Origin of the sequence: Gordonia sp. DT218 (assembly GCF_049847105.1) — a bacterium.
Lineage (GTDB): Bacteria > Actinomycetota > Actinomycetes > Mycobacteriales > Mycobacteriaceae > Gordonia.
Genome location: NZ_JBNCNS010000005.1, coordinates 105,070 through 161,737, shown reverse-complemented (window position 1 = coordinate 161,737; position 56,668 = coordinate 105,070). Strand labels below are relative to the sequence as shown.

Annotated in this window: 57 protein-coding genes, 2 tRNA genes and 1 pseudogene (1 of these 60 cut by a window edge); 23 read left to right on the top strand and 37 right to left on the bottom strand. The window is 66.3% G+C overall.

Features of this window, described 5'->3' with window-relative positions; all coding sequences use genetic code 11:
- From smc to rsmD, 10 genes are all read right to left on the bottom strand, one after another.
- Positions 1-408, bottom strand: the 5' end (the start) of a protein-coding gene (gene smc / locus ACPXCG_RS19005) for a chromosome segregation protein SMC (protein ID WP_425793652.1). Its footprint begins 3,195 nt before the window's first position; 408 of the gene's 3,603 nt are visible here — the first part of the coding sequence; the start codon lies at positions 406-408; its stop codon lies off the left edge, out of view.
- Positions 409-505: 97 nt separating this feature from the next.
- Positions 506-790, bottom strand: a complete 285-nt coding sequence (locus tag ACPXCG_RS19000; protein ID WP_425793650.1) for an acylphosphatase — start codon at positions 788-790, stop codon at positions 506-508.
- Between the two features lie 3 nt (positions 791-793).
- Positions 794-1,261 (bottom strand): OsmC family protein, encoded by a 468-nt coding sequence (locus ACPXCG_RS18995; RefSeq protein ID WP_425793648.1) that lies wholly within the window; start codon positions 1,259-1,261, stop codon positions 794-796.
- Positions 1,258-2,244 carry a bifunctional DNA-formamidopyrimidine glycosylase/DNA-(apurinic or apyrimidinic site) lyase gene (gene mutM, locus ACPXCG_RS18990; RefSeq protein ID WP_425793646.1) on the bottom strand — a complete coding sequence of 329 codons (987 nt, stop codon included), beginning with the start codon at positions 2,242-2,244 and terminating at the stop codon, positions 1,258-1,260. Before mutM ends, ACPXCG_RS18995 begins: the two co-directional genes overlap by 4 nt.
- Positions 2,245-2,256: 12 nt before the next feature.
- Entirely contained in the window at positions 2,257-2,943 is a 687-nt protein-coding gene (gene rnc, locus ACPXCG_RS18985; RefSeq protein WP_425793995.1) for a ribonuclease III, read from the bottom strand.
- Between the two features lie 75 nt (positions 2,944-3,018).
- The gene (locus ACPXCG_RS18980) at positions 3,019-3,690 is read right to left on the bottom strand and encodes a YceD family protein (protein ID WP_425793993.1); all 672 of its coding nucleotides are present in this window, start codon (positions 3,688-3,690) and stop codon (positions 3,019-3,021) included.
- Between the two features lie 89 nt (positions 3,691-3,779).
- On the bottom strand, positions 3,780-4,607 hold the full coding sequence (locus tag ACPXCG_RS18975) for a DivIVA domain-containing protein (RefSeq protein WP_425793645.1): 828 nt from the start codon (positions 4,605-4,607) through the stop codon (positions 3,780-3,782).
- Between the two features lie 116 nt (positions 4,608-4,723).
- Positions 4,724-5,212 (bottom strand): pantetheine-phosphate adenylyltransferase, encoded by a 489-nt coding sequence (coaD, locus tag ACPXCG_RS18970; RefSeq protein WP_425793643.1) that lies wholly within the window; start codon positions 5,210-5,212, stop codon positions 4,724-4,726.
- Between the two features lie 37 nt (positions 5,213-5,249).
- Entirely contained in the window at positions 5,250-6,332 is a 1,083-nt protein-coding gene (locus ACPXCG_RS18965; RefSeq protein ID WP_425793641.1) for a nitronate monooxygenase, read from the bottom strand.
- Entirely contained in the window at positions 6,325-6,879 is a 555-nt protein-coding gene (rsmD, locus tag ACPXCG_RS18960; protein WP_425793639.1) for a 16S rRNA (guanine(966)-N(2))-methyltransferase RsmD, read from the bottom strand. The genes ACPXCG_RS18965 and rsmD overlap by 8 nt, the downstream gene beginning before the upstream one ends.
- 187 nt (positions 6,880-7,066) lie before the next feature.
- Between rsmD and ectA the strand changes: the two genes are divergently transcribed.
- The 4 genes from ectA to ACPXCG_RS18940 all read left to right on the top strand — a co-directional run bounded on the left by ectA (position 7,067) and on the right by ACPXCG_RS18940 (position 10,376).
- Positions 7,067-7,594 (top strand): diaminobutyrate acetyltransferase, encoded by a 528-nt coding sequence (gene ectA, locus ACPXCG_RS18955; protein WP_425793637.1) that lies wholly within the window; start codon positions 7,067-7,069, stop codon positions 7,592-7,594.
- Between the two features lie 107 nt (positions 7,595-7,701).
- Positions 7,702-8,973, top strand: coding sequence for a diaminobutyrate--2-oxoglutarate transaminase (gene ectB, locus ACPXCG_RS18950; protein ID WP_425793635.1), 1,272 nt, complete (start codon positions 7,702-7,704; stop codon positions 8,971-8,973).
- Entirely contained in the window at positions 8,970-9,392 is a 423-nt protein-coding gene (locus ACPXCG_RS18945) for an ectoine synthase (protein WP_425793633.1), read from the top strand. Before ectB ends, ACPXCG_RS18945 begins: the two co-directional genes overlap by 4 nt.
- A gap of 87 nt (positions 9,393-9,479) precedes the next feature.
- Positions 9,480-10,376 (top strand): Sir2 family NAD-dependent protein deacetylase, encoded by an 897-nt coding sequence (locus ACPXCG_RS18940; RefSeq protein WP_425793632.1) that lies wholly within the window; start codon positions 9,480-9,482, stop codon positions 10,374-10,376.
- Between the two features lie 53 nt (positions 10,377-10,429).
- On the opposite strand, the gene proB is transcribed toward ACPXCG_RS18940, so the two are convergent.
- The 11 genes from proB to mobA all read right to left on the bottom strand — a co-directional run bounded on the left by proB (position 10,430) and on the right by mobA (position 24,385).
- A complete protein-coding gene (gene proB, locus ACPXCG_RS18935) occupies positions 10,430-11,545 on the bottom strand; it encodes a glutamate 5-kinase (protein WP_425793630.1) in 1,116 nt (371 codons plus the stop codon).
- Positions 11,542-13,014 carry a GTPase ObgE gene (obgE, locus tag ACPXCG_RS18930; protein ID WP_425793629.1) on the bottom strand — a complete coding sequence of 491 codons (1,473 nt, stop codon included), beginning with the start codon at positions 13,012-13,014 and terminating at the stop codon, positions 11,542-11,544. The genes proB and obgE overlap by 4 nt, the downstream gene beginning before the upstream one ends.
- A 95-nt stretch (positions 13,015-13,109) precedes the next feature.
- Positions 13,110-13,373: a 50S ribosomal protein L27 gene (gene rpmA, locus ACPXCG_RS18925; RefSeq protein WP_164306645.1), complete on the bottom strand. Its 264-nt coding sequence runs from the start codon at positions 13,371-13,373 to the stop codon at positions 13,110-13,112.
- Between the two features lie 36 nt (positions 13,374-13,409).
- Complete coding sequence (gene rplU / locus ACPXCG_RS18920) at positions 13,410-13,721, bottom strand: 50S ribosomal protein L21 (protein ID WP_425793627.1); 312 nt, start codon at positions 13,719-13,721, stop codon at positions 13,410-13,412.
- Between the two features lie 302 nt (positions 13,722-14,023).
- Positions 14,024-17,515, bottom strand: a complete 3,492-nt coding sequence (locus ACPXCG_RS18915) for a translation initiation factor IF-2 N-terminal domain-containing protein (RefSeq protein ID WP_425793625.1) — start codon at positions 17,513-17,515, stop codon at positions 14,024-14,026.
- A gap of 417 nt (positions 17,516-17,932) precedes the next feature.
- A complete protein-coding gene (gene ndk / locus ACPXCG_RS18910) occupies positions 17,933-18,349 on the bottom strand; it encodes a nucleoside-diphosphate kinase (protein WP_425793624.1) in 417 nt (138 codons plus the stop codon).
- 54 nt (positions 18,350-18,403) lie between these two features.
- Positions 18,404-18,820 carry a hypothetical protein gene (locus tag ACPXCG_RS18905; RefSeq protein ID WP_425793623.1) on the bottom strand — a complete coding sequence of 139 codons (417 nt, stop codon included), beginning with the start codon at positions 18,818-18,820 and terminating at the stop codon, positions 18,404-18,406.
- Between the two features lie 171 nt (positions 18,821-18,991).
- Positions 18,992-19,393 (bottom strand): DUF4233 domain-containing protein, encoded by a 402-nt coding sequence (locus ACPXCG_RS18900; protein ID WP_425793622.1) that lies wholly within the window; start codon positions 19,391-19,393, stop codon positions 18,992-18,994.
- Positions 19,390-21,057 carry a bifunctional tetrahydrofolate synthase/dihydrofolate synthase gene (gene folC / locus ACPXCG_RS18895; protein ID WP_425793620.1) on the bottom strand — a complete coding sequence of 556 codons (1,668 nt, stop codon included), beginning with the start codon at positions 21,055-21,057 and terminating at the stop codon, positions 19,390-19,392. The genes ACPXCG_RS18900 and folC overlap by 4 nt, the downstream gene beginning before the upstream one ends.
- The gene (locus ACPXCG_RS18890) at positions 21,054-23,702 is read right to left on the bottom strand and encodes a valine--tRNA ligase (RefSeq protein ID WP_425793618.1); all 2,649 of its coding nucleotides are present in this window, start codon (positions 23,700-23,702) and stop codon (positions 21,054-21,056) included. The genes folC and ACPXCG_RS18890 overlap by 4 nt, the downstream gene beginning before the upstream one ends.
- 74 nt (positions 23,703-23,776) lie before the next feature.
- Complete coding sequence (mobA, locus tag ACPXCG_RS18885) at positions 23,777-24,385, bottom strand: molybdenum cofactor guanylyltransferase (protein WP_425793616.1); 609 nt, start codon at positions 24,383-24,385, stop codon at positions 23,777-23,779.
- 48 nt (positions 24,386-24,433) lie between these two features.
- Here mobA and ACPXCG_RS18880 point away from each other — a divergent pair, with 48 nt between their 5' ends.
- Positions 24,434-26,752 (top strand): FdhF/YdeP family oxidoreductase, encoded by a 2,319-nt coding sequence (locus ACPXCG_RS18880; RefSeq protein ID WP_425793614.1) that lies wholly within the window; start codon positions 24,434-24,436, stop codon positions 26,750-26,752.
- Positions 26,753-26,872: 120 nt separating this feature from the next.
- Here the strand turns inward: ACPXCG_RS18880 and clpX are convergent, their stop codons facing one another.
- The 5 genes from clpX to ACPXCG_RS18855 form a co-directional block, all read right to left on the bottom strand.
- Complete coding sequence (clpX, locus tag ACPXCG_RS18875; RefSeq protein ID WP_425793613.1) at positions 26,873-28,153, bottom strand: ATP-dependent Clp protease ATP-binding subunit ClpX; 1,281 nt, start codon at positions 28,151-28,153, stop codon at positions 26,873-26,875.
- 309 nt (positions 28,154-28,462) lie between these two features.
- Positions 28,463-29,182, bottom strand: a complete 720-nt coding sequence (locus ACPXCG_RS18870) for an ATP-dependent Clp protease proteolytic subunit (RefSeq protein ID WP_425793612.1) — start codon at positions 29,180-29,182, stop codon at positions 28,463-28,465.
- 53 nt (positions 29,183-29,235) lie between these two features.
- On the bottom strand, positions 29,236-29,844 hold the full coding sequence (locus tag ACPXCG_RS18865) for an ATP-dependent Clp protease proteolytic subunit (protein ID WP_161059423.1): 609 nt from the start codon (positions 29,842-29,844) through the stop codon (positions 29,236-29,238).
- Positions 29,845-30,083: 239 nt separating this feature from the next.
- Entirely contained in the window at positions 30,084-31,454 is a 1,371-nt protein-coding gene (tig, locus tag ACPXCG_RS18860) for a trigger factor (RefSeq protein ID WP_425793611.1), read from the bottom strand.
- Positions 31,455-31,518: 64 nt separating this feature from the next.
- A tRNA-Pro gene (locus ACPXCG_RS18855) sits at positions 31,519-31,592 on the bottom strand.
- Between the two features lie 215 nt (positions 31,593-31,807).
- Here ACPXCG_RS18855 and ACPXCG_RS18850 point away from each other — a divergent pair.
- Positions 31,808-31,881, top strand: a tRNA-Gly gene (locus ACPXCG_RS18850).
- A 125-nt stretch (positions 31,882-32,006) separates the two neighbouring features.
- Here ACPXCG_RS18850 and ACPXCG_RS18845 read toward each other — a convergent pair.
- The 3 genes from ACPXCG_RS18845 to ACPXCG_RS18835 form a co-directional block, all read right to left on the bottom strand.
- A complete protein-coding gene (locus ACPXCG_RS18845; RefSeq protein WP_425793610.1) occupies positions 32,007-32,942 on the bottom strand; it encodes a tyrosine-type recombinase/integrase in 936 nt (311 codons plus the stop codon).
- A 170-nt stretch (positions 32,943-33,112) separates the two neighbouring features.
- Positions 33,113-35,092: a hypothetical protein gene (locus ACPXCG_RS18840; RefSeq protein ID WP_425793609.1), complete on the bottom strand. Its 1,980-nt coding sequence runs from the start codon at positions 35,090-35,092 to the stop codon at positions 33,113-33,115.
- A gap of 30 nt (positions 35,093-35,122) precedes the next feature.
- Positions 35,123-35,365: a hypothetical protein gene (locus tag ACPXCG_RS18835; RefSeq protein WP_425793608.1), complete on the bottom strand. Its 243-nt coding sequence runs from the start codon at positions 35,363-35,365 to the stop codon at positions 35,123-35,125.
- Here ACPXCG_RS18835 and ACPXCG_RS18830 point away from each other — a divergent pair.
- From ACPXCG_RS18830 to ACPXCG_RS18780, 11 genes are all read left to right on the top strand, one after another.
- Positions 35,340-35,669: a hypothetical protein gene (locus tag ACPXCG_RS18830; protein ID WP_425793607.1), complete on the top strand. Its 330-nt coding sequence runs from the start codon at positions 35,340-35,342 to the stop codon at positions 35,667-35,669. The genes ACPXCG_RS18835 and ACPXCG_RS18830 overlap by 26 nt on opposite strands.
- A gap of 161 nt (positions 35,670-35,830) precedes the next feature.
- The gene (locus ACPXCG_RS18825; RefSeq protein WP_425793992.1) at positions 35,831-36,112 is read left to right on the top strand and encodes a WhiB family transcriptional regulator; all 282 of its coding nucleotides are present in this window, start codon (positions 35,831-35,833) and stop codon (positions 36,110-36,112) included.
- A 68-nt stretch (positions 36,113-36,180) separates the two neighbouring features.
- Positions 36,181-36,699, top strand: a complete 519-nt coding sequence (locus ACPXCG_RS18820) for a hypothetical protein (RefSeq protein WP_425793606.1) — start codon at positions 36,181-36,183, stop codon at positions 36,697-36,699.
- A complete protein-coding gene (locus ACPXCG_RS18815; RefSeq protein ID WP_425793605.1) occupies positions 36,696-37,055 on the top strand; it encodes a hypothetical protein in 360 nt (119 codons plus the stop codon). The genes ACPXCG_RS18820 and ACPXCG_RS18815 overlap by 4 nt, the downstream gene beginning before the upstream one ends.
- A gap of 150 nt (positions 37,056-37,205) precedes the next feature.
- Positions 37,206-37,526 (top strand): YegP family protein, encoded by a 321-nt coding sequence (locus tag ACPXCG_RS18810; RefSeq protein ID WP_425793604.1) that lies wholly within the window; start codon positions 37,206-37,208, stop codon positions 37,524-37,526.
- A complete protein-coding gene (locus tag ACPXCG_RS18805) occupies positions 37,526-38,287 on the top strand; it encodes a hypothetical protein (protein ID WP_425793603.1) in 762 nt (253 codons plus the stop codon). The genes ACPXCG_RS18810 and ACPXCG_RS18805 overlap by 1 nt, the downstream gene beginning before the upstream one ends.
- Positions 38,284-38,631 carry a hypothetical protein gene (locus ACPXCG_RS18800; RefSeq protein WP_425793602.1) on the top strand — a complete coding sequence of 116 codons (348 nt, stop codon included), beginning with the start codon at positions 38,284-38,286 and terminating at the stop codon, positions 38,629-38,631. The genes ACPXCG_RS18805 and ACPXCG_RS18800 overlap by 4 nt, the downstream gene beginning before the upstream one ends.
- Complete coding sequence (locus ACPXCG_RS18795) at positions 38,621-38,926, top strand: hypothetical protein (RefSeq protein ID WP_425793601.1); 306 nt, start codon at positions 38,621-38,623, stop codon at positions 38,924-38,926. Before ACPXCG_RS18800 ends, ACPXCG_RS18795 begins: the two co-directional genes overlap by 11 nt.
- Positions 38,923-39,129 carry a hypothetical protein gene (locus tag ACPXCG_RS18790; protein WP_425793599.1) on the top strand — a complete coding sequence of 69 codons (207 nt, stop codon included), beginning with the start codon at positions 38,923-38,925 and terminating at the stop codon, positions 39,127-39,129. The genes ACPXCG_RS18795 and ACPXCG_RS18790 overlap by 4 nt, the downstream gene beginning before the upstream one ends.
- A 145-nt stretch (positions 39,130-39,274) precedes the next feature.
- Complete coding sequence (locus ACPXCG_RS18785; protein WP_425793598.1) at positions 39,275-39,646, top strand: hypothetical protein; 372 nt, start codon at positions 39,275-39,277, stop codon at positions 39,644-39,646.
- Between the two features lie 111 nt (positions 39,647-39,757).
- On the top strand, positions 39,758-40,354 hold the full coding sequence (locus ACPXCG_RS18780) for a DNA cytosine methyltransferase (protein WP_425793597.1): 597 nt from the start codon (positions 39,758-39,760) through the stop codon (positions 40,352-40,354).
- 259 nt (positions 40,355-40,613) lie between these two features.
- Here ACPXCG_RS18780 and ACPXCG_RS18775 read toward each other — a convergent pair whose 3' ends face one another.
- Entirely contained in the window at positions 40,614-41,825 is a 1,212-nt protein-coding gene (locus ACPXCG_RS18775; protein ID WP_425793596.1) for a tyrosine-type recombinase/integrase, read from the bottom strand.
- A gap of 757 nt (positions 41,826-42,582) precedes the next feature.
- Between ACPXCG_RS18775 and ACPXCG_RS18770 the strand changes: the two genes are divergently transcribed.
- Both ACPXCG_RS18770 and ACPXCG_RS18765 read left to right on the top strand, forming a co-directional pair.
- On the top strand, positions 42,583-43,761 hold the full coding sequence (locus tag ACPXCG_RS18770; RefSeq protein WP_425793991.1) for a lipase family protein: 1,179 nt from the start codon (positions 42,583-42,585) through the stop codon (positions 43,759-43,761).
- Positions 43,762-44,059: 298 nt separating this feature from the next.
- On the top strand, positions 44,060-44,767 hold the full coding sequence (locus tag ACPXCG_RS18765; protein ID WP_425793595.1) for a L,D-transpeptidase: 708 nt from the start codon (positions 44,060-44,062) through the stop codon (positions 44,765-44,767).
- A 213-nt stretch (positions 44,768-44,980) separates the two neighbouring features.
- On the opposite strand, the pseudogene ACPXCG_RS18760 reads toward ACPXCG_RS18765, so the two are convergent.
- Together ACPXCG_RS18760 and ACPXCG_RS18755 are read right to left on the bottom strand one after the other, a co-directional pair.
- Positions 44,981-45,570 (bottom strand): annotated as a pseudogene (locus ACPXCG_RS18760) (Si-specific NAD(P)(+) transhydrogenase); the annotation flags it as partial.
- A gap of 104 nt (positions 45,571-45,674) precedes the next feature.
- Positions 45,675-46,610 carry a PE-PPE domain-containing protein gene (locus tag ACPXCG_RS18755; RefSeq protein ID WP_425793594.1) on the bottom strand — a complete coding sequence of 312 codons (936 nt, stop codon included), beginning with the start codon at positions 46,608-46,610 and terminating at the stop codon, positions 45,675-45,677.
- A gap of 165 nt (positions 46,611-46,775) precedes the next feature.
- On the opposite strand from ACPXCG_RS18755, the gene ACPXCG_RS18750 reads away from it, so the two are divergent.
- On the top strand, positions 46,776-46,910 hold the full coding sequence (locus tag ACPXCG_RS18750) for a hypothetical protein (protein WP_425793593.1): 135 nt from the start codon (positions 46,776-46,778) through the stop codon (positions 46,908-46,910).
- 7 nt (positions 46,911-46,917) lie between these two features.
- Here ACPXCG_RS18750 and ACPXCG_RS18745 read toward each other — a convergent pair whose 3' ends face one another.
- A complete protein-coding gene (locus ACPXCG_RS18745) occupies positions 46,918-47,736 on the bottom strand; it encodes an Fpg/Nei family DNA glycosylase (protein WP_425793591.1) in 819 nt (272 codons plus the stop codon).
- Positions 47,737-47,765: 29 nt separating this feature from the next.
- On the bottom strand, positions 47,766-48,242 hold the full coding sequence (locus ACPXCG_RS18740; RefSeq protein WP_425793589.1) for a ribose-5-phosphate isomerase: 477 nt from the start codon (positions 48,240-48,242) through the stop codon (positions 47,766-47,768).
- A gap of 22 nt (positions 48,243-48,264) precedes the next feature.
- Between ACPXCG_RS18740 and ACPXCG_RS18735 the strand changes: the two genes are divergently transcribed.
- On the top strand, positions 48,265-49,293 hold the full coding sequence (locus ACPXCG_RS18735; protein ID WP_425793588.1) for a M48 family metallopeptidase: 1,029 nt from the start codon (positions 48,265-48,267) through the stop codon (positions 49,291-49,293).
- Between the two features lie 36 nt (positions 49,294-49,329).
- Here ACPXCG_RS18735 and ACPXCG_RS18730 read toward each other — a convergent pair whose 3' ends face one another.
- Positions 49,330-49,962 carry a DsbA family protein gene (locus tag ACPXCG_RS18730; RefSeq protein WP_425793587.1) on the bottom strand — a complete coding sequence of 211 codons (633 nt, stop codon included), beginning with the start codon at positions 49,960-49,962 and terminating at the stop codon, positions 49,330-49,332.
- Positions 49,963-50,084: 122 nt separating this feature from the next.
- Between ACPXCG_RS18730 and pepN the strand changes: the two genes are divergently transcribed.
- On the top strand, positions 50,085-52,670 hold the full coding sequence (gene pepN / locus ACPXCG_RS18725; RefSeq protein WP_425793586.1) for an aminopeptidase N: 2,586 nt from the start codon (positions 50,085-50,087) through the stop codon (positions 52,668-52,670).
- A 42-nt stretch (positions 52,671-52,712) separates the two neighbouring features.
- On the opposite strand, the gene ACPXCG_RS18720 is transcribed toward pepN, so the two are convergent.
- Both ACPXCG_RS18720 and ACPXCG_RS18715 read right to left on the bottom strand, forming a co-directional pair.
- Positions 52,713-53,408, bottom strand: a complete 696-nt coding sequence (locus ACPXCG_RS18720) for a response regulator (RefSeq protein WP_425793585.1) — start codon at positions 53,406-53,408, stop codon at positions 52,713-52,715.
- Positions 53,405-55,012, bottom strand: coding sequence for a sensor histidine kinase (locus tag ACPXCG_RS18715; RefSeq protein ID WP_425793584.1), 1,608 nt, complete (start codon positions 55,010-55,012; stop codon positions 53,405-53,407). The genes ACPXCG_RS18720 and ACPXCG_RS18715 overlap by 4 nt, the downstream gene beginning before the upstream one ends.
- Before the next feature lie 143 nt (positions 55,013-55,155).
- Between ACPXCG_RS18715 and ACPXCG_RS18710 the strand changes: the two genes are divergently transcribed.
- Positions 55,156-56,592 carry a cation:dicarboxylate symporter family transporter gene (locus ACPXCG_RS18710; RefSeq protein WP_425793583.1) on the top strand — a complete coding sequence of 479 codons (1,437 nt, stop codon included), beginning with the start codon at positions 55,156-55,158 and terminating at the stop codon, positions 56,590-56,592.
- The last annotated feature ends 76 nt before the right edge of the window (positions 56,593-56,668 follow it).

Below are 56,668 nucleotides of genomic sequence, written 5' to 3'. Positions count from 1 at the left end.
CTCCCGGCCGATACCCGAGTCGCTCAAGAGCTCCTGCACGTCCATCAGCCGGCAGGAGTTCCCGTTGATCTCGTACTCGCCCGCCCCGTCGCGGAACATCCGCCGCGTGATGGAGACCTCGGAGTACTCGATGGGCAGTGCGCCGTCGGAGTTGTCGATGGTCAGGGTCACCTCGGCGCGACCGAGGGGCGGCCGTCCAGAGGTGCCCGCAAAGATGACATCTTCCATCTTGCCGCCGCGCAGCGCCTTGGCGCCCTGCTCACCCATCACCCAGGTCAGCGCATCGACGACGTTGGACTTGCCCGACCCGTTCGGCCCCACCACACAGGTGATACCCGGCTCGAATCGCAGCGTCGTGGACGACGCAAACGACTTGAAGCCCTTCAGGGTGAGGCTTTTGAGGTGCACGACGGTACAGAATACTCACCATCGTGGCCTGATCACCGTCACCACGCGGCAGTGAGCACGTCCCTCCCGCGCCTCGTGCGACCGCGGTCGGCGCGGGTCACCGCTCGACGAAGCCGCTCAGATCGCCGCGAGCATCGTCGAACCGCTCGACGACGAGGTCGACCGAACCCGCGGTGTCGCCCGACCGCAGCAACGCCAGCAGCGCGTCGGCCGCGTCCCGGGGCCCTTCTGCGATCACCAGCACGCGGCCGTCGGCCAGGTTGGCGGCATAGCCGACGAGTCCCAGCTCGAGCGCCCGGGAGCGCGTCCACCAGCGGAATCCGACACCCTGGACCTGTCCGTGCACATACGCGGTGAGACGGACGTCCCCGTTGTCGGGCATGGCTCAGTCGGTCTCGATCGCGAGGTTCACCGTGGCACCGGCCTTGATCGTCCGGCCGACCGTGCAGACCGCGTCGATCGCACGCTCGACGACCACGAGCAGCCGCTCGGCGGCCGCGTCGTCGAGTTCGGACAGGTCGACCTCGAGGATTTCGTCGAGGACCGGGTACCGCTCGTTCTCGCGGTCGGCCGCACCGCTCACCCGGACGGTCGCGTCGTAGTCGTCACCGAGCCGCCGCGACAGCGGACGATCCGACGACATGCCGGTGCAGGCGGCCAGCGCAATCTTGAGCAGTTCCCCGGGGGTGAACACACCCTCGACATCCTCGGAGCCGATCAGGACCTCGGCGCCCCGCGAACTCCGCCCGGTATAGCGGCGGGTGCCGGTCCGTTCGACCCACAGATCGGTGTGGGGATGGGGTGCCGCCCGGCCGTCGGTCGCTGCCTGCGTGGTCTGCTGATCGGTCGTCATGGTCGCTGATTCGATCCTTTTTCTCGGGTACCGCCGCTGGTCCGCTTCGTTGCGATCTCTGGTGCTGCGATCTCTGCTGAACGCACAACACGAATGGACCCGGTTTGCTTCCGGCTCGATTCGCGTCGCTGGCATCGCGGGCAATAGTACGAGCTGCGGTTCATGAACTGCTCGCGGCGCATGATCGCACCGCAGCGCCGGCACGGCAGTCCTTCGCGCCCGTACGCATTGAGCGATCGTTCGAAGTAGCCCGACTGCCCGTTGACGTTCACGTACAACGAGTCGAACGATGTCCCGCCGACCACGAGGGCCTCGCCCATCACCTCGGTGACCGATGCGACCAGGTCGGCGATCTTGGCCCGGCTCAATCGATCCGCCATCCGCGTGCCGTGAATTCGACTGCGCCACAACGCCTCGTCGGCGTAGATGTTGCCGACTCCCGAGATCACCGTCTGGTCGAGGAGCACACGCTTGATCTCCGAGTGCCGGGCCCTGATCGCGACGACGACCGCGGCCGGATCGAACGTCGGGTCGAAGGGGTCGGGTGCGATGTGCGCGATCGACTCGGGCAGCCCGCCCCCGTCGGCGACCGGCGGCCCCAGGTACTCGTCGACATGCCAACCGCCGAAGGTCCGTTGGTCAACGAATCGCAGCTCGTTGCCGTCGTCGAGAGTGGCGCGGATCCGAAGATGCACATGGTCGGGTGCCCCTGCGTCGGTGATCAGCATCTGACCGCTCATGCCCAGATGGACGACGACCGGGAATCCGTCGGTGTCGTCACCGAGGTCGAGCCAGAGATATTTGCCGCGCCGGTGAGCACCGGTCACGGTCTTACCGATCAGGCGTCCGGCAAGGTCCGCGCCACCCCCGAGGTGACGCCGCACCGATCGTGGGTGCAACACCTCGACGGCGACGATCTGCCTGCCGGCCACATGGTCGGTGAGGCCACGTCGAACTGTCTCGACCTCGGGTAGCTCGGGCACCGGGTCCGCCGATCAGTTCGCGGCCGCGGCGCGGTCGGTCAGCACCTGCCAGGCCAGGGCCGCCGCTTTCTGCTCGGCCTCCTTCTTGGTCCGGCCACTGCCCTCGCCGAGCCCTTCCCCGGCGATCATCGCGGTCGCGGTGAATTCCTTGTTGTGATCGGGCCCGGTCGACGAGATCTGATAGTGCGGTGGACCGAATCCGTGTTCGGCGGAAAGCTCCTGCAGCGAGGTCTTCCAATCCAGCCCGGCCCCGAGATGACCTGCATGCCCGATGATGTCGTCGAACAGACCCAGGATGATGGTCTGACATTCGGCCAGCCCATGCTCCAGGTACAGCGCTCCGAGCAACGACTCCAGGCCGTCCGCGAGGATGCTGTCCTTGTCGCGCCCACCGGTCATCTCCTCACCCCGGCCGAGGTGGAGATGACGACCGAGACCGCCCGGACCGAGACCGCGGGCCACGTCCGCGAGTGCATGCATGTTCACCACACTCGCCCGGATCTTGGCCAGCTCACCCTCGGATTTGTCTGGATATCGCAGGTAGAGACGCTCGGTGATCACCACACCGAGTACCGAATCGCCCAGGAACTCCAGGCGCTCGTTGGTGGGCAATCCCCCGTTCTCGTACGCGTAGGAACGATGGGTCAGTGCGAGGGTGAGCATCGGCGGAGACAACTCGCCGCGTACGGCGGTGAGCAGATCCCCGAACCCGCCGTCGGTGGTCTCGGTCCGCGTCGACTCGTCGGTCGCGCCCTTTCCTTCGGCCACGACGGTTCAGTCACCGCCCTGGTTGTCCGGGCGTCCCGAGGTGTGTGGGGATGCCTCCTCGGTGGACCCGAATTTGTCCCGCAGGGCCGCCCAGCGCGGGTCGATGACGTCGTGGGCGTGCCCGGGCTCGGCGACCGCGAGCCGGACGCCGCACTCCGGACAGAGACCTTCGCAGTCGTCGGAGCACAGCGGCGACATCGGGAGTTCGAGCGCGACGGCGTCGATGATCGATTGCTCCAGGTCGACGCGATCGTCCTTGATTCGGTGAATGTCCTCGGCGTCGGTGGTCTGTTCGGTCTCGCTGTCGGGATAGGCGAACAGTTCGGTGAGGAAGACCGTGACGGTGCCGTCGACCGGTTCCAGGCACCGCGAACACTGCCCTTGGGTCTCACCGCTCACGGTCCCGGTCACCAGCACGCCTTCGCTGACCGATTCCAGTCGCAGATCGAGGTCCACCTCCGAGTCCTCGGGAATCGCGATCATGTCGACCCCGAGGCGCTCATGGGCGACTGCGGTGCGGTGTACCTCCGACATCGTCCCCGGCCGGCGGCCGAGGGACCGGATGTCGAGCACGAAGGGATCACGGACGGCTGCTGCCGAGTCGGGCGTCCGCCGTTCGGGGCCACCGCGCGGGCCGCCGGGAGACACCGACTCGCCCGCGGCGGTTCCGCGGCTCATTGCATGTTCAGACACAGTTGCACGATACGCCCGGCCTGCGGGGTGTTCGAACGACATCCGCACGAATCGCTCGTGGCAGGCCGATCGCCTCACACTGCCAGGCGGGAACCCTGCTCGTCGGCGACATCCCGGCTAGACGACGGGCCGCCCCGCGGTGCCGGCGGCTCGTCCACGCTGCGCGGGTACTCGACGTAGTCATGCATGCCGGCACCCGTGCGGAGCTGATGGCGGCCTCGGTTCACCGACCGCAGCGTGCCCGTGAGGATCTCCTCGAACTGCGCCAGCTTCTCGTCGACGTAGATGTCACAGTCGCCACGCAGTCGGTCGGCCTCTGCGTGGGCGGCATCGATGATGCGTTCGGCCTCGGACTTGGAGGCGGCGACCACCTCGGCCTCCGAGACCAGGCGCTGCTGTTCGGCGATGCCGTCGGCAACCGACTTGTCGTAGGAGTTGTTGGCCGAGTCGATGGTCCGCTGCGCTTCGGCCCGCGCACGTCCGGTGACGGCGTCGAACTCGCGCGCCGCGCTCGTCGACAGGCGATGAGCCTCCGCAGTCGCCTCGTCCACCAGCTGGTTACCGTGGGCGCCCGCCTCGTCCACCATGCGATCGGCCTGCGCCTTTGCCTCGGAGAGGATGCGGTCGGCCTCGGCGCGAGCGTGGCCCATCACCGCCTCGGATTCCGAGTCGGCCTTGCCGATCACGTTCTCCGCGTGCTCTCGGGCATTGCCGACGAGCGAATCCCGCTGGTCGAGCACGTCCTGGGCGTCGTCGAGCTCACCCGGGATGGAATCCTTGAGGTCGTCGAGAAGTTCGAGGACATCGCCTCGCGGAACGACGCAGCCCGCGGTCATCGGGACGCTTCGCGCTTCCTCGACAATCGCGACGAGTTCGTCGAGCGCTTCAAAAACCCGGTACACAGCTACCCCAATCCGGCGTATGCCTTCGGTCTGCGAATGAAACAACTGTGACTATTGTGCCGAATGGTGTGTGTGTGATCAGTGAGGCGGACGGGGTGTGTCGCGCAGCGGTGAGGCTAGATCTGGCGCTCCCCCGCCAGTCGCGCCTGTAGACGCTCGTGAATCCTGGGCGACAGGAACGGCACGACGTCGCCGCCGAGCTTGGCCACCTCTTTGACCAAGGAACTCGACACGTGCGCGAAACGCGGATCGGTGAGCAGAAACATCGTCTCGACATCGGTGAGGTCGCGGTTCATCTGGGCCATCGGCACCTCGTAATCGAAGTCGGTGCCCGAGCGCAACCCCTTCACGATGGTGTCGATCCCCTCGTTGCGGGCGTAGTCCACGAGCAGTCCGGTCCACCGGTCCACCCGCACATTCGGCAGATCGGCACAATCCTCGCGGATGAGGGCGATACGTTCGTCGACGCCGAACATGCCCTGCTTGTTCGGATTCACCACCACGGTGACAACCAGGGAGTCGAATCGGGCGGCCGCTCGCTCCACGATGTAGCGGTGGCCGACCGTGAACGGGTCGAAGGATCCGGGAAAGACAGCTGACGTCATATCCGGAAATCTACGCGAGCGGTCACCATCGCCCGGGTCATGACCCGGCAGTCAGCTCGGCCGCCAGCCGAGCCACCAGACCGGCCGCCGGACCGGCGGTCACCGACCTCCAACTCGTCCCGGCCCACAGATTGATGTCGTCGGCCTCACCGGCGGCGGTCGCCGCGGACCGGATCGGTTTCGTCACGTGATGCACGTGTGGATACCTCGCCGGCGCTTCCGGATGCCGCTCGGTGAACCCGTTCCGCAATGAGCGTGCCGAGCGCCCCGAGAAGGCCCGCGTGACGACGGTGTCGGCATAGAGCCCTTCCAGCAGCGCCCGACGATGCGGCACAGACGTCCCGGCCTCGTCACAGCACAGGAACGCCGTCCCCAGTTGCGCACCGACTGCACCGAGCGCCACCAGCGATCCGATCGTGGCGCCGTCGGCGATGCCGCCCGCTGCGATCACCGGGACATCGACCGCCCCGACGACCGTGCGCACGAGGTCGGCGGTCGTCGTGCGTGGTCCCCCGTCGGGTTCGGACGGATCGTCGAGCCACAATCCGCGGTGCCCGCCGGCCTCGATGCCTTGTACCACCACCGCATCGGCACCCGATGCCACCGCGGCCCCGGCCTCCGTCGCCGACGTCACGGTCACTGCCACGGGTACGCCGAGCTCGTTGTGTACGCGCGAGATGATCGTGGCGCCCGGGTCGCCGAAGGTGAAGCTGATGATCGATGGCCGATGCCGGGCCAGTACGTCGAGTTTCTCGGCCACACGCTCGTCGGTGAACCGCGGCGCCCCCGGTGCGACGCCATAGCGCGCCGCCTCTCCTCCGAGTTCCTCGATGTAGGCCTGCACTGCGCGATCGGCGCCCTCGTCGGGCTCGGGCCCGGACAGGAAGAGATTCACGCCATAGGGCCGGTCCGACCGCTGTTCGAGGTCGGCGACGAGGTCCTCCAGCGCGTCGGGAGTCAGGTAACCCGCGGGGAGCCAGCCGAGTCCACCCGCCGCGCCCACCGCGGCGACCAGCGCAGGCGTCGACGGACCGCCGGCCATCGGTGCGCACAGGATCGGCAGCGGGACCTGCAGCGATCCGATTTCCATCGGTTCGACGCCGTCGACACGATCAGTCATTGTCGGCCACCTCCACACGGGTATCTCCGTAGTTCTTCTGGACGAGCACGCTCATCGAGTCCGGCCACTCGGTCGACGGCGCGCGCGCACTCCGTTCCACCACCACGATCCCGCCATCGGCCAGCCATCCGCGCGCGAGGGCCGCGAGATCGGCCGCCATCTCGCCGTTCTCCTGGTCATACGGCGGATCGAGGAAGATCAGGTCGAATCTGCCGGTTGGCATCGTCGACAAATACGACGCCACGGCGCGGGTGACCACCACACCCGATCCGGCCTTTCCGCAGGCAGCGAGGTTGGCACTGATCACCGACGTGGCGCGTCGCCGGGAATCCACCAGGGTGGCGTGCCCGGCGCCGCGGGAGAGCGCCTCGAGCGCCAGCGCACCCGACCCCGCGTACAGGTCGAGGACACTGGCACCCGCGAGATCGAATCGGGCAGAAATCATGTTGAAGATGGCTTCGCGGACCCGATCGGACGTAGGACGCGTACCGTCGTCAGGAACGGACAATCTGCGCCCGCGGGAGTCACCGGCGATGATTCTGGTCATTGCCTTCATTCTGCGCCCCGGGCCGCTGTCGATGACGTCCGCCCCACCACCACGCACAGGCACCGGGTGACATCAATGTGACCCACTTCACAAACCGGTGCTGAACAGGCGGAAGGTAGGGCATTCACCGACCGATTTCCGCTGCTAGATGACTTCGCGGACACACATTGTTAACGTCGAAAAGGTCATGAGCCCGTCCCAAACTAGAACGGCCCCAACAACTGCCCTTACTGTCGATTATCGACAGCCCACCGCCGACGACGGCATGCGACTGTGGGAAATCGCCTCGGACTCAAAGGTTCTCGACGTCAACTCGAGTTACGCCTATGTCCTGTGGTGCCATGATTTCGCCACGACATCCATCGTCGCCGAAGTCGATGGACATCCGGTCGGATTCGTCACCGGATATCGCCGTCAGACCGACCCGTCGACCATCATGGTCTGGCAGGTCGCGGTGGACGACACATACCGTGGTCACGGCATCGCCGGCACCATGCTGCACCGGTTGCTCGACCGCACCCAGCGGTCCGGTGTGGTGGCGATGCACACCACGATCAGCCCCGACAACGGCGCGTCGCAACGTTTGTTCGAGTCCGTCGCCGATGCGCGTGGACTGCGATTCGAACGTCAGGATCTGTTCGCAGCAGAACAGTTCCCCGACGCCCACGAGCCCGAGGATCTCTACATCCTCGAACCGACAGTTTCCGAATTCTGATTTCGCACAACATTTGTGAAATTTGGCGGTGCCACGATTCCGGGTCACCGGTGATCTCGGCCGCCGCCATGCATTGATCGTCACAACCAAAAAAGGGGGAAGTCACGATGCAGCTTCTCGATCAGACCGTTGATGATTCGGTCTTCACCCAACACGAGTCCGAAGTGCGCAGCTACTGCCGTAGCTGGCCGGCCGTGTTCACCCGCGCGAGTGGTTCGTGGATGACCGACACCACGGGCCGCGAATACCTGGACTTCTTTGCCGGAGCCGGCTCACTGAACTACGGGCACAACAACCCGATCATGAAAGCGGCCCTGCTGGACTACATCTCCGACGACGGCATCACCCACGGCCTCGACATGGCCACTGTCGCCAAGGGAAAGTTCATCGAGACCTTCACACAGAAGATCCTCGCGCCTCGTGGGCTGGACTACAAGATCCAGTTCCCCGGCCCCACCGGCACCAATGCGGTGGAGGCCGCACTCAAGCTGGCCCGCAAGGTGACCGGCCGTGAGTCGATCATCAGCTTCACCAACGCTTTTCACGGTATGACGCTGGGATCGCTCTCGGTGACCGGTAACTCGATGAAGCGCGCCGGCGCCGGCATCCCGCTGGTCCACGCGACCCCGATGCCGTTCGACAACTACTTCGGTGGCGTCACCGAGGACTTCGGCTGGTTCGAGCGTGTGCTCGACGATTCGGGCAGCGGCCTGAACCGCCCGGCCGCGGTGATCGTCGAGACCGTGCAGGGCGAGGGCGGCGTCAATGTCGCCCGGATGGAGTGGCTGCGCGCGCTCTCCGATCTCTGCGAGCGTCGCGACATCCTGCTGATCGTCGACGACGTCCAGATGGGCTGTGGCCGCACCGGTGAGTTCTTCTCGTTCGAGGAGGCCGGCATCAAGCCAGACATCGTCACCTTGTCGAAGTCGATCAGCGGTTACGGCCTCCCGTTGGCCCTGACGCTGTTCAAGCCGGAGCTCGATGTCTGGACTCCGGGTGAGCACAACGGCACGTTCCGCGGCAACAACCCCGCGTTCGTGACCGGCATGAAGACCATCGAGCACTTCTGGAGCGACGACTCGCTCACCAAGGACGTGTACGCCAAGGGCGAGCAGATCAACACCGCCTTCACCGAACTGGCCGAGCGCTACGAGGGCATCAGCACTCGTGGCCGCGGGATGGTCCGCGGACTCGTCTTCGAGGAGTCGGCCACCGCCAGCAAGGTGTGCGCTTCGGCATTCGGTGCCGGCCTGCTCGCCGAGACCTCCGGACCGTCCGATGAGGTCGTGAAACTTCTTCCCGCGCTGACGATTTCGACCGAGGACCTGGGTCGCGGACTGCAGATCATCAGCAATTCCGTCAAGGAGGTGATCGGATGATCGTCCGAACCACAGCAGAAATCACCGGTACCGACCGCGACGTCGCCGACCCGAAGGGCAATTGGGTCTCCAAGCGCATCGTCCTCGGTGGCGACCACGTCGGGTTCTCGTTCCACGAGACCACGATCAACGCCGGATCGGTCAACGAGTTCCACTACGCAAACCACGTGGAGGCGGTTTGGCTCGTCGAAGGTGAGGGCACGCTCTTCGACCGCGAGTCCGGCGAGACCTATCCCCTCGCCCCGGGCACCATGTACCTGCTGAACGGTCACGAACGGCACACGGTCACCGCGGACACGCAGTTGCGCATGCTGTGCGTCTTCAACCCGCCCGTCGTCGGCACCGAGGTGCACGACGAGGACGGCGTGTACCCGCTCGTCGCCGTGCCGGCTCCGACAGGCAAGCACAGCACCGTCTAGTCAGTCGGCGACCGCGCCACAGACACCGGACCCGTCACGACGACCAGTCGTGGCGGGTCTTCTGTTCGTGCGGTTATTCTGGGCAGAGTGCGCACCCGACTCCAGATCGGCTGGAATCCGGCCGAGCCGACAGCCGTCGACACCGACGTCGAGGCGCGGATCGACGAGTTGCGCACCTTGCTCGACGGGCGCCGGATCGTTGCTCTCACCGGCGCCGGGATCTCCACCGAGTCCGGAATCCCCGACTATCGCAGCCCGGGCGCGCCACCCCGCACCCCGATGACGCTGGAGATGTTCCTGTCGTCGCCGGAGTTCCGCCGCCACTACTGGGCCCGCAACCACCTCGGCTGGCGGTACATGGACGCCGCGCGGCCCAATGCCGCGCACCGCGCACTCACCGAACTCCAGCGCCTGGGGCTCCTCACCGGCGTGATCACCCAAAACGTCGACCTGTTGCACACCAAGGCCGGCACGCGAAGGGTCCTCGAACTGCACGGCTGCTACGGACGCGTCCGCTGCCTCGACTGCGACTGGCTGATCTCTCGGCATCGGCTCGCGCACGAACTCGACACGCTCAACGCCGGATTCACCGAGCGGGTCCGTGGTCGCGGCGCCATCGAGGTGGCCCCCGACGCCGACGCCGCGATCGACGACACCAGCGATTTCCAGATGATCGACTGCCCACGATGCGGTGGCATCGTCAAACCCGACATCGTCTACTTCGGTGAGAGCGTTCCCAAACCGTTGGTGCGCCAAGCATTCTCGATGGTCGACGACGCGGATGCACTGCTCGTGATCGGATCGTCCCTGACCGTCATGAGCGGACTCCGGTTTGCGCGCCATGCGCACCGCACCGGGAAGGAGCTCGCCGTCGTCAACCGGGGCGCAACCCGTGCCGACGACATCGCAGACCTCAAGATCGACCATCTGGCGTCGGTGGTGCTACCGGGGTTGTCGGAATCACGGGCGCGCGCGACGGCGTGAATGCTCGCCAGGACATCGCAATGAATGTGCCTGGGGCCAAAGGCTCTGCCAGGTCAGGTCGCGACCAGATCGTCCGCGTGGATCACCGGGCGACGGAGCTCCGATGGCAGGTCGGTGGTCGAACGCCCCACTGCGAGGGCGATATCGTCGGAGTCGTAGGCCACCACTCCGCGTGCCCGCACGGCACCGGTGAGGTCGACGAGCTCCACCACGTCGCCACCGTAGAACCGCCCGTTCACACCGACGATGCCGGCGGCGAGCAGCGACCGGCGTCGTCGCGCGACTGCGGCGACCGCGCCGTCGTCGAGGACGAGTTGTCCACGCGCATCGGCGGCATGTCGGACCCAGAAACGTCGCGCCGAGAGGCGCTCGCCCCGCGCGGCGAAGACCGTCCCGACCGAGGCATCCGCCAGGGCTTGCGGAGCCTGATCGGCCGCGGCGAGCAGCACCGGCACACCGGCGTCGGCCGACAGCCGGGCAGCGGCGAGTTTGGAGGCCATGCCGCCGGTGCCGAGGGCGCCTCCGGAGCCGGCGATCACGCCGTCGAGATCCTCCGGCCCGTGGACCTCGGGGATCAGACGCGCCCTTCGCCCGTCGGCGCCGACCCTGCGCGGGTCACCGTCGTAGAGGCCGTCGACGTCCGACAGCAGGATCAGGGCGTCGGCACCGGCGAGATGGGCGACGAGGGCGGCGAGACGATCGTTGTCGCCGAAACGGATCTCGGTGGTCGCAACGGTGTCGTTCTCGTTCACCACCGCAACGGCACCGAGCGATCGCAGACGGTCAAGTGTCCGTTGGGCATTCGCATGATGGGCGCGGTTGGAGATGTCGTCGGCGGTGAGCAGGACCTGTCCGACGGTCCGGCCGTAACGATGGAACGAGGTTCCCCACGCGTGCGCGAGCGCCAGTTGGCCGACACTCGCCGCAGCCTGCTTGGTGGCGAGATCTGTCGGTCGTCGTTTCAATCCCAGCGGTGCGATGCCGGCACCGATCGCACCCGACGACACCACGATCACGTCCGAACCCGCACGCATCCGCGCTTCCAGTGCGTCGGCGAGACGGTCGAGGCGACTCCGATCGAGTCCCTCGTGCAGATCGGTCAGCGCCGACGATCCGATCTTGACCACCACGCTGCGTGAGCGGGCGATCCGTTCACGGACGTCGCTCACCGTACGTCCTGTTCGCCGTCCTCGTCGGACTGCGGTACGCCACGGCGCAACCGTCGGGCCTGCTTGCGCTCGGCCGCGCCGATACGATCGTTGCGGTCGAGTCGGATGTCGGTGCCGCGGCCGGTGACCGGAACGTCATCGCCCATGGGCGTCATCGGCTCCCAGTCGAACGACACGTCGCCGATCGTCACGGGTGCGCCGGGCTTGGCACCCAGCCGGACGAGTTCGTCCTCCACCCCCAGCCGGTTGAGGCGGTCGGCCAGATAACCGACGGCCTCGTCGTTGTCGAACTGGGTCTGCGCGATCCACCGCTCCGGGCGGGTGCCGCGAACGATGAATCCGCCGTCCACGTCGGGGTCGGCCGACACACTGAATCCCGCCTCGTCGACCGCCTGGGGGCGGATCACCTGGCGGCGCGGCTGGGGCTTCGGGTGGCTCTCGCGATAGTCCGCGACCATCTTCGCCAGGGCGAAGGTCAGTTCCCGCAGGCCTTCGTGGCTCACGGCGGAGATACGAAAGACCGGCCAACCACGTTGTACGAGTTCGGGTTCGACGATATCGGCAAGGTCTGCCGCGTCGGGCACATCGATCTTGTTGAGGATGACCACGCGCGGTCGCTCGGCCAGCTCACCGAGGCTGTGGTCGGTGTCGAGAGCGGGTTGGTATGCAGACAGTTCCGCCTCGAGGGCGTCGATGTCGGAGACCGGATCACGACCGGGTTCCAGGGTGGCGCAGTCGACGACGTGAGCGAGCACTGCGCAGCGCTCCAGGTGCCGGAGGAACTCGAGCCCCAGCCCGCGGCCGGTCGAGGCCCCGGGGATCAGGCCCGGCACATCGGCGATGGTGAACACGTCTCCGGCGGTCTGCACCACACCCAGATTCGGCGCGAGGGTGGTGAACGGGTAGTCGGCGATCTTCGGCTTGGCCGCCGACAGCACCGACACGAGCGACGACTTGCCGGCCGACGGGAATCCGACCAGCCCGACATCGGCCACCGACTTCAGTTCGAGGACGAGATCGCGATGCTGTCCGTCCTCGCCGAGCAGGGCGAAACCGGGCGCCTTGCGCGCCTTGGACGCCAGCGACGCGTTGCCGAGTCCGCCGCGTCCGCCTTGCGCGGCCTCGAACGTGGTGCCCTCGCCTACCAGGTCGACAAGGATCTTGCCGTCCTCGTCGAGCACGACGGTACCGTCGGGAACCTCCAACACCAGGTCGTCACCGGTGGCGCCGTCTCGGTTGTCCCCCGCGCCGGGCTTACCGTTGGACGCCTTGGCGTGCGGCCGGAAGTGGAAGTCCAGCAGCGTGTGCACCTGCGGGTCGACGACGAGACGAACCGACCCGCCGTTGCCCCCGTTGCCACCGTCGGGACCGCCGAGCGGCTTGAACTTCTCGCGGTGCACCGACGAGCAGCCGTGGCCGCCGTTGCCCGCCGCGACGTGAATCGTCACACGGTCGACGAACCGAGACATCGGTGACTTCCTTCCTGAGAAAACAAGCAGGGCGGGCCGGGTACGTCATGACCCTTGCCCGCCCTGTGTAGAGCTGAACGTGCTCCCGGCGTCCGTCAGACCGCGACGGTCTCCGGGACGATGTTGACCGTCTTGCGGCCGCGCTTGGTGCCGAACTCCACCGAGCCGGTCTCCAGTGCGAACAGGGTGTCGTCGCCACCGCGACCCACGTTGACGCCCGGGTGGAACTTGGTGCCGCGCTGACGGACCAGGATCTCGCCCGCGCTGACCTTCTGTCCACCGAAACGCTTCACGCCGAGCCGCTGGGCGTTGGAATCACGACCGTTGCGCGAGCTGGACGCGCCCTTCTTGTGTGCCATCTCTGCAGTCCTCCTGAGGTACGTGCGGGAATCGAGTTACTTGATACCGGTGACCTTGAGGACCGTCAGCTTCTGACGGTGACCCTGGCGCTTGTGGTAGCCGGTCTTGTTCTTGAACTTGTGGATGCGGATCTTCGGGCCCTTGACGTGCTCGACGACCTCACCGGTCACCGAGATCTTCGCCAACTTGTCCACATCGGTGGTGAGGTTCGAGCCATCGACGACCAGCGCCACCGGCAGGCTCACGCTGCTGCCCGGCTCGCTGTCGATCTTCTCGACCTTCACAATGTCGCCCTCAGCGACCTTGTACTGCTTACCGCCGGTCTTGACGATCGCGTACGTTGCCATCGAAGCTGTCCTCTTTAACTCGTCTGTCGGACCCACGGCGCTGTTGCGCACCGGGGTGTGTGGGTGGTGCGTGCCTGGTACGGGCCGCACGCCAACCCCGCATCTGCGCCGGGGAGTCACTACGGATCACACCAGATGCCTGCCGTCGGGTCTCGCGCATCTGCCGGTCCCAGGGTCGTCCTGGGTGTTCCGGGCACAGCTCAAGCCCTCCGCGGAAGGCGACCAATCAAGATTACGGGACCGTCGTCGCTCGGGTCAAACTCACGTGTACGCTCCCGACCTGCTCACAGCGGTCGCCATCCTCATTCCTCCGCCGGCGGCGGGCCGGCGGGCCTGCCTGCCGTCCGGCGGCGAGGGCGACGCCGGACCGCGACGGCGGCCTCGGACGACGCGCTTCCGCCAGTCGGCCCGAACGTGGTCTTCGGTCCCGACGACGATCCGTCGGCGTCGGCGGTGAGGACCACCGGCTCCGAGGCCGTCGGCGGGGAGGCCGCCTGGCGGACCACCCGACGTCGGCGTTTAGGCGCGGGGGACGCCGGCTCGGACTCGGTCGCCGCGACCTCGGGCGTGCTCGGCGCGGTGGCGGGCTGCTCGGCCGGCGCGGCCACGGACTCGCCCGCCGCCGCGCTGGGCTCGGATCTCACGCTCTCACGAGAATCCGCGTCACGGGAGCCCGCGGCGGCCGACTTCTCCCCCGACGTCTTCGGGGTCTTCTCGACCATGTGGGCGTCATCGCCCTGAGCAACGGCATCTGCCCGTCCGGCCGAGGTATCCGCCTTCTCCTCCGATTCGCCGTGCACGTCCTGCGGCTCGTGCTCACCGTCGGGATCGTGAGAGTGCGCCGCCATGGCGCGGAACATCGGATGCTCGGCCGGATTGTGTGTCGGCTTCTGGGTGTCGGGTGCCGGCTCAGCCTTGCGACGGTTGCGCCGCGATCGCTTCGATCCACCGCCGCCGTCGGACCGCGCGGTGTCGTCGGATCGGACCTCCACCGGATTCGCGTGCACGATGATGCCGCGTCCGCTGCACTGGGTGCACGTCGTGGAGAAGGCCTCGAGCAGACCGGTACCGAGACGCTTGCGCGTCATCTGCACCAGCCCCAGCGATGTCACCTCGGACACCTGGTGCCTGGTCCGGTCGCGTGCGAGCGCCTCGGTCAGACGGCGCAGGACGAGGTCCCGGTTCGATTCGAGGACCATGTCGATGAAGTCGACGATGATCATGCCGCCGATGTCGCGCAGGCGCATCTGCCGCACGATCTCCTCGGCCGCCTCGAGGTTGTTGCGGGTGACGGTCTCCTCGAGGTTTCCGCCGGACCCGGTGAACTTTCCGGTGTTCACGTCGACCACGGTCATGGCCTCGGTGTGTTCGATGATCAACGTGCCACCCGAGGGCAACCAGACCTTGCGATCGAGTGCCTTCGCGAGCTGCTCGTCGATGCGGTGCACGACGAACGAATCCGGCGCGTCGGCGTGTGCCCGCTCGAACCGCTCGACCCGATCCATCAGATCCGGTGCCACCGCGCTGATGTAGCGCTGGACGAGATCCCACGCCTTCTGGCCCTCGACGACGAGCTTCTTGAAGTCCTCGTTGAACAGGTCGCGCACGACCCGCACCAGCAGGTCCGGCTCTTCGTACAGGGCTTGGGGCGAGTTCGAACCGGATCCGCCTTTGGTCTTCCCGACCGCGGCGTCGATCTCTTTCCACTGACCTTCGAGGCGCTCGATGTCCGCACCGAGGTCCTCGGCGCTGACGCCCTCGGACGCGGTGCGGATGATGACACCCGCGTCGTCGGGGACGAGTTTGCCCAGGATGCTCTTGAGCCGTTTGCGCTCGACATCGGGGAGCTTGCGGCTGATCCCCGTCGACGAACCGCCCGGCACGTAGACCAGGTAGCGACCGGCCAGCGAGATCTGTGTCGTCAGACGAGCACCCTTGTGACCGACCGGATCCTTGCTGACCTGGACGAGGACGTTGTCGCCCGGCTTGAGGGCCTGCTCGATCTTCCTCGATCCGCCGTCGAGTCCGGCGGCGTCCCAGTTGACCTCACCGGCATAGAGCACGCCGTTGCGTCCGCGACCGATGTCGACGAATGCCGCCTCCATCCCGGGCAACACGTTCTGCACGCGTCCGAGGTAGATGTTGCCGACCATCGACGACGAGGTCTCGGTGGTCACGAAATGCTCGACGAGCACCCCGTCCTCCAGCACCGCGACCTGTGTGTAGTCCTCGACCGGCACAGCCTGGTCATGCCCGTGGTCGCCGGCGTTCGCCGCCACGCTGATCGAGCTGTTCGCGCTCCGCTCGCGCACGACCATCACCCGGTCGACGGCCTCCCGCCGCGCCAGGAATTCCGACTCGCTCAGGATCGGTGGTCGTCGACGTCCCGCGTCGCGACCGTCACGCCGACGCTGACGCTTGGCCTCGAGTCGCGTGGAACCGGAGATGCCCTGCACCTCGTCGCGTGCCCGCTTGCTGCGCGGCTCGCGCTCGTGCACCACGGTGTTCGGCGGATCGTCCGGCGAGGCGTCCTCCCCGTCCGCACCGCCCTTGCGGCGGCGACGGCGCCTGCGCCGCTTGGACGGATTCTGGTCGGAGTCGTCCGAGCCCGAACCGTCGTCGGCGTCGTCGGTGTCCTCGCCGTCGGCGTCCCCGCTCTCGTCGTCGTCCGGCTCGCGGTCCTTGTCCTTCGCCTTGGCCTTCTTGCTCTTCTTGCCGGAGGGTCGCGCATTCCGGTCGTCGCCGGCGGAGTCGGCCGACTCGTCGTCGGAGTCCTCGTCCGGCGAGTCAGATGTGTCGTCGGTGCCCGTGTCCGCCTGATCTCCTCGACCACGGCCTCGTCCACGGCGGCCCCGACGGCGCCGACGCGACCCGCCGCCATCGCCCGTCGAGTCGTCGTCGTGGGTGCTGTCGTCGCCGCGCGTCTCGTCGACGTCGGCGTCCTTCCCGGCCGCGGCCTTGTCGTCGGTCGCACTGTCGGACTTGACACTGTCGGACTTGACACTGTCGGACTTGGCACTGTCGGACTTGGCACTGTCGGACTTGGCACTGTCGGACTTGGCACTGTCGGACCTCGTGCCCTCGGACCTCGTGCCCTCGGACTTCGTGTCCTCTGGCTTCTTTTCCTCGGTCTTCGGCCGGCGCGGCGAGCGCTTCACAGGCTCGACCGCCTGAGGCGACAGGAACAGCGGCTGCGACACGGCCACCTCGGCGGCCGAGATCGGCTGGTGTTGGGTCTGCTCGACCGACGAGAACAAGGTCGGCATGCCGGTCGTCTCGGGAGTTGTCGGGGACGAGGGCACGTCCGATTCGTCGGCGGCGGCCTCGGTGGCCGGCGCTTCAGCTGCCGGTGGGGCCTCGCTCGTGGTCTGATCGCCCACGGGTGCCGCACTGACCGGAGTGGACCCCGACGTCCCGATATCGGCAGATGCGGTCTCGGCGGACGGGGTCTCGTCTGCGCCCGGGCCGGCCTGCGCCGGGTCCGAGGGCTCGACCTCGGCTCGCCCGGACTCGTCGGTCCCGGCGGTGTCGGCCGCGTCCTCGACCGCCTCGACGGCGGCCTCATCGACCTCGACGTGTGCACGGACGCGGTCGGCGACCCGCTGCGCGACCTCGCGGTCGATGCTCGATTGGGGGCTACGTGTTTCCACCCCCAGCTCGGTCAGGTGTGCGAGCACTTGTCTGCTGGTCAGGCCCAAGGTCCTGGCCAGAGCATGCACGCGAAGCCTGCTGGGAAATTCTTCCGCCGATCCTGACGATGCGTTCGCGTCAGCCGGCGACCCGTTGTCGGTCACTCAGTCTCCTCGAGCCCCCGGGCGCGTCGGGCTGACGCGGCCACGCGAGGGCTTCACTCTGTGTCCCGGTCTCTGGTGGACCGGTGTTGTGTGGTCTTCGCGCCTTCTCCGCGACCTGTAATGACTGGTCGCGAGGCGGCGCCTTGCGTTGTTGATGACCTCAACCGGTCAGGTCTTCCACGCCATCGGGCCGCGGGCGTTCGAGCCAGCCGTCCGGCTGCCAGGGCAGCCCGAGCCTGATGGGGAAGACCGGTGATCGGGGTGACCGATACCGGAGGCGTCATCCGGCTGCCGACGACAAAGTGTGTCACCGACAACTGTGCAAGTATCCCACACCACGAGTCGATCCCCGCACACTATGCGTGTTTGCCTACTGCCGAGGTGTCCACGGCACGAGGGACGCGGGTGAGACCGCGGTCAGACGCCCAGGTCAGGGAACCACAGCGCAATCTCGCGCTCGGCGGACTCCGGTGAGTCCGAGCCGTGCACCAGATTGGTCTGGGTGCTCAATGCGAAGTCGCCACGGATGGTTCCCGGGACGGCTTTTTCGACCGGGTCGGTGCCACCGGCGATCTGCCGAAACGCGGCCACGGCCCGCGGTCCTTCGAGCACCGCCGCGACCAGTGGGCCGGAGGTGATGAACTCCAGCAACGACGGGTAGAAGGGCTTGCCCTCGTGTTCGGCGTAGTGTCCGCGCGCCACGTCGTCGCTCACGGTCTTGAGTTCCAGCGCCACGAGGGTCAGCCCCTTGCGCTCGATCCGGCTGATGATGTCGCCGACCAGCGACCGCTCGACGCCGTCGGGCTTGATGAGTACCAGAGTCCGTTCAGTCACGACGTCACCCTATCGTTGCGGTCTGCTCGCCTGCTTCGCTCCCACCAGCACGAGTCACTGGCAGTAGGTCCCGGCGACCGGGAAGAATCCGTAGTTGAACAGGTTGCCCGACTTCGCGCGCGGATCCACGACGATCTGCAGGCAGCCTCCCGGGGACTTGAGAGCGCCGGCCAGCGCCATGTCGAATTGGGCCGCGAGCGCCAGGTTCGCCGGACGGTACTGAGCCGGCACCGGCAGGGACGCGACCGCATCAGGGACCTTCATCGAGGCCGCGCGCATCGTCATGTCGTGGGTGGCGACGTAGCTGTACTCCCCCTCCGACACCGGCATCGGCGCGTCGGCGACCGGCAGATCCGCCGGATCGACCGGTGGCGCGGCGTTGGCGGTACCGGCGGCCAGCGACGATCCGATCACGGCCAGCGCCATCGCGGCGGTGGCCAAGGGGCGGTGAAGGCGGGTGTTGACAGACAAGCGTTTCCTCACATCACTGGAAGTCGGACACAGGGAACGCACGAAAAAGCGCCCCCCGGCAGCGACATTGTCACAGCCCCGCCGGGTCAAAAGCGAGGGCCTCGAGGTCACAGTCGGGCAACACGTGTTGCACTCGCCGAACCCGGACTGGTGGCTGTCGAAACGGAGAGGTCAGCCGTCGAGTGGCTGCTGGCCCGGCAGCATGCCCCGGGCGATCCGCACCTCCACATCGTGCTTGATGTACGCGATGTACACCCACACGCAGAGGAAGATCACCCCGATCACGGCGATCGACCAGTGGAAGACGCCGCCGACGATCACCAGTACCTGGAGCGCCAGGTCGAGTCGCAGCGCATACGGGCGGCCCTGCAATCCGGCCGCCAGGATGTGGGCGAGCACGACGACGCCCAGGTAGACACCCGACAGCCACGTCAGGCCCGAGCCGATGTTTGCCACGATCGGGAATGCCAGGCCGAGGACGATGACCTCGAGGATCAGCGTGCCGGCCATCACGCCACGCAGGCCCTTCCACGGGTCGTTGGCGGGTGGGGTGAACCGAACCGGTTCAGTCATGAGGGCTCCTTGCCGAACAGTGTGCGCGCGGCGCCGGCAGTGACCACCGACCCGGTGATCACCACGCCCGCACCGGAAACGGGCTCACCTTCGGATTCCTCTGCCAGGCCGATCGCCGTCTCCACCGCGTCCGGCAGGAAGGGCTTCACCACGATTCGGTCATCCCCGAAGATCGGTCGCGCGATCTCGGCGAGCGACTCCGTGTCCACCGCACGCGGGGATCCGTTGTTGGTCAGCACGATCTGGTCGAAGACCGGCTCGACAGCCTCCAGGAAGCCCTCGGCATCCTTGTCGCCCAGCATGCCGATGACGCCCACGAGGCGTCGGAAGTCGAATTCCTCGGCCAGCGCCTGCGCCAGCGCGGTGGCGCCGTGCGGATTGTGCGCGGCGTCGACGAAGACGGTGGGCGCACTCCGCACCCGCTCGAGACGACCGGGGCTCGTCACCGATGCGAAACCCGCACGGATCGCGTCGATGTCGAGTTGCCGATCCGCACCGGCGCCGAAGAACGCCTCGACGGCGGCCAACGCCAGCGCCGCATTCGCCGCCTGGTGGGCTCCGTGCAGGGGGAGGAAGACCTCGTCGTAGACACCGCCGAGTCCCTGCAGACGCAACAGCTGACCTCCGACGGCGGTCATCGAGTCGAGCACCGCGAATTCGGAGTTCTGCCTCGCGACGATCGTCTCCGATTCGACCGCCTGCCGGAGTAGCACGTCCGACACCTCGGGTTCCTGCGCCGCGATGATCGTGACCGGGTCGGTGGGCAGGAGTTCGTCGTCGTCGGCCTTCTTGATGATCCCGGCTTTCTCGGATGCGATCGCACCCAGGGAGTCGCCCAGATAGTCGGCGTGGTCCATGGCGATGGGCGTGATCACCGCGACGGCGGCGTCGATGACGTTCGTGGCGTCCCAGCGTCCGCCCATCCCGGTCTCCACCACCGCGACGTCGACCGGAGCCTCGGCGAAGACCGCATACGACATCGCGATGAGGACCTCGAATTTGCTCATCCGCGGTCCGCCGGTCGCGGTCGAGGAGTCGTCGACCATGGTGATGTAGGGCTCGAGCTCGCGGTAGGTGTCGATGTAGTGCCGCGCACTGATCGGCCTACCGTCCACCGAGATCCGCTCGGTGACCCGCTGCAGGTGCGGGCTGGTGATCCGGCCGGTCCGTCGGTGCAGTGCGATGAGCAGCGCATCGACCATCCGCGTCACCGACGTCTTGCCGTTGGTACCCGCGATGTGGATCGCGGGATAGCTGTGCTGCGGCGAGCCGAGCAGATCCATCAGCGCCGAGATCCGGGTCAGCGACGGCTCGATCCTGGTCTCCGGCCAGCGCGTGTCGAGCTCGGCCTCCAGCTCCGCGAGCTCGGCGAGAGTGGCCGGGTCATCACGTGGGCCTGCGTCGACCGACGATGCAGCGCGATCCCCGTCGTCGTCCGTGGACTCCTCGTACCCGGAACCGTCGTCGTCGTCGGCATAGAGGTCGTCGGGGGCCCCGCCGCGGCCGGCGAGCAAGGACCCCAGGTCGGTCGGCAGCGGAGCGGCACCGAGCGGATCGACATCGATCTCATCGCGGTCGCGCGGATCCTCGCCAAGGTGGTCACGGTCGATATCGTCGACGTCCTCGTCGTCGGCGCTGCCGTGTCCGCGCTCGCGCGGACTCACGAGCCGCTCAGCGCATCGAGGGCGGCACCGAGCCGTTCGACTTCCTCGGTGGCGACCTGCTGCCGGTCGCGGATCTTCGCGACGACGTGGTCGGGGGCCTTGGACAGGAACTGCTCGTTGCCGAGTTTCGCTGTGGTCCCGGCCAATTCCTTCTCGGCAGCGGCGAGGTCCTTGGTCAGGCGTTTACGCTCGGCCGCCACGTCGACCGTCCCCGACGTGTCGATACGCACGGTCACCGTGGTCGCCGACAACCGGACGTCGATGGTTGCGGTGGCCGAGAAGTCGTCACCCGCGGGTTCGAGGCGGGCGAGGGAATCGAGGTAGGCCCGGGACGGGGCCAGTCCGGCGACGTCGAGGCCGTCGATCTCGGCCGCCACCCGCTGCCCCGGCTTGAGTCCCTGGTCGCTGCGGAATCGGCGGACCTCGGTGATGAGGCGTTGCAGATCGTCGATGTGCCGGGCCGCCGCGGCGTCGCCGGCGGCGCCGTCGGCGCCGTGGGGCCACTCGGCCACCACGACCGACGTCTTGCCGGTCAGTGCCGTCCACAACGCCTCGGTGACAAAGGGCATCACCGGATGCAACAGGCGCAGCAGGCTGTCGAGCACCGTGCCGAGCACCAATGAGGTCGACCGCGAACGCTCCGCGTCGTTCTCGGCGTACTGGACCTTCGCCAACTCCAGGTACCAGTCACACACCTCGTCCCACGCGAAGTGGTACAGGGCCTCGCAGGCCTTGGAGAACTCGTACGATTCGAACCCGGCGTCGGCATCGGCACGAACGGTCGCGAGGCGATCCAGAATCCAGCGATCCGCCTCGGTGAGGGTGGATCGTTCCGGCAGATCTCCGAGGGTCGCCCCGTTCATCATCGCGAACTTGGTCGCGTTGAAGAGCTTGGTGGCGAAGTTGCGCGACGACTGGGCGTGATCCTCCCCGACCGAGATGTCGCTGCCCGGGTTGGCGCCTCGTGCGAGCGTGAAACGCAGGGCGTCGGCGCCGAATCGCTCCACCCAGTCCAACGGGTCGATACCGTTGCCCTTCGACTTCGACATCTTGCGACCGTGCTCGTCGCGGACCAGGCCGTGCAGGAACAGATTGTGGAACGGGACCTCGGCGCCCTCGCCCAACTGCGGCCCGACGTAGGTGCCGAACATCATCATCCGGGCCACCCAGAAGAACAGGATGTCGTAGCCCGTGACGAGAACCGAAGTGGGATAGAACTTCTCGAGGTCGGCCGTCTTGTCGGGCCAGCCCATCGTGGAGAAGGGCCATAGTCCGGACGAGAACCACGTGTCCAGGACGTCGGTCTCCTGCACGTACCCCTCCGGCGCCTGGTCGTCGGGACCGACGCACACCACCTCACCGTCCGGGCCGTACCAGATCGGGATGCGATGACCCCACCACAACTGACGTGAGATGCACCAGTCGTACATGCTGTCGACCCAGCCGAACCAGCGCGGTTCCATCGACGGCGGATGGATCACCGTGTCGCTGTTGCGGACCGCGTCACCCGCCGCCTTGGCCAGGGAATCGACCTTCACCCACCACTGCATCGACAGTCGCGGTTCGATCGGCTCCCCGGTGCGCTCGGAGTGACCGACGCTGTGTAGATAGGGCCGCACCTCCTTGACGATGCGCCCCTGCTCGGCCAGTGCCTCACGCACCTTGACCCGGGCCTCGAACCGATCCATGCCGTCGAACGGCGTCCCGGTGTCCGCTATCCGGGCCTCGTCGTCCATGATCGTGGGCATGGGCAGGTCGTGCCGCTGCCCGATCGCGAAGTCGTTGGGGTCATGGGCGGGTGTGATCTTCACTGCACCACTACCGAATTCGGGGTCGACATAATCGTCGGCGATCACCGGGATCATCCGGTCGGAGAACGGATGCTCGAGTTCGGTGCCGATCAGATGCGCGTACCGCTCGTCGTCGGGATGGACGGCGATCGCCGTGTCGCCGAGCATCGTCTCCAGCCGGGTGGTGGCGACGACGATATGAGGCTGGCCGTCGTCGAGACTGCCGTACCGGAAACTGACGAGTTCGCCCTCCACGTCGGCATAGCTGACCTCGATGTCACTGATCGCGGTCTTGAGCACCGGCGACCAGTTGACCAGTCGCTCCGCGCGATAGATCAGCTCGTCGTCGAACATCTGCTTGAACACCGTCTGCACCGCGCGGGACAGTCCGTCGTCCATGGTGAACCGCTCGCGGCTCCAGTCGACGCTGTCGCCCAGCCGTCGCATCTGGGTACCGATGTTGTCGCCGATCTCGGCCTTCTCGGTCCACACACGTTCGATGAAGGCCTCACGGCCGAGGTCGTCGCGCGTGAGACCCTCGCCGGCGAGCTTGCGCTCGACCATCGTCTGCATCGCGATCGCGGCGTGGTCCATGCCCGGCAGCCACAACACCTCGTAACCCTGCATCCGGCGCCGGCGGGCCAGTGCATCCATCAGCACGTGCTCGTAGGCGTGCCCCATGTGCAGCGAGCCGTTGACGTTCGGAGGGGGGATGACGATGGAGAAGGCCGGCCGGTCACTGGTCGTATCGGCCGTGAAGTAGCCGGCATCCACCCATCCCTGATAGAGCCTGTCCTCATGCTCGGCGGGGTCCCAGGACTTCGGCAATTCACGGGTGGGATCGGATGTGGTCACCCCACAATCTTAGGGAACGGGTCCCCACTGGACTGCAGGCCCGTACGTGTTCGGCCGCGAGGCCTCCATGTGTCTCACACGTGGAGCCGATGCAGGTCCTCCGGCGCGTTGACGTTCGTGAGCCACTCGGGGTTGCTCACCGCCACACGATGGGTGGTCAGCAGCTCGAGCGCGGCCAGCATCCGGCGTTCCCCGGCGTCGGTCAGTCGGCCGAGCGTCCCGGCCACATCGGTTCGGTAGACACCTGCCATCGGATGGTCGCGCTGGGCGTCGGTCGCGATCACCACCTGGTTCGACGACGTCACACCGCGCATCAGTTCGTCGACGAGGTCGACGGAGATCAGCGGCATGTCGGTGGCGCACACGAAGGCCCACTCCGCGCCCGCCTCCGCGGCTCGCGCCAGTCCGACCGCGAGCCCACCGAGCGGACCTGTGCCCGGTGCCTCGTCGGTGACCCACTGCGCCTCCGGACCGCCGGTGCCGTACAGCGACCGGTATGCGGCGGACTCCTCGTTCGCTACCACCAGCACCGGTTGGCAGCGCTCCCCGACCACCCGCACCACGCGAGCCAGCATCGGCTCGCCCTCCCACTCCAGCGCCGCCTTGTCTCGGCCCATCCGCCGTGAGCGTCCGCCCGCCAGCACGATCCCCGCCACCCGCTGTCCTGCATCCTGTTGCGCCATGGAACCAGTCTCTGTGAAGCGTCCGGTCTCTGGGGGCAAGATGGTGATATGAGTCCCGCACAGCCCCGCGACGAAACCCCTATCGCCGAACCGGACGCCGTCCACGTCGGACACGTCAAGGATTACGCGGCGGGCGTGCCCGCGGTGGCGGTCGCGCTGGCGCGCGGGCTGGAGCAGATGGGGCCACTGCGGACGGCGCGGACGCTCACCAAGCTGAATCAGCGCGACGGCTTCGACTGCCCCGGCTGCGCGTGGCCGGAGACCCCCGGACACCGCAAGCACGCCGAGTTCTGCGAGAACGGGGCCAAGGCCGTGGCCGAGGAGGCCACCAAGCGGCGGGTGACCCCGGAGTTCTTCGCGACCCACTCCGTCGCCGATCTGCGCGAGAAGTCGGGCTATTGGCTGTCACAGCAGGGACGACTGACCCATCCCGTGCACCTGGCCGCCGGTGACACCCACTACCGGCCGGTGAGCTGGGACGAGGCGAACCGCATCATCGCGGACGAGTTCGCCGCGATGTCGTCGCCGGACGAGGCGGTCTTCTACACCTCGGGACGGACCAGCAACGAGGCCGCGTTCGTCTACCAGCTGTTCGCTCGCAGCGTCGGCACCAACAACCTCCCCGACTGTTCCAACATGTGTCACGAGTCGTCCGGTGCGGCGCTCGGCGCCTCGATCGGGATCGGCAAGGGATCGGTCACCGTGCCCGACATCGAGGCCGCCGACCTGATCCTGATCGCCGGGCAGAACCCGGGCACCAACCATCCGCGCATGCTGTCCACGCTGGAGAAGGCCAAGCACAACGGCGCCCGGATCATCGCCATCAATCCACTGCCCGAGGCCGGGCTGATGCGGTTCAAGGACCCGCAGAAGGCGAGCGGCGTGGTGGGGCACGGGGTGAAGCTTGCCGACGACTTCCTGCAGATTCGCCTCGGTGGTGACATGGCCCTGTTCCGCGGGGTCGCGCGTCTGCTCCTCGACGCCGAGCGTGCCGCCCCCGGAACGGTTTTCGATCAGGAATTCCTGGATCGGCACTGCGCGGGGGTCGACGACTATCTTCGGCTGCTCGACGACGTCGACTTCGCCGACGTCCTCGAGGCGACCGGACTGAGCCATGCGGCGATCATCGACCTCGCCGACGCCGTCGCGTCGTCGGAACGCATCGTGCTCTGCTGGGCGATGGGTCTCACCCAGCATCACCACGCCGTCGCGACCATCGGCGAGGGCACCAATGTGCTGTTGTTGCGCGGCATGATCGGCAAACCCGGCGCGGGGCTGTGTCCGGTGCGCGGCCACTCCAACGTGCAGGGCGACCGCACGATGGGGATCTTCGAGAAGATGCCCGAGTCGTTCCTCGCCGCCCAGGACGCCGAGTTCGGCATCGTGAGTCCACGTGCCCACGGCTACGACACCGTCGCGGCGATCGGGGCGATGGCTCGTGGCGACGTCCGGCTGTTCGTCGCGATGGGCGGGAACTTCGTCTCGGCCGCCCCCGATACCGAGTACACCCGAGCGGCGCTCGAGCGGTGCTCGCTGACCGTTCAGGTCAGTACCAAACTCAACGAGTCCCACCTGGCCACCGGCACGGCCGCACTCATCCTGCCCACCCTCGGACGTACAGACAAGGATGTGGTGAACGGTGTCCCCCAGCAGGTCTCGGTGGAGGACTCCATGTCGGTGGTACACCTCTCCCGCGGTTCCCTACCACCCACATCATCCGAACTGCACAGCGAGGTGGCCATCGTCTGTGACCTCGCGACCGCAGTTCTCGGACCCGACCACACCGTGCCCTGGCAGGCGTTCCGCGGCGACTACGACGCGATCCGGGATCACATCTCGCGGGTGATCCCCGGCTTCGAGGACTTCAACACCCGCGTGCGGCTGTCCGACGGTTTCGTCCTGCCGCACCCACCGCGTGACCGTCGCGAGTTCGACACCGCGACCTCCCGCGCCAACTTCGCCGTGCATCCCCTCGAGTGGGTTCGCGTCCCAGAGGGACGACTGATCCTGCAGACGCTGCGCAGCCACGACCAGTACAACACCACGATCTATGGCCACGACGACCGCTACCGCGGCATCAAGGGCAACCGCCGGGTCATCATGGTGAACCCCGACGACATCGAGAGCCGGGGTCTACGGGCCGGCGATCGGGTGGACATCGTGTCGGAATTCGCCGCGAGCGACGGGGTGCAGGAACGACGGGTCAGTGGGTTCGAGGTGATCGCCTACGCGACGCCGCGCGGCAATGCCGCTGCCTACTACCCCGAGACCAATCCGCTGGTACCGCTCGGCGCGGTGGCGAAGGAGTCGAACACCCCGGTGTCGAAGGCCGTCGTCGTGCGCCTCGAGCCCAGTCCCACCGTCTGATCTCGCAGGGGCGAACTCGCGGGCGTCCCGCAGGGCGCAAAAAGCAACGAGCCCCGAAGGGCGGGTGGCCCTTCGGGGCTCGTCGTACGGGCCCTCGCTCCTCGCGGAGCAGAAACTCTCTCAGGCGCTCTTGTCGCGCCGCTCGTCGCGACCTTCCTTGCGCGGGACGATCGTCGGGAGCACGTTGTCGCGCACCGTCTCTCCGGTGACGACGACCTTCTCGACGTCGTCGCGGCTCGGGATGTCGTACATCACCGGCAGCAGGACTTCTTCCATGATGGCGCGGAGACCACGGGCGCCGGTGCCGCGATGGATGGCCTGATCGGCGATCGCCTCCAGTGCGTCCTGGGCGAACTCGAGTTCGACGTTGTCCATCTCGAAGAGCTTGGTGTACTGCTTCACCAGTGCGTTCTTCGGTTCGGACAGGATGCTCACCAGCGAGTCCTTGTCCAGGTTGGTCACCGATGCGAGGATCGGCAGACGCCCGATGAACTCGGGGATCAGACCGAACTTGATCAGGTCCTCCGGCATCACCTCGGCGAAGTGATCAGAGGTGTCAACGTCATCCTTGCTGGTCACCTCGTTGCCGAAACCGATGCCGCGCTTACCGATTCGCTCGGAGACGATCTTCTCCAACCCTGCGAACGCACCCGCGACGATGAACAACACGTTGGTGGTGTCGATCTGGATGAACTCCTGATGGGGATGCTTGCGTCCCCCCTGCGGCGGCACCGATGCCTGGGTTCCCTCGAGGATCTTCAGCAGAGCCTGCTGCACACCCTCCCCCGACACGTCGCGGGTGATCGAGGGGTTCTCGCTCTTGCGCGCGACCTTGTCCACCTCGTCGATGTAGATGATCCCGGTCTCTGCGCGCTTGACGTCGTAGTCCGCCGCCTGGATCAGCTTGAGGAGGATGTTCTCCACATCTTCACCGACGTAGCCGGCCTCGGTGAGGGCGGTGGCATCGGCGATCGCGAAGGGCACGTTGAGCATCTTGGCGAGGGTCTGTGCGAGGTAAGTCTTGCCGCAGCCGGTGGGCCCGAGCATCAGGATGTTGGATTTCGCGATCTCGACGGTCTCACCGCTGCGCGAATCCTTCTTCTCGCCGGCCTGGATTCGCTTGTAATGGTTGTAGACGGCCACGGCGAGAGTGCGCTTGGCGGTGTCCTGGCCGATGACGTAGTTCTCGAGGAAGTCGCGGATCTCGACCGGCTTCGGCAGCTCGTCGAGTTTCACGTCGCCGTTCTCGGCGAGTTCCTCCTCGATGATCTCGTTGCACAGGTCGATGCACTCGTCGCAGATGTACACGCCGGGCCCGGCGATCAGCTTCTTGACCTGCTTCTGACTCTTTCCGCAGAAAGAGCACTTCAGCAGATCGCCACCGTCTCCGATTCGTGCCATCTGTGCCGTACCTTCCTTGTCGCTCCGGTCGAACCGGCGGACGGTCTCCGCGTGCAGCCGGGCATGGACCACCGACCGACGATCGGAATGCCCATTAACCTGACGGTACCCGCGTGCCGCTCGAACTTCGACCGATAAGGACAAATGTCGTGTCCCGATTCGGTCGTCTTCTGTCTATCTGATCGTCATCTTCGCCTGCGCGTCGGTATCCGGTGAGGCACTGCGGCGCAGACGTCAAGGATGACCGTGGCGGCGACCTCGGGCACGCACATCGGCCCGGCGTGTCGAGCCGATGCACGTACCTCTAGGTCAGGACGACGACTTCCTGAACGACTTCTTGCGGTACTCGAAGACCTCGTCGATGATCCCGTATTCCTTGGCCGCATCTGCGGTGAGGATGTTGTCGCGGTCGGTGTCCTTACGGATCTTCGCGGGGTCCTGTCCGGTGTGGCCGGCGAGGATCTCGTCGAGGCGGTAGCGGATCCGTTCGATCTCGGCAGCCTGGATCTCGAGGTCGGAGACCTGCCCCTGATACGCGCCGCCGGTCCGTGGCTGATGGATCAGGATCGTCGCGTTGGGCAGTGCCGCCCGCTTGCCCGGTGTACCGCCGGCCAGCAGGATCGCGGCCGCCGACGCCGCCTCACCGAGGCAGACCGTCACGATGTCGCAGTGCACGTACTGCATCGTGTCGTAGATCGCGAGCATGTCGGGCACGCTGCCGCCCGGGGAGTTGATGTACATCGTGATGTCGCGGTCGGGATCCTGCGACTCGAGGACGAGCAGCTGCGCCATCACGTCGTTGGCAACGGTCTGGTCGATCGGCGTACCGACGAACACGATGCGCTCTTCGAACAGCTTGGCGTAGGGATCGTACTGACGCTGACCGTTCGGGGTGTGCTCGATGAACTGCGGGAGGATGTACCGCGCCTCGATGGCACGCAGCGCGAGTGCCGACGCCGGGATTCCGGCCGCGACGTCGGCCGGGAGGGACCCCGGGAGTCGGGAGTCGAGCGAGCTGGAGTTGGTCATCTTGTGCTCCGTTGCTGTGAGTGGCCTCGTGGGACTGGGATGGTCGGCGGAGATCAGGACGGCATCACCGATGCGCGGGTGACCACGTGATCGACCAGCCCGTAGTCCTTGGCCTCCTGAGCGGTGAACCACTTGTCACGGTCGGCGTCGGCCTCGATCTTCTCCAGCGGCTGCCCACTGAACTCCGCGTTGAGACGGTTCATCTCCTTCTTGGTGGCCGCGAACTGCTCGGCCTGGATCGCGATGTCGGCCGCGGTGCCGCCGATACCCGCCGACGGCTGGTGCATCATGATCCGCGCGTGCGGCAGTGCGTGGCGCTTGCCCGGCGTACCGGCCGCCAACAGGAACTGCCCCATCGACGCCGCCATGCCCATGGCATAGGTCGCGACATCGCACTCCGCCAGTTGCATGGTGTCGAAGATGGCCATGCCCGAGGTGACCGAACCACCCGGTGAATTGATGTAGAGATTGATGTCGCGTGTCGGATCCTCGGCGGCGAGCAACAGGATCTGCGCGCACAACCGGTTCGCGATGTCGTCGTCGACCTGGGTGCCGAGGAAGATGATGCGCTCTCGGAGCAGTCGCTCGAACACGGAGTCGGTCAGGTTCAGCCCGGCCACTCCCGAACTCAGCGTTGGTGTGTGGATGGTCGGCTCACTCACAGTTCCTACCTTTGCCTGTCGTGGTGACATGCGGTCCTCGACCGCGTCAACCGATTAGGGGTCTACCTTCGTCTGTGCGATGCCCGGGGTCGGCCCGGTGGCCATCTCGACGTCCTCATCGACACTAACCAATGCGGCCGGACGGACAGTCCCGATGACACCGCTCTTCGCTGAGAGCAGAACAGCCGGCGACGGGTGATGACCCGGCTCCGGCTGTTCGTGCATCTACGTGTGGATACTCAGTTCTCCGCGCTGTCGTCGTCGGCTGCGTCGTCGTCGGCTGCTTCCTCGGGCTTGCCGAAGAACTCGTCGGTGTCCACGGCCGCGCCCTTGCTGTCGGTCACCGTCACGTCCGAGACGATCCCGGCGAGCGCCTTGCCCCGCCGGACATCGGCGTAGACCGCGCCGACCTGGCCGGCGTTCTGCAGCTGCTGGATGAACTCCTGCGGCTGCATCCCGTAACGCTGGGCCTGGAACAGGATCTGCTGGGTCAGCTCGTCCTGCGAGACGTCGGTGTCCTGCTGCTCGGCGATGGCATCGAGCAGCAACTGCGTCTTGACCGACTTCTCGGCCTCTTCGCGGGCTTCGTTGTCCCACTCCTCGCGCGTCTTGCCCTGCGCCTCAAGGAACTTGGCGACCTGCTCGTCATCGTGACCGAGTGCGTGGATCACCTGATGCTGCTGGCCCTCGATCTCGTCGGCGACGACCTTCTCCGGCAGCGGGATCTCGACCTTCTCGAGCAGGTCCTCGAGAACCTTGTCGCGGATCGCGTTGGCCTGCTCGAGCTTCTTCGACTGCTCGACGCGCTCGACGAGGCTGTCGCGCAGTTCGGCGACGGTGTCGAACTCGCTGGCCATCTGGGCGAACTCGTCGTCGAGCTCGGGGAGCTCGCGCTCCTTGACCGAGTTCACGGTCACGGTCACCTGGGCGTCCTCACCGGAATGGTCGCCGGCGACGAGCTTGGTGGTGAACTCCTTGTTCTCGCCGGTCTTCATCCCGACCAGAGCGTCGTCGAGGCCCTCGATCAGCTGACCGGAGCCGACCTCGTGCGACAGACCCTCGGTCGAGGCCTCCTCGACGGCCTCGCCGTCGACAGTGGCGGCCAGGTCGATCGAGACGAAGTCACCGTTCTCGGCGCCACGGTCGACGCCCTTCAGCGTGCCGAATCGGGCTCGCAGTCCCTCGACCTGCTCCTCGACCTCGGCGTCGTCGACCTCGATGGCGTCGACCTCGACGGCCAGTGTCGAGTAGTCCGGCAGCTCGACGTCCGGACGGACGTCGACCTCGGCGGTGAAGGTGACCGGATCGCCGTAGACGAGCTCGGCAAGGTCGATCTCGGGCTGTCCGATGGCCTTCGTGTCGGTCTCCTCGACGGCCTGCGAGTACTTCGTCGGGAGCGCGTCGTTGACCACCTGGGCGAGGATCGAATCGCGACCGACCCGGGCCTCGATCAGCTTGGCGGGCGCTTTACCCGGACGGAAGCCCGGGATGCGGATCTGCTGGGCCAGAGACTTGTAGGCCCGGTCGAACTCCCCGGACAACTCCTCGAATGGGACTTCGACATTGAGCTTCACTCGGGTCGGGCTCAGCTGCTCGACGGTGCTCTTCACGCCTGCTCCTAACATCTGCATTTCTGCGTCGGGTAATGACAAGTCTCGAGGTCGTTCACCTGAGTCGGGATGACAGGATTTGAACCTGCGACCCTCCGCTCCCAAAGCGGATGCGCTACCAAGCTGCGCCACATCCCGGTCGACCCCTCGTCGCGGCACGTACCGGAGACCGGTGAGAACGCAGAGCAGGGCCAACAGAAGATAGTACGTGGCGGCCTGCCGACGACCTAAACGGGTGCACTCAGACCCGGGCGGATGAGGAACCCGCGAGGCGATTTCGAGATCGCCGACCGCACCGGGTACAGTCTGGTGCGCACGCGACGCCGGTGGTGATCCCACAGGTGGCGCGGCACGCGGGTGTAGCTCAATGGTAGAGCCCTAGTCTTCCAAACTAGCTACGCGGGTTCGATTCCCGTCACCCGCTCCAGATCAGAGGCACATTCGATAACCAGCTACAGCCTCAGATACAGCCAAAGCCAGCGGACTACAGCCACCAACGCAAAAACGCGCCCGCCCTCGATGTGAGGACGGGCGCGTAGTGCTATCAGGGTTCTATCCGACGGCACCGAGGTAGGCGGCCAGGCCGTGGGATGCGTGGGTGTCGAGGTTGAAGCGGCCTCTGTCGTAGATGCGGATCGTCACCGAGATGTCGCGGTGCCGGGCCATGAGCTGGACGTCGCGGATCGGGATGCCGGCGTCGATGGCGTTGGCGATTGCTCCATGCCGGAGGGTGTGAGGCGACACCACCATGTCGCTGATCGCCGCCTTCTTCGCGGCGCGTTTCACAACGCGATCCGCCGACCGCCGCGTCATTCGTGAGCCGTCACGCCGCACGAACAGTGGCCCCTTCCTGTCGTCGAGGTTTTCGATGACAGCGTCGAGTGCCCGCATGATGACCGGAGGTTGCGGGACGGTGGCCGGGTCGCCGTTCTTCCCGACAAACGTGATGACCCGATGCCCCTTGGAGTAGTGCATGACGTCCGGGACGTCGAGCTCGCACACTTCGCTGACTCGCAGGCCGAGGTAGGCCATGAGCGCGCACATGGCGTACTCGGATGCGCTGGTGTCGTACGCGGCGCGCAGGAACCGTTGGGTTTCCTCACGGTTGAGGTGGACCTTCTTCGACAGGTCGAGTTTCGGTTTCGCCATCCGCACGTTCCGGCACGGGTTCTTGATGATGTAGTCGTCGTCGAGGGCGAACTCGTAGAACTGGCGCAGGCAGATTACGCGGCGGTTGACGCTGCGGGGTTGGTTGCCGCGTACATCGGTCATGTGGCGGACGTACGCCTCTATGGTGCGCCGGCGGGTCTGGAAGGGGTGGATTCCGCCGCCTTCGGTCATGCACCAGTCGCGGAACATGTGGATGTCGCGTTCGTATTCGCGGCGGGTGTTGTTGCTGTAGCGCGACAGGAACGCGTCGATGAAGAGGTCGAACTCGCGTTCGGTGGGGAGTTCGGGGGTGAACTGGGTAGCGTGAGGCGCAGTCATGTCCAGGTCCATTCTGGATTATGGCGAGGCCCCGGCTTGCGGTGTTGGTAGCACCTGGCCGGGGTCGACCTATGTGGGGTGGCGGCAGTACTTGCCGCCACCCCGACAGGTTACCGGATTCTCACGACAGAAAAGCGACCTGACGATTCGGGTTATGGGCGGGGCGCGGATCAGGCCACGTCGGGCACCACGTAGAGCATCGCGTTCAGGTTCGCCGTGGACGGGGCAATATCAGCCGAGGCCGACCACTCCACCCGCACCACATCTCCGGCGGCGACCGCAACCCCACCGCTGTAGCCGAGGTCGGTGACCCGGCTCTTGTTGGCGGTGTTGAGCACCGTTTGCAATGCGACCGCGGACCCGTTCTTCTGCGCGGTGAACGTGATCGTCCCGGCGGTGATGGTGGCCGACGAATACGCTGTCAACGCCACCAGCCGACCCGAACGCGGCACCACATACTCCACGGTGGAGCCCTGGATCGCGCCCATGTAGCCCGACCCACCGGCGGTGACGCCCGCCTTCTGGAATGGCATCGGTGCGCCCACACTGTCACGGACCTGGGCCATCCGCCGCCCCTGACCCGATAGATCGTCGATGGCCTTCTCGGTGCCGACGATGGTGTGCCGGGTGGAACCGATGTTCACGATGGCAGTCGGATCGATCCGAATGTGCGCACCCCCCGCCGTCGACATAGCTGCCGACCCCTGGAAGGTGCTGGTGTCCACCAGATGCCCGTCGCCGTCCTGGAAGCGCAACGCATACGCGCCCTGCCCGTCGATGAACTCCGACCCGATGACCCGCACCTTCGCCGACAGCGACACGTCGAGCTGGGTGCCCAGGCCGCGAATGAACTTCGCCCCCACGAACAGTGCCTCGTCCACCCGCTCGAAGAGCACCCGCTGCGACGGCGCGTAGCCGCTGGCTGCCGAGGACGGTGCCGACTCGAACTTGGGGGTGATGAAGATGAAGTTCTGCGCCTTGCGGGTGGTGTCGCCGATGATGTGAATGTCGCGGCCACCGTAGGTGATCTCGAAGTCGATTGAGTTCCAGTGAAAGCCGTTGGATTCCAGGCTGGTGCCGTTGGTCAACATCATCCCGGCCCGATTCGAGCCGACCGTGGTACCCAGCGCCGAGTGCCGTCCGCGCTGCATTTTCGAGTTCTCCACCGCCCGCCCGAACAGGCCGGTCCCGGCCACGTTGTAGAGCCGGTAGCGGTCGAACTCGATGTGGTTGACCTCCAGCAGTTCGATCAGGTTGGACGAGTAGCCGGGACCACCGGCATCGAAGCCCTGGCCGTCGAAGGTCATCTGCTCGAAGGACACGTCGGAGGCGAGCATGGTGGAGTCCAGCGCCACGGCGGGGTCGCCCATGACGCGAATCATTGGCAGGTCGACGGTGCGCTGCCAGATCGTTTTGCGTACGCCTGCGCCACGGAAGGTGACCGGCTTATTGCGAATGGTGGCGGTGTTGGTGATCTTGAAGGTATTGGCCGGATGCAGATGCACACCGGGCAGCATGATCACCTCGCCCCCGGCAGGGAGATCGGCGTAGGCGGCTTCGGCGGTCAGGAACGCATCGCCCGCCGAGCGTCCGTCGTTGGTGTCCGAACCGATCGGTGAGACGTAGCGGCGCGCGGTGCCCGCGTAGCAGCGCGCCCAGGTCTCGGTCTCGGTCGGGGCATAAGAGGCGTCAGCGTCCGTTTTCGACAGCTTGTCGGCGGTGACCTCGACAGCCCGCGCCGCGACCGCCGCCGACGCATCCGAATCCGGATCGGCGAGTAGCGACGTCATCATCGTGTCGGTCACTTCGGTGTTGACGTTCGCCGCCATCCACGCCTCCACCGCCTGCGACAGCGTGGCGGTCGGCGCCGTCCCGGGAATGTCGAGGTTCGTTTCGATCAACGCCTTCAACGTCGTCGCCGTCTCCCCCACATCGAAATAGACGGCGGTCTTCCCGATCCCGGACACCTGCCACGGCCCGGGCCGCAGGGAAACAGTCTTGGCGACGTTGTAGGCGAAGTCTTTCGCGATCCCCCGCGGTTTCACCAACACGTCGCCGTCGTAGTAGGGGGCGCGGGCACGGAAGACGAGACGGACAGTGCCGGAGGAACCGACCATTCCCTCATCGGCGATGACTGTGATGTCAGGCATCAGGACTCCTGTTCTGTGATGGGCTGCGGGTCATGTCCAGTCCCGCAGGTAGAAGTTGTCGATGGTGCCGCCGTTGATGGTGAACAGTCGACCGATGCCGATCGCGCCGTAGCGGTGGCCGTTGCCGTGGGCGATGACGTTGCTCGAATCGGTCCACGAGATCAGATCCGACCAGGCACCGCCGACATACTTTGCGGCGGTGTAAGTCTTGGTCGTCGGGTTGTAGCGCAGCCGGTAGGTGCCTGCGGTGAAGCTGCCCGAGATGGTTTGCACGGTCGTGCTGCCGTGTCCCAGGCTCATCGTGCGGAACCGTCAGAAGACGCCGCTGCAGAAGGCGACAGAGGAATTGGCTTCCGCGGTGCGGGATGCCGGCATGGACACGAAAGAGTTCGCCGCCTGGTCCATCTCAGCGAAGGGGCCGGGCCTCAACATTGCCCAGTGCACCGATGTGCGCAAGCTCGAAGATTTGACGAGACGGGTGCAGGCCGAGGGTGCAGCGATCCTCGGTGAACCGTCCCTCGAGGATGCCCAGTCGACACTGTCGGATGCGTTGGGTGCTGAGGGGGTCGACCAGTGAGCGAGTTTTGGGGAAGCTACTTCCAGTCCACAAGACGCAACGGTGAACGTGGCGACGCCGGCCTGGACCGCACCGTCACCTTCAAAGCCTCCAGCGAACGGCACACCCGCACAACCGCCGACGAGGACCACACCAAAGCACACGTCCTACGCGGGACGGGTATGACGCGGTCGCGGGAAGCACAGTCCACCGACTTTTTCGCCTCACTCGCCGACCAGCCGGAGTGGATGCGGTACGGGCCGTGTGCATCCACCGATCCGGAAGCGTTCTTCCCGGAGAAGGGGGAGTCGACACGCGCCGCGAAAGCTGTGTGCGCGCGATGCGATTTCAGAGACCAGTGCTTGCAGTTTGCGTTGGACAACGGTGAACGGTTCGGGGTGTGGGGCGGCTTGTCGGAGCGGGAGCGCCGCGACCTGCGCCGCGAACTGCCGGAGGCGTCATGACAAGCAATAAGGGCGGCAGACCCCCATCAACGCACTGCCGCAACGGCCACCCGAAAACACCGGACAACGTGTACGTCATCAACAAGGTCAGTGCAGGTCATGTCGAGTACCGATGCAAAATCTGCTGTGCGGATGAAGCGCGGCAGCGGCGGGCGCGAAAGCGTCAGGGGCTGACCTCGCAGCCGAAGACGCACTGCCGCAACGGGCACGAGTACACACCGGAGAACACCCGCATCTTGGCGAACGGGGATCGCCGCTGCTGCACCTGTGCGCGGGCTGCGAATCGGCGAGCGTACACGCCGCAGGAAACGGTTGTGCCGATCCGCATTCCGGAACGCCGCACAGGGTGGCGCGACAACATTGTGTGCGGCGGCCGGGACGAGTGGTTGTCGGAAGATCCGATGACGCAAACCCGTGCTGCCCGCGAGTGTCGTCGATGCCCGGGGTTGGTGGATTGCGCGATCTGGACGTTGGGTCAGGAGTATCCGCAGGGTGTGTGTGCTGGCGAGGTGTTCGGGGATCGCTGGTCGGCGGGGAAGCGTCGCCGCCTGGAGGCGATTGTTGCGCGCGCCGAGGTGGCGTCATGAGGTACACGGGTTTCACCCCGGCGGTGAAAGACCTCATCCTTGCCCGCTCATCCGGCATGTGCGAAGTGATGGTCGACGGCATCTGCTCCATGCACGGCGAACAGTTCCATCACCGCCGGCCACGGGGTGCTGGGGGGACACGCCGCATCGACACCAACCACGCGTCGAACGGTTTGTACATCTGCGGGTTGTGTCATCTGCACATTGAGACGAATCGTCGTGAGGCGAAGGCGTTGGGCTGGTTGGTGTCTCAGTGGGGGAGGCCGGTGGAGGAGCCGGTGTTGTGGCGTGGCCGTCAACGCTGGTTGGACGACGATGGCGGGTTTGAGCCTCCGGCGGTGGCTGATGTCGGCTGATATTCCTCGCCCGTATTTGGAGTGGGACAGCATCTTCCGGGTGTGCCCGGAGTGTGGGGCCAGGGATGGGGAGCTGTGCACCAATCCGATCAATGGTGAGCCGAAAAGACTTCCGTGTGTGGCACGGACCAGAGACGAAGGAGACGAACAGTGATTGATTTCGAGAATCCGCCGACGATGGCAGCGGACTGCAGAGGCACGATCGAGGTGTACCCGGCTGGCCTGGACTGGCGGTGGCGGTGCAAGTCGAAGAACGGGCAGATCCTCGGCAGCGGTGAGGGATACAGCCGCAAGGCTGGTGCGCTCAACGCCATCGAAGCCCAGTACGAACTGCGCCTGGCCACAACCGACGGGTTGACGGACGCTCTGCTCGACAGCTCCGGCGACATCGCGGCGTACCTCGTTGTGCCGTGGCGGATCGTCGTCCGTGACCGCGCCGGCCAGGTCGCCAAGATCGGGGCGCTGTACTGATGCCTGACAAGCCGATGATCTTGGCGACCACCATGACGGACGGGTATGGGCGTGAGTACACGCTGGTGGATGCGCGTCTCCTCGCGCAGGCTCGTGCGGAGATTGCTGGGAAGGATGCGGGTTTGGATCGGTTGGCGAAGCAGGCCGACCGGTACATGGGGGAGCGGGATGCTCTGACCGCCCAGCGTGATGCGGATGCCGCCACCATCGCAGAACTACGGGACGTCGCCGCATGGCTGTTCGCCGAGCAGGCCTGGTGGCGCGACGAGTGGATGTCCGAGGCCTGGAATCACCTTTCCGAGATGCAGGAGACGCGGCGCATTCTCGGCGCGCACCCCGAGGCGGAATGCCATACGCCGGACGCTGCTCGTCGTGTGGTGGCCGAACGAGACGAAGCACGTAGTGACCGCGATTCTTGGTACCGCCGCGCGATGCAGGCGGAGGACGAACTCCCCACCACTGATGCCACCAACCCCACACCCGAGCACTATCGGTTCGCCCTGGAAGTGGTGGACAAGTACCCGCACAAGGCCAGCCTCGCCGAGGCTGCGGAAGTTGTGGGAGCCCTCCGCGCCGAGGCTGATCGTCTTGAGCAGTCCGCTACCCGAGACAGCGAAGCCGAGAAGGTCATCGAGGAGGCGGCACGCACGGCAGCGGATGTGTACAGGAAAGCGTCATGGGGATACAACGCCTTCGAGGAGATCGCACAAGCCCTCCACGCACGCGGTCTCCTCGCTCTCGACAACAAGGGGCAAGCATGAGTGACACACCAGAACAGGTCATCGCCAGCGTGTTACCGGGAGTCCGTCAGGAGGGCGCGAAAGACGCCACTGCGCATGCGATCGTGCGCGAACTCCGACGCGAGGGCTACGAAATCGTGAAGCTGCCCGAGCCGAACGAGCGTGGTCGGTGGGCGTCGACTCGCTCGCACAGCGATCCCGGCTACCTCAACTGGTCCGTGGGCGTCAACGGATCGGTTCCATTCGCGTCCGCACGTCGCGGCAACGGCGAGGAGTCGAAGGCTGCCGAGGACCACGCGGCGTTCGCCGCCGCTCTCCTCGCTGCTGCCCGTCACGCCGAGTCGGGAGGCAACCATGGCGAGTGACCCTGCTGTGGAAGCGGCACAACGAGCGTGGCGCGACCGCTACTACGCGCATGACGCAAACGAGGATGTGGCGACTTGGTCGTGGTTGCGGGATGTGGAATCGAACGGTCCCGCAGTCCTGGCCGTCGCCGCTGCCCGTGAGGCTCTGGCGCCACTGCACCCTCTCATCGAGTCGGCGCGGCAATGGAAGGCCTACGAGTCTCAAGACTGCGGCGACGTGTACGCGGCAGGACCCGTTGACGACCTCCTCTATGACCTATCCCGTCTCATCTACCCGAGCGAGGAACTGTCATGAGTGACATCGAAACCCGTGCCCGCGCGTGGCTGACGGAGGCCGACCGATACGACAGCACGAGCACGGTCATCACGGACGGCGCCAATCGTGCTGTTCACCTGTTCAAGCTCAGCGAAGAGGTCGCGCACCCGATCATGCTGCCCGCCGAAGCGATCGAGTTTCACAGGGGTCTCGCCCGCATCCTTGATCGGAGTGCATCGTGAGCGCCTGCCCCCTGACCGGAAACCCCGACCGCTGCATCTGCGATGAGCCACACGACTTCGACCCGAAAGCCGTCAACCACTCGGTGTGTGAGTGTGGCCGACCGTACGAAGCTCCGCAGCATCATGCCGCCGCTGGGGGTGTGTCGTGAAGTCCCTCACCGAGGTCATAGCAGAACACCGCATGGGAATGGGCATGACGTTCTATCGCGACGGCACATGCAAGCTCCCCACGTGTGCCTGTGGCGAGTCGATGCATCCGAATTCCTACGCCGCTCATGTGTCTTCTGTGTGGGAGGAAGAACGCACCATACGGACAGTCGAGGAGTTGGATGCGCTGCCGGTCGGTGCTGTGGTGCAGGAACTTCCCGCCGAGCACACGTGGATTCGGCACAGCACGGCATGGCACTGCTCATGTGACGGCACCGATGTTGAGTGGTCTACCGCCGAGGTTGTCCACGAGGCGACCTGCCGACCTGAGGACCGTCTCATCGTGCTCTATCTACCCGAGGAGGCGTGATGCGTCGTCTTGCCGCCCTCCTCGCCCTCACTGCCGCTGCTGTGGTGTCCGCCATTGTGTGGATCGCCCGCTGGGGCTGGTACCCCGCATAACCCCAGAAGGACAATGCACATGACATTCACCGATTTGCAGGCCACCTCGTGGGGGTTCACCGATCCCGGTTACGGGCTCACCATGGCTGACCTGTTCGCCGGCCTCGGCGGCTCATCCACCGGCGCCATCCAGAGACCCGGCATCAAACTCGTCGTCGCCGCTAACCACTGGCAGCTGGCCATCGACTCACACTCGGCCAACCACCCCGACGCCGAACACGTCTGCGCCGACATCAGCCAATACGAACCACGACTGTTCCCGCACACCGACCTGCTATGGGCATCGCCGTCATGCACGAAACACTCGGTCGCCCAAGGCAAAAAGCGCGCCGACAAACAACCCGACCTGTTCGGCGAAACCCTGCCCGACGAGGCCGCCGAACGCTCCCGCGCCACCATGTGGGACGTAGTGCGGTTCGCCGAATACCACGCCTACGAAGCCGTCATCGTCGAGAACGTCGTCGAAGTCACCTCCTGGCCGCCCTACCGTGCATGGCTCGCCGCGATGGACTCACTCGGCTACGAGCACCAGGTGATCCACAACTACGGGATCTCACGCAATGTATCCGTCTGCCCGGACAGGTCGTTACCCGACTTCGACCCGACTGGCGGGTAAGAGTCTTTGGTCCCCTATGCGTCACCCGATGCCCTTCCGGTAGTCGGCTCAGCCTCTTAGCGTCGATAACTACCAGCCTGTCGGACGGCCGACCATACGGAATCCCCTATTCGCTGTGTGCAATCGGATTCAGGTTGGTGTGTCTGGACGGGTGTCAGGCGTTGCGACGTGCACCGATCTGACTACGGCCGTTCCCGTACCCTCTGGTATGTAATCGACTTGTGACACAACACAATTCGGATGCAACGTTACCGACGAGTCAGTCCAGCTTCAGCATCGAATCCAACTGCGACAGAGCTTCGCGCGTCAGCGTCTGATCGACATGGGCGTAGTTGCGGGCCATCGCCGCGCTACTGTGCCCCAGAATCGCCATCCGGATCGCCTCAGGCACCCCACCCTGCTGCAGCAGAGTCGCGACCGTATGCCGCGCCGAATGCAACGTCAGGTCCGCGACGCCGGCCGCCGCGAGCGTCTCATGCCAGCGCGTCGAGTCATCGATCTTCCGGTACGGTCTCCCACCTTCCCGCGTCCACACCAATCCTCTCCCCGACGTGTTGCCGCGGTGCTGCTCGAGCGCCGCCTGCAACGGTGCGACCATCGGCACCACACGCCGCGATCCGCCAGTCTTCGGCGGGATCAGGCAGCCGGTACGCCAAATCGGGCGGAAGTCGAATCCCGGATCCACATCGAACATGTCGCGCGGATACAGCGTCCGGTCGTCGGACAGGCGCCCGTACTTCTCCCGCAGTCGCAGCCACTGCAGCGTCCACGAGTAGTCGACCAGGCCGCGGTCGAAGTCCACACGATCCCACTCGAGGCCGAGACACTCGGCCTGGCGGGCGCCGGTGAACAGGGCCAGACACCAGCGGGCCGTCAGGTCCGGGTCGCCGACCTCGACGAGGTGGGCGAGGAGCCGTTTCACGTCGTCGAGTTCGTGGGAGCCACGCGACTCACGCAAAGCCTTCGGCGGCGACACCCGCTCGCACGGATTGTCACGGATGAGGCCATCGTTCTTCGCCGCGGTGAGCGCCTTCGACAACGTCCAGTAGGCGTTGAGCGCCGACCCGGTCGACCGATCCTTCGCGATGCCGTCGCACATGCCGCGCACATCGCGGGGAGTGAGCTTGCCGAGTTTCTTCGTCCCGATCCTCGGCACGATCTGGGCGCGCACCGTCGACTGGTAGGTGGCCCTCGTCGTCGGCTTCACGTCGCGGATGACGATGGTGTCGAGCCACTCGGTGAGCCACTTCTCGACTGTCGTCCGGTCGGTGACCGGAGCCATGCCGTCTTCGACGTCGCGGCGCAGCTTCCGCAGCTTCTGCATGGCCGTCTCGTAGTCCATGGAGGTGACCTCTCGGCGGCGTCGTTTCCCGTCCCGAGTGGGTAGGTCGACTGATCCGATCCAGAGGCCGTTGGCGCGTTGGTAGAGCGCGCCGTCCCCGGCCGGTCGCCGTCGCCGCTTTGTCGCCATACCCCCACCTCTTCCTGTGGCTGTACAGCCACGCATTACAGCCAACGTGTACGTATTCATGAACCATCATAGCCGGACGGTAGCTAGTCTACCTGCGGTAATAGGTTCAGGACATGCGCCGATTCTACCAGTTCCCTAATCTTCCAAACTAGCTACGCGGGTTCGATTCCCGTCACCCGCTCCACACGAACCGAAACGGCGATCCCGCACGCTTTCGGGCCTGCTCGAGACCGTTCCTCGCGCTGTGATATAGGCCACATCCGGCGTAGGGTTGGGCCATGTCATCCAGCCATTCGAAGAGCCCACGCAAGTGCCCGAGTTGCGGTGCACATCTGTATGTCCGCAAGGACGTCACGCATTCCGACTCCGGCCCGGGACGGGTCGACGTGATGCTCGTATGCCGTGATGAGTCCTGTTCCGAACCGGCTCGTCACCTGCGGACCGAACACCCGCAGCCGGCCTGACGACCCGATCGCACCAGCACCGGCGTCGCCGGCTCTCGGCATGCCAACCAACCATCCGTCCGAACCAAATATCTCAACGCGCGTTGGCATTCATCACTCATGTGTCGCACCATTAGGACGAACGACGGACACCACCGTGGGGGTCGGGGGACGTCGAAGGACAGCCGATCCTGGAATTCAGCCCTGGGGGACACATGCTCTTGCCCGACCACCGAACGCACACGACGCCGCGGCCACCACGCCGGACGACGGCCATTCGACGCAGACTCGTCGCCGCCGCGGCGGCGCTGTCGATGATCGCCGGCGGCATCATCGCCGGCACTCCGACCGCGGCCGCCGACGACGTCGCGATGCCGACACCGCTGCCCGACAGCTTCTACTCGATCCCGAAGAACATCGGGAAGTATGCGCCGGGTGACGTCATCTCGGTGCGCGGGCGACCCAATCCGCCTGCGTTCTTCGACGTCCGGACCTATCAGATCAAGTTCCGTTCCTCGGACAGCCAGGGCAAGCCGATCTCGGCCGTGACCACCCTGCTGGTGCCCACCAAGAAGCGCGTCAATGGACCGCTCCTGTCGTTCCAGCACATCATCAATGCGACCGGCCTCGAATGCGCACCGTCGCAAGCACTCTGGACCCAGGACCCTAATCTCGCGATCCGGGAGGCCCCGGCTCTGAACGTGGCCCTGCAGCGTGGCTGGACCATCGCCATTCCCGACCACCTCGGACCGCGCAGTGCTTACGGGGCGGCCAAACTCGGCGGCCAGATCACCTTGGACGGCATCCGCGCGGTGCAACGATTCGGACCCGCGCAGGTGGCCAAGAGCCGGGTCGGCATGGCCGGCTACTCCGGTGGCGGGATGGCCACCGCGTGGGCGGCCGCCCTCGCACCGAAGTACGCGCCCGACCTGAACATCGTCGGTGCCGCCTATGGTGGCGTGCCGATGAACCTGATCAAGATGGCCGAGGGGCTGGGCTACAACAACCCGCATCCGGCCTTCGGCCTGGCGTTCGCCGCAGCCATCGGCGTCGCGCGGGAGTATCCCGATCAGATCCCGATGATGAAGTACCTGTCGCCGCTCGGCAGGCAGATGTATCAGGGCATGCGCAACGCCTGCACAAACGACATCCTGCGCCTCGGCGCCGGGCACGACGCCCAGCAGGTGACCATCGGCGGCCGCGCGATCTTCGACAACAAGGACGCGCGCCGGGTCGTCGAGGAGAACAGCCTGTCGCTCTATCCCGGAATCCCGCGCGTTCCCATCTTCGAATGGCACAGCCCGACCGATGTCCTCATCCCCGTGTCATCGATCGACTACACGATCAACCGGTACTGCCGGGCCGGCGCTCGCGTTCAGCGACTGCTGACGCCGTCGCCCGATCATCTGTCGGCCGCGGTCATCGGTCTGCTCCCCGCGTTCCAGTACCTCACCGACCGCTTCAACGGGGCTCCGGCTCCCAGTAGCTGCTGACCGATCGTCGCGCGGGGTCACCCGGGGCCGCTCGGGTCACCCTTCCGCGAACTGTTGCCGTCGGGTCGCGGCCACGTAACTGCACGACGCGGAGGTGACCTGCCAGGATGTGACGGTTGTCACCCTGACCTGGTCACCTGCCCCGGTCACCACGCTGTTCACGGAAACGCCCCGTCCGTCGGGCGGTATTGGTGGAATGTTCGACGTTTCGGCTTTGGCCCGATGACAACGTTTGTGTAACGATGGTTGAGCGCTCCGGGGGAAGCGCTTCAGTAACTCGAACTGCAAAGGTCTCTCCGTGTTGACATCGAAGCCTTCACGTCGCGCTCGTCGCGGCCTGACACAACGTGCGATCGCCATCGTGATCGGTGCGCTCGCCGTCGTGCTCGCCCTGCCGATTGCCGCAAGCGCCGCGCCGACGACCATCACACCGGTCCCGGGGCTGCCTCCGCTGACGATCCCGGACGTCCCCGGTGCCCCGCAGATCCCGGGTGCACCGTCGACGCCGAAGAGCACCCCGAAGCCGAAGCCGGCCCCCACGACGCCGGAGCAGCCCAAGGGCCCGGCCATCCCGGGGGTGAAGACCTCGACCGGCTGGATCGCACTCGCCGACGATGCCTCGCACCAGATCACCTGGTGGCACAACGGCAACCAGGTCAAGACCATGCCGATCTCGATGGGGACGAACGATCATCCGACCCCGAACGGCGTGTACCACACCAAGGAGAAGTACCGCGACATGTACATGGACTCGTCCACGTACGGTGTGCCGGTCGATTCCGCCGAGGGGTACCGCACGTATGTCGAGTACGCGACCCGCATGTCGTGGGACGGAATCTTCATCCACGCGGCGCCTTGGTCGGTCTCGCAGCAGGGCCGCAGCAACGCGAGCCACGGGTGCATCAACGTGAGCACCGAGAACGGCAAATGGGTGTTCAACACCATCCCGCGTGACACTCCGATCGTCGTGCGCGGCACCGTCGGTCCGAAGTACACCGGCGACTGAGTACACCGGCGACTGAGTACACCGCCAGATCGCGAAGAACGTGGGAAGGGCCCGGTCCATGCGGACCGGGCCCTTCTCGTCGCGATGGACATCCACGGCGGCCCGGCGCGCGGCCTCCGAGCGCCGGGCCGACCCCTGGCCCCCGACGGCCGGGCCCGCCTCCAGATCCAGGTGCTGCCCCGCCGACCGCACCCGGGCGATCGCCCGCATCGTCACCCCGAGCAGTGTCCGGTCCTCGGCGTGCACGAGGAGCTTGAGCAGACCGTAGGAATCGCCCATGATCGCGCCGCGGGCGAGGTCCCGATAGCGTGCGACCCCCACCTCGAACGGGATGTTGGCCGTGGTGAGCTGATCTTCGGTCTTGCCGACGAAACTGATCTCCAGGATCGCGTAGATGCCGATCGGCTGGAGATCCCGGCGGTGGCGCCGACCGGCTCGTCGAAGGCGTGATAGGCGGCACGGCGGCTCACGCCGTCGAACTCGACACTTGCCCGCCGCGCCGGTCTGGACCCTACGGCGATCACGAAATGGTCGGCGCCGGCACGGCTGAGATCGCCGGTCGCGTCCTCGATCGCGATTTCGTGCGGATCCACGAAATGTGCGCTGCCGATCAGCATCCGAACCGAGTTCCGGGCGAGTCGGCTCTGGATGACGTCGATCTCCTTGCCGACGACGTGCATGGTGCGGGCCGCCAGATCGGTGACGGTGATGTCCGACTTCAACCGGTACGACTGCCCGTACAGCTCACGCTGATTCAGACCGGTCAGATAGAGAACCGCCTCACGTAGCGTCTTCGACGGGACCAAGTCTCACCCCTGATCCGGAGCGGCACGGCTCGAGAAGCACAGTGTTCGACGGGATTCAACACCGCGGAATCTTCGGCGCGGACGGATCGGGCGCGACGCGCTCAGGCAGCGAACTCGACCTCGTCCCACTCTGCCGAGCATCCGATGTCCGAGAACGTCGCGCACACCTGCAACCAGGCGGCGAGCGCCTCGCATCCGGTGGTGTCGGGGTCCGTCCACGATCCGCGCCGGTACGGCTCACGGGCATAGGACGTGTGCCGGCCACCCCGGCGATTGCGGAGCACCAGACCGCGCCAGGTGATGGTCCCGGGTAGGTAGCCGAGTACCTCCCGGACCGCCGACCAGAGCCGCCCGACGTCGCGGAAAAACTGCGCCGGCCCCGGCGAGGTCCGATCGGCATTCTGGAAAGAATTGTGCCGCAGTATGTTCCAAATCTGGGTCAGCCAGGAACGGACTCGGCTCACACTGAAATCTGCCGTGAGATCGGCGACGTCGCGGAGAAAGGAGTCCGCTGCCGCGTTGCAGATCATGTCGTCCGGCGTACCCACCCAATGAGCAGGCACCGTGGCCGGCAGCGCCGGTCCCGGGCCGGCGACACCCCATCCCGCACAGCCCGCCACCACGCCGGGTGGCTGATGGGGGTCGGCGACGAATCCGACCGCCAGCACGCGCTCGAGCACCGGGTCTCCGGCCTCGCCCAGTTCGTGCAGCGCCGCCCGGATCACCACGGCGCCTTGCGAGTAACCGATCAAGGCAATGGGCCCCTCGGTCTGCCGCAGGGCCGCATGGAGCGCTCGAGTACCGATGTCGAGACTCCGCTGATAGCTGATCCCACCGATGTGCGGTGCGGGGCCGTAGCTGGCGGGGTATCCGATCCATCGAGAGTCGAAACGATCGTCGAGGCCTGCGGTGACGCCACGCAGCATGCCGGTCACGTCACGTCGACGGTCGCCGTGGAAAGACTCCCCGGTGCCGCCCACGGCAAGCACGGTCACCTGCCGGTGCAGCCGTGACCCGATCTCAGAGAACCCGCCCATCACCCCATCGTGCGCTGTCCCGGTGTGAAATTCCGTGGCCGAGCCTGAGGGTTCCCTGTGATTCGCCCGCCGACGTAAGGCACATCACCCCAGGTCAGATTGATTAACCTGGCTGTAACACGGACAATGGGATACGAAGCACCGCAAATTCAGGAGTTGTTCCCCATGTCCTTCGCACGTCTCCGTGCCCGTTTTCAGCCCTTCTCGCAGCGCAAGCTCTACGACGACATCTATGCGCTCGCCAGTCGCAACCAGCGCGACGAACTCCTGGTGATGGCGCAGCGCGCCGAATCCCGCTGACCGACCCTCACCGCTGACAGACGGGACACCAGTACAGATTTCGACCGTCGAGTTCGGCGACACGCACCGTGGTCCCACAGATGCGACACGGCTCCCCGGCACGGCGATACACATATGTGCGCGGGCGATCGGCCGCATACGACGGCGCCCCGTGGTCATTCTCGGGCCGAACCACGTGCATACGTCCGCGGCGAACCCCGATCCGCATCAGGGCCACGAGATCTGCCCACAGTCCGTCGAACTCGTCGGCATCGATCCGGCGACTCTCGCGATACGGGTCGATGCCCGCGCGGAACAAGACCTCCGCCCGATAGACGTTCCCCACGCCCGCGATCACACGCTGGTCCATCAACATCGCACCGATCGATCGGCGCGACCGGCCGATGGCGTCCCACGCACGTGTCGGGTCGGCGTCGGTCCGCAGCGGATCGGGGCCCAGCCGGGCGATCAGGGCATCCAGATCGGCCGGGGTGAACAGTTCGCACGCCGTCGGTCCGCGCAGATCCGTCCCCACCTCGGGACCCTCGATCCGCATCCGGACCTGACCGACCGGATCGTCCATCGGCACCGCAGCCTCGGTGAACGCACCGTAGAGACCGAGATGGACGTGGATCATCCGCCGTCCGGCCCGCGCCCTTCCCTCGATCGGCCGAAAATGCTGGACGAGGTGCTTACCCCACGCCTCCGCCTTGGCGAACACCAGACCGTCGACGGCGGCGGCACCGTCGACGAAGCGGCCCTGCGGGCTGGTGACATGAACCGGTGACCCGCCGAACACACGCTGTTGCCGGCGCGCCAGTCGGTGGAGGGTGTGACCTTCGGGCATGACTCACCCACGACCCGGAGCGGGTCGCCTCAGCTCTGGCCCGGCAGGGCCGGCGCCTCGCCGGTGCGCTCGTAGTCGGCGAGGATGTCGATCCGCCGCTGGTGACGAGCCTCATCCGACCACGGCGTCGCGATGAAGGCATCCACGATCGCGAGGGCCTCCGCCGTGCTGTGCATCCGGCCGCCGATCCCGATGAGCTGCGCGTTGTTGTGCTGCCGCGCCAGCTGAGCGGTCTCGGTGCTCCACGCCAGGGCGCACCGGGCACCGGGCACCTTGTTCGCGGCGATCTGCTCGCCGTTTCCACTGCCGCCCAAGACGATTCCCAGACTGCCCGGATCCGCCACGGTGCGACGTGCGGCCTCGATGCAGAACGCCGGATAGTCGTCCTGCGCGTCGTAGGTGAGCGCACCGCAATCGACGACCTCGTGGCCGTTGGCCGCCAGATGTTCGGCGATCGCGTTCTTCAATTCGAATCCGGCATGGTCGGCACCGAGGTAGACACGCATGGCGTCACTATAGATTGGTCGGGTGGACGCACAATCGCCGATACCCAATGTTCCCGGTGTCTCGGAATCGCGCGCGGACGCCGACCGTGACCGGACCGCAGCGCCTGAGGAGACCGGACCGGGCGCCTACTGGCTGCCGCCTGCCCAATATGCACTGCGGCCACGCCTGCATCCGTGGGAGATCCCGATGCTCGTGCTGATCGTCGCGATCACGCTCATCGGTTACCTCGTGATCGTCTGGCTGGTGGTTCTCGGCCAGTTCAGCGAGTACTTCCTCGCGCTCCTGGCCGCTCCCCTGGTCCTCCTGCTGATTCGTGGGGTGACCTACGCGCAACCCCGGGTGAACGGTGTGCAGATGACGCCGACGCAATTCCCCGAGGGCTACCGGATCGTGGTCGAGGCGGCCGCCCGCTACGGACTCGAGTACGTGCCCGATGCCTATGTGGTGCTCGGCAATGGCATGATCAACGCCTTCGCCTCCGGACACGGCTTCCGGCGGTACGTGGTGGTCTACTCGGACCTCTTCGAGGTGGGTGGTCGCGCGCGCGATCCGGAAGCGCTCGAGTTCATCATCGGCCACGAGGTCGGTCACATCGCCGCGGGCCACACCTCCTATTGGCGGCAGCTGGCGACCGTGGTGGGGATGAACATCCCGCTGATCGGCGCGGCATTGTCGCGGGCGCAGGAGTACACCGCCGACAACTACGGGTACTACACCAAACCCCGAGGGGTGCCCGGGGCGATGGGGGTGCTGTCGGCCGGCAAATACATGTTGTCGGCGGTGGATTTCGACCAGTTCGCCGACCGGGCGACCCACGAACGCGGATTCTTCACCTGGGCGGTGAACGCACTGGCCTCACACCCCGTGCTCACCTGGCGGGCGGCGGCGCTGCGCGACCGCACCCGCGCCGGAGCGATGTTGTTCCGTCCCAAGGCCATCGTGCGCGGCGTCGGCAGCGGTAACGTCGTCCCGGTTCCGCCACCTCCGCACCCGGCGGCCGTCGCACCGGGCACGCTCCCCAACGGACTGGAGATGCCGCCCAAGCTCTGAGCCGGTGCGGCGCCACCGCACCGGCCCGGCCGGGAATCAGTCGAACTCGGGGGCCTCGTCGCGACTGCGCTTCAGTTCGAAGAAGTGCGGGTAGGACGCGAGCGCGACAGCGCCGTCCCAGACGGTCCCCGCGGTCTCGCCGCGCGGGATACGTGAGAGCACCGGCCCGAAGAACGCGACGCCGTTCACATGGATGGTCGGGGTTCCGACGTCGTCGCCGACCTTGTCCATGCCCTCGTGATGGCTCGTCCGGATCCACTCGTCGAACTCCTCCGAGACGGCAGCGTCCGCCAGCGACGGGTCCAGGTCGAGTTCGGCCAGTGACTCGCTGATCACCTGGTCGAAGTCCTTGATGCCCTTGTTGTGGATCCGCGTACCCATCGCTTCGTACAGCGGCGCCAGGATCTCGTCACCCTTCTGCGCCCACGCCGCGGCGACCACCCGGACCGGACGCCACGCCTGCTTGAGACCTTCCCGGTAATCCTCGGGGATGTCCTTGCCCTCATTCAGCACCGCCAGGCTCATGACGTGGAAGTTGACGTCGATGGACCGGACCTTCTCGGCCTCCAGAATCCACCGCGAGGTGATCCAGCACCACGGGCACAGAGGGTCGAACCAGAAGTCCACCCGATCCTGTTCCTGCTGACCTGTCTGTGTCTCTGCTGCCATCGACCTGACCTTCCGCGTGTGTCGTGGGTATACCTCTTCGCAAACTACAACCAGATTCCCGGACGCTCATTCCCGTTAAGCTGGCCCACGGACCACGATTCGAGAGGCGGACTGACCCGACTGTGACTGCTCCCAACCTGACCCGCGACCAAGCCCGCGAACGCGCCGCGACCATCGACGTCGGCAATTATGCGATCGACCTCGACCTCACCGACGGCAACGGAGGCCCGGGGGTCGACACCTTCCGATCGGTGACCACCGTGACGTTCACGGCCACCCCGGGGGCCGAGACCTTCATCGACCTCGTCGCACCGTCGCTCACCTCGGCGACCCTCAACGGCACCGACCTCGACGTGTCCGGCTTCGACGAGTCGGTGGGCATCTCACTCCCATCGCTGGCCGCCGAGAACACCCTCACCGTCGTCGCCGACTGTGCGTACTCCAACACCGGTGAGGGCCTGCACCGCTTCGTCGACCCGACCGACGATTCGGTCTACCTGTATTCCCAGTTCGAGACGGCCGACGCCAAGCGCATGTTCGCCTGTTTCGACCAGCCGGACCTGAAGGCCACCTACACGCTGACGGTCACCGCACCCGAGGACTGGAAAGTGATCTCGAACGCCGCGGTGGTGAACACCGTCGCCGCCGAACCGGGACTCCACCGATTCCGGGCGACCCCGCTGCTGAGCACGTATCTCGTCGCCCTGATCGCCGGCCCCTACGCGGAGTGGACCGACAGCTACACCGACGACCACGGCACAATTCCGCTCGGGATCTATTGCCGCGCATCGCTTGCCGAACACATGGACGCCGACCGACTGTTCACCGAGACCAAACAGGGCTTCGGCTTCTACCATCAGAACTTCGGCATCCCCTATGCCTTCGGCAAGTACGATCAGCTCTTCGTGCCGGAGTTCAACGCAGGCGCGATGGAGAACGCCGGCGCGGTGACCTTCCTCGAGGACTACGTGTTCCGTTCGCGGGTCACCAAGTACCTCTACGAGCGTCGCGCGGAGACCGTCCTGCACGAGATGGCCCACATGTGGTTCGGCGATCTCGTCACCATGCAGTGGTGGGATGACCTGTGGCTCAACGAATCCTTCGCCACTTTCGCGTCCGTCCTGTCCCAGTCGGAGGCCACCGAGTACAAGAACGCGTGGACCACGTTCGCGAACGTCGAGAAATCCTGGGCGTATCGGCAGGATCAGTTGCCGTCCACCCACCCGGTCGCCGCCGACATCCCCGACATCGCCGCCGTCGAGGTCAACTTCGACGGCATCACCTACGCCAAGGGTGCGTCGGTGCTCAAGCAACTGGTCGCCTATGTCGGGCTCGAGGACTTCCTGGCCGGTCTGCGCGATTACTTCGAGGCCCACAAGTTCGGCAATGCATCGTTCTCCGATCTCCTCGCCGCACTGGAGAAGTCATCCGGACGCGACCTGTCCGACTGGGGATCCCAGTGGCTCAAGACCACCGGTATCAACGTGATGCGTCCCGACTTCGAGCTCGACGCCGACGGGAAGTTCACCCGGTTCACGATCGTCCAGGACGGCGCACAACCAGGCGCCGGTGAGACCCGCGTCCACCGCATGAAGGTCGGCGTCTACGGCGACAACGGTTCCGGGACCCTCGAGCGCGTCCACAGCGCCGAACTCGACGTCGAGGGTGAACGGACCGACGTCGTCGAGCTCGTCGGGGTGGCCCGTGGCGCCCTCGTGCTGCTCAACGACGACGATCTCACCTACGCATCGGTCCGGCTGGACTCGGAGTCACTGGCCACCGCGACCGCCCGGATCGGCGACATCGCCGACCCGATGCCGCGCACCCTCGTGTGGTCGGCGGCGTGGGAGATGACCCGGCAGGCCGAGATGGCGGCCCGCGAGTTCGCCGAGCTGGTGCAGCGCGGGATCGCCTCCGAATCGGAGATCGGTGTGGTGCAACGAGTCCTGATGCAGGCGACCAGCGCAATCGAGGCCTATGCAGATCCAGCATGGGTGTCGGCGACGGGCCGCCCGGGTTTCAGCGCCCGACTGCTCGAGCTCGCGCGAGGCTCCGAACCCGGCTCCGATCACCAGCTCGCCTTCGTGAACACCTGGCTCGCCGGCAAGCTCAACGACGATCAGATCCCGGCCGTCCGCGGTCTGCTCGACGGCGACGATCCGACGTCACACGGACTCGCCGGTCTCGTGGTGGACACCGACATGCGCTGGAAGTTGGTGCGCGCACTGGCCTCGGCCGGCGCGATCGACACGGACCCGGCGAGCTCGCCGGTGATCGACGCCGAGGCTGGACGCGACAACACGGCCACCGGTCAGCGCCAGGCGGCCGCCGCACGGGCATCTCGACCACTGGCCGAGGCCAAGGCCGACGCCTGGGCTCAGGCTGTCGGGGACGACTCGCTCTCGAATGTCTACACCCGAACCATGATCGAGGGCTTCGCACGGGCGGGCCAGGGCGACCTGCTGCAGCCGTATGTGGCCAAGTATTTCGAGGCGATCCCCGACATCTGGGCTCGTCGGTCGAGCGAAGTGGCGCAAACGGTTGTCGTGGGCCTCTATCCGCACTGGGCGATCAATGCCGAGGGGATCGCCGCCGCCGACGAATTCCTGTCCGCCGATCATCCGCCGGCGCTGAAGCGACTGATCTCCGAGGGGCGTGACACCGTCGCGCGGTCGCTGCGCGCACGGGAGTTCGACGCACAGCAGTGAGTGCCCGGGGTCCGGCGGCACCGCCGTCGGACCCCGCCTCGCTCATCGGCTTCGCCAGCGATACCGGACCTGAGGGCGACCCGTGTTGCCGTATTCGGTGGTGCGCTCGACCGTGCCGTCGTCGGCCAGCCGTTCCAGATATCGCCACGCGGTGACGCGCGAACTCCCCAGCACCGCTGCGACCTCCGACGCGGTGCGGCCGCCGTCGCTGTCCCGGACCGCACGCCCGACGGCGTCCTCGGTGTCCGGGGCGGCCCCTTTCTTCGCGGTCCGCCGCGTATCCGAGGTGCGCAGTTCGGCAAGAGCACGGTCGACGTCGCGCTGACTCACCGCGTCGTTGCCGGCGGTGAGGGCACCTCGATAGTTGAGGTATTGCCGGATCTTCTCGCCGAAGGCGGCAAAGGTGAAGGGCTTCAGGAGATACAGCAGGACGCCATGCGACATCGCGCTGCGCACGGTGGCAAGGTCCCGTTGCGCGGTGATCGCGATGACATCCGGGCCCGGCCGCACGCCCGACAGCGCAGAGGCGAGGTCGACCCCACGCGCATCGGGCAGCCCCAGATCGAGCAGGACCAGATCGATCGGCTCCGAAGTCTCCGCGGCCCCGGTCGCGACCCGCATCGCCTGCTGCGCCGTCGTGACCGACGCCACGATCTCGAATCCGCCCAAGCGGGAAAGATATTCGCGATGCGCCTCGGCGATGAGGGGTTCGTCCTCGACGATCAGTACACGGATCATCGGGCGACGTCCCCCTCGATACCGGCGCGCACCTCGTCGACATCGACACGAGCGTTGCGTTCGGGTGCGGACAACATCACCGTCACGACCGACGCATAGGTGTTCGCCGCGCGCAGGATTCCGCGATGCCGATCGACCACCTGGGCGACGAGCGCCAGTCCCAACCCGCGTCCGAGGGCATCGCCACCCGCCTTGGTCGAGTACCCGCGGGTCTGTGCACGATCGAACTCGCCGGGATCCATCCCGGGTCCGCTGTCGGCGACGACGACCTCGAGATGCTCGGGGTCCCCGACGATCGTCACCTCCACCCAGGGGTCGGCGGGATCACACGCGTCGATCGCGTTGTCGATGAGGTTGCCCACGACGGTGATCATCTCACCGACGGTCAGCAGTTCCGTCGCATCGTCACCGAACTGCGAATCCTCCGTGAGCGTCAACGAGATACCGCGCTCGGCGGCCTCTGCCGACTTCCCCAGCAGCAGAGCAGCCAATGCCGGCTCCGCGACCGCTTCGGTCATCCGATCGATCAATTGTTGCGACAACTGCATCTCGGTCGTCGCCATCAGCGCGGCCTCCTCGCTGCGGCCCGTCTCGATCATCGCAACCACAGTGTGCAAGCGATTCGCGGATTCGTGCAGCTGCGACCGCAGTGCCTCGGCGAACCTGGTCATCGAGTCGAGTTCGCCCATGGCCTCGGCCAATTCGGTGCGGTCCCGGATCGTGACGACCGCGGAGGTGGCGTCGGTCGGCACCGGCGACCGGCTGACCATCAGTGTCCGGCCCCGTTCGGCGTAGAGCACATCGACCAACGGTTCGTCGCCCGTGACGAGGAATGCCGGCAGGTCGACCTCGCCGTTGTGCCCGCCGCCCAGCAGCCGCCGAGCCTCGTCGTTGACGAGTGCGGGGTGGCCGTGCTCGGTCACCACCAGCCCTTCCCGAACGGCATGGAGCACCGCGTCGTGGTGCTCGTACATGAGCCGGAGTTCGGACGGTGCCAGCCCACCGGTCTGCCGGAGGAGTCTGCGACGGATCAGCCAGAGACCCAACCCGGCCGTCACGAGCGCCGCGAGCGCGATCGCGGCGATCAGCGGCAGTTGCGCAAGCCACGCCGCGGTGAGCGACTGCTGGGTGATCCCCGCTGCGACCAGCCCGACGATCCGCCCGTCGGGGGCACGAACCGGCGCGACCGTCCGGACCGACGGTCCGAGCGTGCCGGTGTAGGTCTCGGTGTGGACCTCGCCCCGGAGCGCCTCGGTCGTGGAGCCGATGTACTTCTGTCCGATGAGCACGGGATTGGTGTGCGTGTAGCGGGTGCGGTCTGTCCCCATGATCGTGATGAAGGCGATGTCCGTCGCCTTCCGCACCTGTTCGGTCACCGGTTGCAGCGTCGCTGCGGGGTCAGGCGACATCAGTGCGCGCGACGTCGACGGTGAGTCGGCGAGACTGACCGCGATCGCCGTCACCTCGTCCCGGGCGGCGCGATCACCATCGACGCGGGCATCGACCGCCGCGAGCACGCTACCGGCGACGACGATGACGGCGACCAGCATCAGCAGCCAGGCAACCGCCTGACCAGCGAGAGTCCGGGGAATTGCTCGATACATCGGCCACCTCCGCCCGGGATTCGTCGGTTTCGTCCGGTGAACGAAACGAACTCAATCGTGACCCGTGTCACGCATTCATCCCACAATCCATACACGGACGGTGACCGCGCGGTCCATGACGCGGCGACGACGAGAGGAATCCGATGAATCTGCGTTCACGACCTAACGAGCCGGGCGACGAGCCCGCTCCCCCGGTGTCCACCACTGACCGGCCGGCGCTCAAGAAGCGCGATCGCACGCATTGGCTCTACATCGCCGTGATCGTCGCGGTCGTGGCCGGCGTCGTCGTCGGGCTCGTCGCACCGCAGGCCGGCAAGGACCTCGCGTTCTTGGGCACCATGTTCGTGAGCCTGATCAAGATGATGATCGCGCCGGTGATCTTCTGCACCATCGTCCTCGGCATCGGGTCGGTGCGGAAGGCAGCGACCGTCGGCAAGGTCGGCGGACTGGCATTCGGGTATTTCCTGGTGATGTCGACCGTCGCGCTGGCGATCGGCCTCGTCGTCGGCAACCTGATCAAGCCCGGCGAGGGTCTCAACATCACGACGACCGCGGGTAAGGGCGCCGAACTGGCAACGGAGGCACACGAATCCGGTGGAACCCTCGACTTCGTCGAGGGCATCATCCCCACCTCGATGGTGTCCGCGCTGACCGAGGGCAATGTGTTGCAGGCGCTGTTCGTCGCTCTGCTCGTGGGATTCGCCATCCAGGCCATGGGCCGCACCGGCGAGCCGATCCTGACCGCGGTGTCGTACTTCCAGAAGCTCGTCTTCAAGGTCTTGTCGATGATCCTGTGGGTGGCACCGATCGGCGCGTTCGGTGCGATCGCCAACGTCGTCGGCCAGACGGGGTGGGCCGCGGTCCAGCAACTGCTGATCCTGATGCTGGCGTTCTACATCACCTGCGTGCTGTTCGTGTTCGGTGTCCTCGGCGTCCTGCTGCGGACCGTCGCGAGCGTGTCCATCTTCCGACTGGTCCGCTACCTGGCCCGTGAGTACCTGTTGATCTTCGCCACTTCGTCGTCGGAGTCCGCCCTCCCGCGCCTGATCGCGAAGATGGAGCACCTTGGCGTGGAGAAGGCCACCGTGGGTGTGGTGGTACCCACCGGATATTCGTTCAATCTCGACGGCACGGCCATCTATCTCACGATGGCCTCGATCTTCATCGCCGATGCCATGGGTGACCCGCTGTCGATCGGCGAACAGATCGGTCTGCTGGCCTTCATGATCATCGCGTCGAAGGGCGCGGCCGGCGTCAGCGGTGCAGGGTTGGCCACACTGGCCGGCGGTTTGCAGGCCCATCGACCCGAGATGCTCGACGGCGTGGGACTCATCGTCGGGATCGACCGGTTCATGTCCGAGGCCCGCGCGGTGACCAACTTCTCCGGCAACGCGGTCGCGACGCTGCTGGTCGGCTCGTGGACGGGGACCGTCGACAAGGCCAGGGTCGACACCGTCCTCAGCGGAGGTGCACCGTTCAACGAGTCCGACATGGTCGACGACGAACCGGTGGACCGTCGCTCGGGCGACGACGAGGAGCGGACATCGGCACGATCGGATCGCGCACTGACGGACCACTGACCACGGACCTCCACAGGGAAAACGAGGCGGGGGGGGGGGGGGCCGGGAGGGGGCGGGGCGGCGCGGGGGGGGTGGT

Excerpts from the sequence above, each read along its gene's own strand:
- ACPXCG_RS19000 (WP_425793650.1), bottom strand. The coding sequence starts at position 790 with ATGCCCGACAACGGGGACGTCCGTCTCACCGCGTATGTGCACGGACAG.
- ACPXCG_RS18995 (WP_425793648.1), bottom strand. The coding sequence starts at position 1,261 with ATGACGACCGATCAGCAGACCACGCAGGCAGCGACCGACGGCCGGGCG.
- ACPXCG_RS18980 (WP_425793993.1), bottom strand. The coding sequence starts at position 3,690 with ATGAGCCGCGGAACCGCCGCGGGCGAGTCGGTGTCTCCCGGCGGCCCG.
- coaD (WP_425793643.1), bottom strand. The coding sequence starts at position 5,212 with ATGACGTCAGCTGTCTTTCCCGGATCCTTCGACCCGTTCACGGTCGGC.
- ACPXCG_RS18965 (WP_425793641.1), bottom strand. The coding sequence starts at position 6,332 with ATGACTGATCGTGTCGACGGCGTCGAACCGATGGAAATCGGATCGCTG.
- rsmD (WP_425793639.1), bottom strand. The coding sequence starts at position 6,879 with ATGACCAGAATCATCGCCGGTGACTCCCGCGGGCGCAGATTGTCCGTT.
- ectA (WP_425793637.1), top strand. The coding sequence starts at position 7,067 with ATGAGCCCGTCCCAAACTAGAACGGCCCCAACAACTGCCCTTACTGTC.
- ectB (WP_425793635.1), top strand. The coding sequence starts at position 7,702 with ATGCAGCTTCTCGATCAGACCGTTGATGATTCGGTCTTCACCCAACAC.
- ACPXCG_RS18945 (WP_425793633.1), top strand. The coding sequence starts at position 8,970 with ATGATCGTCCGAACCACAGCAGAAATCACCGGTACCGACCGCGACGTC.
- obgE (WP_425793629.1), bottom strand. The coding sequence starts at position 13,014 with ATGTCTCGGTTCGTCGACCGTGTGACGATTCACGTCGCGGCGGGCAAC.
- rpmA (WP_164306645.1), bottom strand. The coding sequence starts at position 13,373 with ATGGCACACAAGAAGGGCGCGTCCAGCTCGCGCAACGGTCGTGATTCC.
- rplU (WP_425793627.1), bottom strand. The coding sequence starts at position 13,721 with ATGGCAACGTACGCGATCGTCAAGACCGGCGGTAAGCAGTACAAGGTC.
- ACPXCG_RS18900 (WP_425793622.1), bottom strand. The coding sequence starts at position 19,393 with ATGACTGAACCGGTTCGGTTCACCCCACCCGCCAACGACCCGTGGAAG.
- mobA (WP_425793616.1), bottom strand. The coding sequence starts at position 24,385 with ATGGCGCAACAGGATGCAGGACAGCGGGTGGCGGGGATCGTGCTGGCG.
- ACPXCG_RS18880 (WP_425793614.1), top strand. The coding sequence starts at position 24,434 with ATGAGTCCCGCACAGCCCCGCGACGAAACCCCTATCGCCGAACCGGAC.
- clpX (WP_425793613.1), bottom strand. The coding sequence starts at position 28,153 with ATGGCACGAATCGGAGACGGTGGCGATCTGCTGAAGTGCTCTTTCTGC.
- ACPXCG_RS18870 (WP_425793612.1), bottom strand. The coding sequence starts at position 29,182 with ATGACCAACTCCAGCTCGCTCGACTCCCGACTCCCGGGGTCCCTCCCG.
- ACPXCG_RS18845 (WP_425793610.1), bottom strand. The coding sequence starts at position 32,942 with ATGACTGCGCCTCACGCTACCCAGTTCACCCCCGAACTCCCCACCGAA.
- ACPXCG_RS18840 (WP_425793609.1), bottom strand. The coding sequence starts at position 35,092 with ATGCCTGACATCACAGTCATCGCCGATGAGGGAATGGTCGGTTCCTCC.
- ACPXCG_RS18825 (WP_425793992.1), top strand. The coding sequence starts at position 35,831 with ATGACGCGGTCGCGGGAAGCACAGTCCACCGACTTTTTCGCCTCACTC.
- ACPXCG_RS18815 (WP_425793605.1), top strand. The coding sequence starts at position 36,696 with ATGAGGTACACGGGTTTCACCCCGGCGGTGAAAGACCTCATCCTTGCC.
- ACPXCG_RS18805 (WP_425793603.1), top strand. The coding sequence starts at position 37,526 with ATGCCTGACAAGCCGATGATCTTGGCGACCACCATGACGGACGGGTAT.
- ACPXCG_RS18800 (WP_425793602.1), top strand. The coding sequence starts at position 38,284 with ATGAGTGACACACCAGAACAGGTCATCGCCAGCGTGTTACCGGGAGTC.
- ACPXCG_RS18795 (WP_425793601.1), top strand. The coding sequence starts at position 38,621 with ATGGCGAGTGACCCTGCTGTGGAAGCGGCACAACGAGCGTGGCGCGAC.
- ACPXCG_RS18790 (WP_425793599.1), top strand. The coding sequence starts at position 38,923 with ATGAGTGACATCGAAACCCGTGCCCGCGCGTGGCTGACGGAGGCCGAC.
- ACPXCG_RS18780 (WP_425793597.1), top strand. The coding sequence starts at position 39,758 with ATGACATTCACCGATTTGCAGGCCACCTCGTGGGGGTTCACCGATCCC.
- ACPXCG_RS18775 (WP_425793596.1), bottom strand. The coding sequence starts at position 41,825 with ATGGCGACAAAGCGGCGACGGCGACCGGCCGGGGACGGCGCGCTCTAC.
- ACPXCG_RS18770 (WP_425793991.1), top strand. The coding sequence starts at position 42,583 with ATGATCGCCGGCGGCATCATCGCCGGCACTCCGACCGCGGCCGCCGAC.
- ACPXCG_RS18755 (WP_425793594.1), bottom strand. The coding sequence starts at position 46,610 with ATGGGCGGGTTCTCTGAGATCGGGTCACGGCTGCACCGGCAGGTGACC.
- ACPXCG_RS18750 (WP_425793593.1), top strand. The coding sequence starts at position 46,776 with ATGTCCTTCGCACGTCTCCGTGCCCGTTTTCAGCCCTTCTCGCAGCGC.
- ACPXCG_RS18745 (WP_425793591.1), bottom strand. The coding sequence starts at position 47,736 with ATGCCCGAAGGTCACACCCTCCACCGACTGGCGCGCCGGCAACAGCGT.
- ACPXCG_RS18740 (WP_425793589.1), bottom strand. The coding sequence starts at position 48,242 with ATGCGTGTCTACCTCGGTGCCGACCATGCCGGATTCGAATTGAAGAAC.
- ACPXCG_RS18730 (WP_425793587.1), bottom strand. The coding sequence starts at position 49,962 with ATGGCAGCAGAGACACAGACAGGTCAGCAGGAACAGGATCGGGTGGAC.
- ACPXCG_RS18720 (WP_425793585.1), bottom strand. The coding sequence starts at position 53,408 with ATGATCCGTGTACTGATCGTCGAGGACGAACCCCTCATCGCCGAGGCG.
- ACPXCG_RS18715 (WP_425793584.1), bottom strand. The coding sequence starts at position 55,012 with ATGTATCGAGCAATTCCCCGGACTCTCGCTGGTCAGGCGGTTGCCTGG.
- ACPXCG_RS18710 (WP_425793583.1), top strand. The coding sequence starts at position 55,156 with ATGAATCTGCGTTCACGACCTAACGAGCCGGGCGACGAGCCCGCTCCC.